Genomic DNA, 57,671 nt, shown 5'->3' on the forward strand with positions numbered 1-57,671 from the left:
AAACGTCCGGTTCGTGTCGCTACCGAGTTGCTGGTAGCGCTGACCGTGGTCATGGTGGGGGCCTCGACCGGTCACGCCGTACCGCCGCCGCCACCCAATCCCAGTGACAGCGAGATCGCGGACGCGGGCGCGACCGTGGACGCCGGGGTGGGCGAGGTCGGTGCGCTCATCAATCAGGTCGCCTCGGCCGAACAGCAGCTGCAACAGCTCGACGACGCCGTGGCCGCGCGCCGCGAAGCGGTGAACAAGGCCCTGGTCGATCTGCAGATCGCCCGCGACGCCGCCGATGACGCCGCGCGCGCGGTGCTGCAGTGCCAGCGCGAGCTCACCGACGCCGGGGACCGGGTCGGGGTCGCGCACGACGAGTTCGATCGGTTCGTCACCCAGGTGTACATGCGGCCGGGTTCGGACTCGCTGGTGAACTATCTGTCCGCGCCCAGCCCCGAGATCGCGCTCGAGCGCGCCCAGGTGCTGACGATCGCGTCGACGAATCAGCGCGAGGTGGTCGGCGGGCTGCGCCGGGCGCAGGTCGATCAGGCCAACAAGACGTCGGGCGCCAAGCGCGCCCAGCAGGTCGCCGACGGGGCGGCCGCCGACGCGGACGTGAAGAAGACCGAGGCGCAGTCCGCGGTCGCCGCCGCGCAATCCGAGCTCGACCATTCCACCTCGATGCGCAACGACCTTGTGCACCAGCGGGATTCGGCCCAGCAGCGGCTGGAGGCGGCGCGCTCGCAGGTCGCGGGGTTACAGGGGCAGCGCGATGCCTTCGAGGCCTGGGATCAGCAGCGCCGGGCCGAGGAGGTGGCCGCGCGCGCCGCGGCCGCCGACGCCGCCGCCCGTGTGGCCGCGGATCGCGCGTCGAGCGGTCTGGCGTCCGAGGCCGCCCAGACCCACCGCCCGCACACCCTGACCGACATCTCCCCGCCCGCACCGAAATACGGCCAGAAGCCGACCCGCCCCAGCGGCAGCCGCTCGTCCCTGGTGGAGGTCGTGGTCGACCGGGCCATGTCCCAGCTCGGCGTCGAATACGCCTGGGGCGGTGGCGATGAGGACGGCGCGACCCTCGGCATCCGCGACGGCGGCACCGCCGACTCGTTCGGCGACTACGCGAAGACCGGCTTCGACTGCTCCGGCCTGATGATCTACGCTTTCGCCGGGATCGGGGTCTCCCTCCCGCACTACAGCGGCTACCAATACACCATGGGCACAAGGGTTCCTGTGGACGATCGCGAACGCGGCGACATGCTGTTCTGGGGGCCGGGCGGGTCCCAGCACGTGGCTCTGTACCTCGGCGGCGGCCGGATGATCGAGGCTCCCCAGTCCGGCGAGGTCATCCGGGTCTCCCCGGTCCGCGAGGACGGGATCATGCCGTACGCGGTCCGCATCGCCTGACAGGGCGAAAATCCCCCTCGCGGAACGGGATCCGGGGCGATTGCCATCCTGGCTCGGCCGCTGCCGGCTCCCGTCCGCGATGTCGGATCAGGAACGATCCCTGGTCGCGAACACCTCGTTCAACTCCGTTCCCGACAGAACCCGATCCTGGCGGGCGTGTACGCGAAAGCCTTTCGCGCCCAACAGGTCGCAGATCTCGTTCAGTCGACCATCCAGATCGTGTACCTCGGCCACCACCGTGTGGATGCGGGGCCAGTGGGTGTCGGATATTCCTTCCAGGACATCCATTTCGGCGCGCTCCACGTCGACTTTCAGCACACCTATCTCGGCGTCGGGGCAATGGCCCTCGATGATGTCCGACACGGTCGTCACCTCGACCTCTATCTCCTCGCCCACATGCAGGCCGTTGGTCAGCACCCCTATCGCGTCGTCGTCGAGGCCGCTGTTCCGCAGGAATATCTCGGTGGCCTTGTCGTCGGTGCGCTGATCGGCGTACAGGCCGGAGTTCGCGGACGCGCGTGGGTACCAGGTGAATTGCGCACGGCCCCTGTCGCGGCCCGCGGCCACCCGCAGGGGGACCGCGCCGGGTACGTGCGTGCCGAGGTTTCGAGCGAGGCATTCGAACGTCACCGGTGCGGGTTCGGCGGCGATGACGCGGACGCCGGGGCAGGTATCGGCGAACATGATCGCGCTGAGCCCGATGTTCGCGCCGATGTCCAGCACGACGTCACCGTCTCGCAGGGTGGCCGCCGCACCGCGGTAGAAGCCTTCGTCCGACATCTCGACCCACAGCATGCGCGCTTCGGCGGCGCTCGTGCAGGAAATCGTCCTGCCGTCCATGAGCCGGAATTCCTTGAGGTTCGTCATTGTCCGGTCATGTGCCTTTCGAGTATCGGGCCGATGACGGCCAGGGACTGCGGATGGGTCAGTTCGAGATGGCGGGCATCGATGACCATGCTGTGCAGCGCGCCCGAGACGAAGGGCCGCCAGGTTCGCGCCAGCGCGTCGTGGTCGGCTCGATCCTTGCCCGCGGCGAAGAAGATCATGTCGCCGTCGAAGACGCCGGGCCGATAGCTCTGCGCGATCGCTCCCGCGTTCTCGAAGCTCTCCATCACCCGCTCGATCTGGTCGTCGGTGAACAGTCCGGTCGCGGTGATCCGCTCACGAATGACCGTCCACGCCTGTTCGTGCGTTTCGGCGCCGACCTCCGCGCCCAGATCGAACAGTTCGCGCCAGCCGCCCAGCAGGTCCGCCATCGACTCGCCCGGCCCCTGGTCGATGCCGCCGGTCGCGTCCATGGATTCGTCGGGAAGGCCGACGGCACAGTCCATCAGGGCCAGAACACCCACCTGTGCGCCCTCGCGTTGCAGACGCACCGCGATGGCGTGCGCCAGGCACCCGCCCAGAGACCATCCGAGCAGATGGTAGGGCCCGCACGGCTGGGCCCGCTGGATCTCGGCCACGTAGCGGTCGACCAGCTGGTCGATCGAATGCGCCTCCGGTTCAGCGGCGACGACGTGGGGATCCTGCAACCCGAGAATCGGGCGGTGGCCGTCCAGATGCTCTGCCAGCCCGCCGTAGAACCACGCCAGTCCGCCGGCCGGGTGGATGGTGAAGAGGGCGGGGTAGTCACCCGAGGCTCGCAGCGGCAGCAGCACCTGGAGCCCGGACCCGCCCTGCGCGCCGTCGAGCCGTGCGGCGAGCGCACGCGGCGTCGCGTCGTCGAACATCCATGGCAGTTCGATGCCGATTCCCTGGGCCTGCAGCCGCGCCAGCACTTTGGTGGCGAGCAGCGAATTGCCGCCCAGGTCGAAGAACCCGTCGACCGCGCTGACCTGATCGATTCCCAGGACCCGCCCGAAGGCGTCGCAGATCAGCTTCTCGGTGTGCGTCCGGGGCAGCACCGTTTCGGTTGTCGCGCTGTGGAATTCGGGTGCGGGTAGCGCCCGCCGATCGAGCTTGCCGTTGACGGTCAACGGCAACTCCTCGACCACCATGATGGTCGACGGCAACATGTACCCGGTGAGGAACTCGGCCGCGTGGTCGAGCAGGTCGCGGGGGTCGGTGCGGGTACCGCGACCGCAGACGACGTAGCCGATCAGCTGGTCGATGTCGTCATCGCGCCGGTGCACCGCCGCGGCGGCCTGGGTGACGGCGGGATGACGCAGCAGCGCGGCCTCGACCTCGGCCAGTTCGATGCGGAAGCCCCGCAACTGAATCTGCGCGTCCGCTCGCCCCGCGTGCACCAATTCCATGGTGTCCCCGCACTTCTGCCACCGGCCCAGGTCGCCGGACCGATACAGCAGGGAACCGGGCCGGCCGAAGGGATCGGCCACGAAGCGGCCCGAGGTCAGCCCCGGCGCGGCGAGATAGCCGCGGGAGAGTTGGGGTCCGGCGATGTAGATCTCCCCGACAGCCCCGATGGGTGCGAGGCGCAGATCGTCGTCGAGGATGTGGACCCGCAGCCCCGGGAGCGGGCGACCGATGCCGGCCGCGTCGGGAGCGGTGGTCTCGCCGAGCGTCACATGCACCGTCGTCTCGGTGATCCCGTACATGTTCACCATGTGCGGGGTTCCCGGACCGTGGTCCTGGAACCAGCCGGCCAGGCGACCCGGATCGAGCGGTTCGCCGCCGAAAACCACGTAGCGCAACGACAGTCCGTTCCCGGCGCCCGAATCCCGTTGCCGGCGTTCGGCATCGGCGAACCCGTAGAAGGCCGACGGTGTCTGGCTGAGCACGGTGACTCTTTCCGCGGCGACCAGGTCGACGAACGCCTCCGGCGAACGTGAGGTGGCGTAGTCGACGACGATCACCTTGCCGCCGGTCAGCAGCGCGCCCCACATCTCCCACACCGCGAAGTCGAAAGCGTAGGAGTGGAACAACGTCCAGATGTCGTCCGGACCGAGGTCGAAACGTTCGGCGGCACCGGCGAACAGGGACAGCACATCTCGATGGGTGACGACGACACCCTTGGGCCGGCCGGTCGACCCGGAGGTGTAGATGACATAGGCGATGTTGTCCGGTCTCGGCGCCACGGGGCGCGGACCGCGATCAGGTACGTCGCATTCCTCGATCAGCACCGTCGGGGCCGCGATCCCCGCCATCGGCACGGCGGCCACCGTGTCCGAGGAGGCCAGCAGAGCCACCGGCTCGGCGTCGGCGAGGACGAAGCGCAACCGTTCCGCCGGATAGGCCACGTCCAGGGGCAGATAGCCCGCCCCGGCTCGAATCACGCCCAACAGCCCGACGACGAGTTCGACCGAACGGGGGAGCGCCACCGCGACCAGGCGGTCCGGTCCCGCGCCGGCCGCCAGCAGCCGTACCGCGACCGCGTCCGCTCGCCGATCGAGCTCCGCGTAGGTCAGCTGCGACTGTCCGTCGGACACCGCGACCGCGTCCGGGCGCGCCTGCACCTGAACGGAGAACAGATCGCCCAGGGTGGGCGCGGGGAGCTCGAGGCCGTCGCTGCCCGCCGCCAGCAGTAGTTCGCGACGCTGATCGGCATCGACGAAGTCGATGCCGCCGACCACGAGCGCCGGGTCGGCGGTGACCTGCTCGAGGACGCGAATGTAGGACCCTACGAAGCGGTCGATCGTGTCGGCGGTGAACAGGTCGGCGGCGTAGGTCAGCTGTCCCATCATTCCCTGGGGGACAGATCTCTGGGAGAAATGTTCGATGAGGGTGACGGCCACATCGGCCTGTGCCGGGAGGAAATCGCTGCCGGCCGGTTCGACGGTCAGCCCGGCCAGATCCAGCGCCGACGTCTGCATGGTCCGGACATCGAGGGTGACCTGGTACAGCGGCAGATGGGCGGTGGACCGTACCGGATTGAGCGTCTCCACGACCTGTTCGAAGGGCACATCGGCGTGTGCCAGGGCGGCCAGGTCCGTCGCTCGCGTCGCCTCGAGCAGGTCGGCGAACGCCTGCTGCGGTGAAATCCGGGTCCGCAGCACGAGGGTGTTGACGAACATGCCGACGAGGTCGTCCAGTTCTCGTGAACCACGTCCCGCGACCGGGATGCCCACGGCGACATCGTCGGTGTGCCCCAATCGCGCCAGCACAACGGTCAACGCCGCGTGCATCAGCATGAACACCGTGACGTGCGCCTCCCGCGCCATCGCGGAGATCCGGGCGTGCAGGGCGGGGGAGATCGCGAACTCGGCGGAGGCGCCGCGCAGACTGGCCACCGCCGGCCGGGGCCGATCGGTGGGCAGGTCGAGCAGGTCGGGCAGCCCGCTCAACGTCTGCTCCCAGAAGCGCAACTGCTGTGCCATGACCGATTCGGGATCGCCGGCGTCGCCGAGCAGCTCACGCTGCCACAGCGTGTAGTCCGCGTACTGGACCGACAGGGCAGGCCACGGCGGCGGTACGCCCTGCCGGCTCGCCTCGTAGGCGATCGCCAGATCCCGTGCCAGCGGGATCATCGATTGCCCGTCGGCGCAGATGTGGTGGACGGCCGCGACCAGGACATGTTCACGCTCACCCAGGCGCAGCAGGACCATGCGCACCGGCGGCTCCCGGGTCACGTCGAAGCTGGCCGACACGGTCGCGGTGACGCGTTCGAGCAGCTGCTCGGCGTCGATCGAAACCACCTGCAGCGGTACGTCGATGGCCTCGACCGGCATCGTGACCTGATGAGCCACACCGTCGGTCGCCGGGAATGTCGTCCGCAGGATGTCGTGCCGGCCCACGACGAGCGTGCACGCGCGTTGCAGCGCAACGAGATCCAGCTCTCCGGTCAGCCGGAGGACCAGGGGAATGTTGTAGGCGCCGATGGAGGTGTCGAGTTGGTTGAGGAACCACATCCGCTGCTGAGCCAGTGACAACGGCACGAGCTCGGGACGGGTGTGCCGCCGCAGTGGCACGCCGGCGCGACTGCCGCGGGCTTCGAGGCGCGCGGCCAGTTCCGCGGCGGTGGAGGCCTCGAACAGATCACGGATGCCGACTTCCAGACCCAGGTTGTCCTGGAGCTGTGCGGTGACACGGGTCGCGGAGAGCGAGTCACCGCCCAGGTCGAAGAAGTCGTCGCACGCGCCGACCGTGGCCAGGTCCAGCACGCGGCCGAACACCTCGACCACGGCACGCTCCGTCGGGGTGCGCGGGGCCACCCAGGGGTTGTCCGCGACCAGCTGCGGTTGCGGCAGCGCCAGCCGATCGAGTTTGCCGGTGCGCGTCATCGGGAACGCCTCGACCACCAGGCACACGTCGGGGACCATGTGCGACGGAAGCTGACGGCGGGCCGCCGCTCGCACCTGATCGGGGTCGACGTGTTCGCCCGCGACGAGGTACGCCACGAGACGGTCGATCCCGCGCTCGTCGGGCCGGAGCAGGACCACGGCCCGCTCGACCCCCGGATGCCGGACCAGCGCGGTCTCGATCTCACCGGGTTCGATGCGCTGACCGCGGACCTTGATCTGGAAGTCGCTGCGCCCGAGGTACTGCAGGGTGTGCTGCGGGCTCCAGCGGACCAGGTCGCCCGTGCGGTACATCCGCGCCCCCGCCGGGCCGAACGGGTTGGGGACGAATGCCGCCGCCGTCGTCACCGGCCGGTTCAGGTATCCGCGTGCCAGCTGGACACCGGCCAGATACAACTCGCCGGTCACTCCGACCGGCACCGGGCGCAGCCGGCTGTCCAGGACGACGGCATCGACGCCACGCAGCGGTGTTCCGAGCTGCACCGGGTCGCGCGGGTCCAGCGCGGTGCTGGTCACCGCCAGCACGGTCGTCTCGGTCGGCCCGTATCCGTTGAAGAACCGCCTGCCCGGGGCCCACGTCGTGACCGTGTCCTGGGTGACCGCTTCGCCGCCGACGACCAGTACCTCCAGCGAATCCAGGCCCTGCGGGGCCATGGTGGCCAGGACACTGGGCGTCACGAATGCGTGGGTTGCCCGCTGCGCCGAAATGAACTGTGCGAGTTCGGGTCCACCGACCACCTGGGCCGGCGGCACCACCAGGGCGCCGCCCACCGTGTGTGCCAGCAGCAGTTCGAGGATGACCGCGTCGAAACCGGGTGCGGCTATCTGCAGTACGCGCGCCCGGCTGTCGGCGCCGAAGCGGTCGCGTTGCGCGGCAGCGAAATTCGCCAGTCCCTCGTGGGTGACGATGACGCCCTTGGGTATTCCGGTCGATCCCGAGGTGTAGAGAACGTAGGCGGCGTCCCGGATGTTCGCCGGGCGCACCAGTTCACTGTCCCGCAGCGGGTCGGGCGACTGCCGATCGATCGCTGCCCGGTCGGCCGGATCGTCGAGCACGAGCAGTCGCGCGGTCTCGGGCGCCAGCGGACGGAATGCCTCCACGGTCATCACCGTGCCGGTGCCGGAGTCGGCCAGAATCCGCGCGACCCGGTCGGCGGGGTTGCGCGGGTCGATGGGCAGGAACGCCGCGCCGGTCTTGGCGACCGCCCACATGCCGAGCACCGACTCGACCGAGCGCGCCATCGTGAGCGCGACCGTCGCGCCCGGTCCCACGCCCCAGCCGATCAACGTCCGCGCGATGCGGGTGGAGCGTTCATCGAGCTCGGCGTAGGACAGCGTGCTTGTCTCGCAGATCAGCGCCGGCGCATCGAGATTCGCCGGCATACCGGCACCCAGCAGGACGGCGAGCGTCGACGGTGGCAGCGCGGGTCCGCCGCTCGCGGGCACCAGGGCCTTGCGGTCGGCGGGAGCCAGTAGGTCGATCGCCGCCAGCGGCGTCGCCGGCGCGGCGGCGATCGTGCGCAGGACGGTTTCCAGGAGCGTGGCCACCGTGGTCGCGGTCACCGCGTCGACGTGCGCGGGCTGGAAGCGAACCCTGATGTGCAGCCGGTCGGTTTGATGGGCCTGGATGGTGATCGGATAGTGCGCGGCGTCGGTGCCCTGCGCTGCGGTCACCCGCATTCCGTCGATGTCGGTCTCGCCGAGTCCGCTGCTGTCCACCGGGTACGACTCGAACACGACCAGGGTGTCGAAGAGCCGGGATATCGGTGCGGCGGCCAGGATTCGCGGCAGGTCGAGGTAGTGGTGGTCGAGCATGCGGGTGTTGTCGGCCTGCAGTCTGTGCAACCCCTCGCCGATCGATTCGCCGCTCCGCAACTGGACGACGACGGGCACGGTGTTGATGAACAGGCCGATCATCGACTCCACACCCGGCACCTCGGCCGGGCGGCCCGAGACCGTGGTGCCGAAGACCACCCGGTCGACTCCGAGCACCTTGCCCAGCACCACCGCCCAGGCGTACTGCACGACCGTCGCCATCGTCACCGCGTGCGCGCGGGAGACGGTCACCAGTTCGATCGTGGACGTGAGATCGATGCTGACGGTCAGGTCGCTCGGGATCTCGACGGTCGCGCCGGCGGCGGAACTCGCGATCAGGGTGGGTTCGTGAATCGTCGCGAGCATGTCCTGCCAGCGCGCGACATCGGCGGCGGAGTCACGGTGGTGCAACCACCGCAGGTAATCGCCGAACGACGGAGCATCCGGCAGCGCGGCCGCGTGCGAGTCCGCCGCGTACAACCCGATCAACTCCCGCCACAGCAGTGGCATCGACCACCCGTCGAGCAGCAGGTGGTGCGCGGTCAGCACCAGGCGGACCTCCTGCGGGGAGACCACGACGTACAGCAGCCGCAGCAGCGGTGCTTCGGTGGCGGTGAACCCGCACCGGCGGTCCGCGGCGATCACGTGCTCGGGCGTCTCATCGGCCGCGAGATCGATTCGCCGCCACGCCGGTTCCACGGCATCGGCGAGGATCTGTACCGGAACCCCGGAACCCGTGCGCGCGAACGCCGCTCCCAAGTTCGGATGTCGCCGCAACAGCGCCGCGGCCGCCCGCCGCATCCGGTCCTCGTCCACCGAACCGGACAGGGTGAGAACCGATTGGGCGGTGTACACATCGAGATCGCCGGCGGCCAGCTCCGCGTGGAACAGCAGTCCGGCCTGCAGCGGCGCCAGCGGCCACACGTCGGTCAGCGGGCCGTATCGGAGGGTGAACCGGTCGAGGTCCGACTGGTCGAGGTCGACCGGGGACACGTCGGCCGGCGTGAGACCCCAGTCGTCGTTCTCCGTTGCGGCGGCGGCGATCCCGGTCACCGCGGCAACCCAGCCGTCGACCAGTTCGGCGATATCGGCGTGGTCGAGCAGGCGTGACGCGTAGCCGATGTTCGCCGACAGGGACGGGCCCGCGGGCGTGTCGATCACGACCACATCGAAGGTCACGGTGGCGGCGGCGGGCATCGCCGGGTCGAGCACGGACCACCGATCATAGGATTCGCCGGTGGGCGCCCACGCCACGTCGCTCGCGGCGGTGAGATCGACGCCGAGCCGGCCGAGATAGTTGAAACTGATCTGCGGTTCGGCGTGGGCGGCCAGCGCCGCGCCGGTGGCGGGGTTCAGGTAACGCAGCAAACCGAATCCCATCCCCTTGTCGGGGATCGACCGCAACTGGCTCTTGACCGATTTCACCACGGCCGGCAGGTCCGAGAGCGGCACGGAGGTCAGATCCAGCGCGACCGGATAGGTGTTGGTGAACCACCCCACCGTGTGCGACACATCGGATCCGGCGACGATCTGCTCGGCGCGTCCATGCCCTTCGAGCAGCACTTTCACACCGGCGTGGGTGATCCCGCGCCGGGCGCGCCAGTGGGTCATCGCCACCGCCAGCGCTCCCAGCAGAGCGTCCTCGACGCTGCCGCGCACGGCGGCGGGCACCGAGTTCACGATCACCGCGCTCACCTCCGGCGAGACGGTGGCGGTGAGCCGGCGCATCGTGGCCTGGATGTCGACAACCGGATCGAAAGACGCACTGCCCAGCCGCGGATCCGGGGCCCCGCTCATCGCCTGCCACAGCTCGAGCTCGTCGCTGTGCCGCGGGGCGACATCCACCAGCGCGTGCGCCCATCGCCTCATCGATGTGCCCTGCTCGGGCGGCATCGCCGTCCGGCCGAGAGTGACGTTGTGCCAGGCCGCGGCGAACTCGGGAACGAGGATGCGCCACGACACCGCGTCCACGGCGAGGTGGTGGATGACGACCAGCGCACGCGCGTCCGCGCCGTCGGGGTCCGCCGGCACCAGGCACACGACCTGCACGATCCGCCCGGCGGCGGGATCGAGCCGGGAGACGGCCTCGGTCAGAGCGGCGTCGACGATATCGGTGAAACCCGCACTGCCGGGCGCGGATTCGCGAGGGAATTCCCGGGTCAGGACGGATTCGGCGGCGTCGACGCTGCCGACGGGGCGCACCGCCAACTCGTGACCGGTCAACCTCACCCGCAGCATGTCGTGCCGGTCGATGACCGTCTGCACCGTCGCGACGACGTCGTCGGCTCGTGCCCCGGTGGGCAGCCGGAGCAGCATCGACTGAGCGAAGCCCGCGGGTGCGCCCAACCGGTCGACATACCAGGCCACCACCGGGGTGAAGGGCAGAGCGCCGATCCCGCCGCCGGGAAGTTCCGCGAGGACGACGCGATCTCCACTGCGGGCGACGCGCGCCAATCCCCGTACGGTCTTGTGCTCGAAGATGTCCCGTGCCGTCACCCCGATACCGGCGGCTTTCAGCCTGGACGTGAGCTGAATCGACAGGATGGAATCGCCGCCGAGCGCGAAGAACGATGTGGTCGGCCCGATCGGCGACGTGCCGAGCACATCGGCGAACGCGGCGGCGATGGCACGCTCGTCCACGGTCATCGCCGGCAACTCGTCTTCGTCGTCCGACCGGACCACCGGCTCGGGCAGCGCCGCGCGATCCACCTTGCCGATCGACGTGATCGGCATCCGGTCGAGCACGTCGATCGTGGCGGGCACCATATGCGCGGGCAGCACAGCCGCCACGTGGGCCGCGACCGCGTCCGGATCGAGCACGGTGTCCGCGACCGCCACGACATACGCGGCCAGCACCGGCCTGCCGGCCGGTCCCGGGCGGCTGATCGTTGTCGCGGCTGCCACATCCGGATAGGTGTGCAAGGCGGCGTCGATCTCGGCGAGTTCGATACGTTGCCCGCGAATCTTGACCTGGAAGTCACGCCGGCCGACGAATTGCAGGGTGTCGTGTGCGGTCCAGCGGACGATGTCGCCGGTGCGATACAGCCGAGTGCCCGGCAGTCCGAATGGATTGGCGATGAATGTTGCCGCTGTAGCCCCGAGTCGGTTGAGATATCCGCGCGCCAGCCCCGGACCCGAGACATACAGTTCACCCGTGGCGCCCACCGGCGCGGGACGCAACTTGGCGTCGAGAACCACGACCTCCGCTGCACTGACCGGTGAGCCGATCGTGATCGGTCCGTGCGGTTCGATCGGACTGCTGGTGGTGACCACGACGGTCGCTTCGGTCGGGCCGTAGGCGTTGTAGAGACGGCGTCCCACCGACCACTTGTCGACCAGATCGGCGGATACCGACTCACCGGCGACGATCAGGGTGCTCATCGCATCGAGCCCAACCGGTGACATGGTCGAGAGAACGCTCGGAGTCAGCGCCGCGTGTGAAACATGATGGGCGGCAATGAACTCGGTCAAGTCGGATCCGCAGAAAACCTCCGGCGGCGCGACTACCAGGGCCGCACCCGCGGCGTGTGCCATCAACATTTCGAAGACTGCCGCGTCGAACACCGGTGCGGCTACCTGCAAGGTCCGCGACGAGGAATCGACACCGTAGCGACGCTGCTGGTCGGCCGCCATGTCGGCGATGCCGGTATGGGACACGACCACACCCTTGGGGGTGCCCGTCGATCCGGAGGTGAAGAGCACATAGGCCGCGTCGAGCAGATGCAATGGTCGTCGCCGGTCGTCGTCGGTCACCGGCCGGTCGGGACACGCTGCGATCGCCGCGAGGGCCGCCGGGTCGTCCAGCATCACCCACTCGATCCCATCCGGCAGCAGGGCACGCGAATCCGCGCGGGTGATCCCGAGCGCGACTCCGCAGTCGCGAGCCATCCGGTCGAGGCGTTCCCGGGGGTGGCGGGGATCCATCGGGACGAACGCCGCCCCGGTCTTGGTGATCGCCCACAACCCGATGTGGAACTCCGTCGAACGCTCCGCCGCCAGCGCCACGGCTGTTCCCGGCCCCGCGCCGCGGCCGATCAGGTATCGGGCGAGCCGGTTGGATCGGGCATCCAGTTCGGCGTAGGTCAGGCGGTCGTGGCCGAAGATCAACGCGATCTCCGACGGGTTGGCCGCGGCCGTCGCGGTCAGCAGGTCCGGGAGTCGGGCGGGGACCTCGACGGCGGCCCCGCCGCGTGCCGGAACCAGACGTTCGGCCTCCGCGGTGTCAAGAATCGCGATCGCACCCACGGACCGGTCCGGATCGGAGGTGATCGATTCGAGGACCAGAAGCAGCCGCCGGGCCAGCGCGGTAGCCGTGGAGTCGGTGAAAACATCTGTTGCGTAGATGATTTCGCCGTCGAGTCCCGCGGGTTGCCCGTCCGTCATGCGCTCGGTGAAGAACATCGTGAGATCGGTCTTGGCTTGCGGGACACCGGTATCGATCAGATCGACCTGGACTCCGGGCAGCTCGAACCCCGTGGTGGAGTGGTTCGTCAACACGAGCATCACCTGGTACAGCGGCGTGTAGGCGGTGGTGATCGACCGGCCCAGGGCATCGACCACCCGATCGAACGGCACGTCCGCGTTGGACCACGCCGTCAGGTCGACCTGACGTACCTCGGCCAGAAATTCGCGGAACGACTGGTCGTCGCGCTGGCGGGTACGCAGGACGACCGTGTTCACGAACATCCCGACCAGCGGGTCCAGTTCGGGTCTGCCGCGCCCGGCGACCGGGGTGCCTATCGAGATGTCGTCGGAGTGTGTGGTGCGCGCCAGCATGACCGCTAGCGCCGCGTGCAGCACGAGGAATATCGTGACGCCCTCGCGGCGGGCCAGACCGGCGATGGCCTCGTGCAGGTCCGCGGACACCTCGAAACCCACCGAGGCCCCGGTCATCGACAGCATGGCCGGTCGCGGGTGGTCGATCGGCAAGTCGAGCAGTTCCGGTGCGTCTTCGAGAGTGCCGGTCCAGTGCGCCAACTGCCGGGCGGTCAGCGAGGTCGAGTCGTCCGGTGACCCCAGCAGCTCCCGCTGCCACAGGGCGTAGTCGGCGTACTGCACCGGCATCGGATCCCACTGCGGCGCTTTGCCGTTCGCCCGCGCCTGGTAGGCGGCGAAGATGTCACCGGCGAGGGGCGCCATGGACGCTCCGTCGGCGGCGACATGGTGGACCACGCACACCAGGACATGGGTGTCGGGCGTGACTCGATAGACCCGTGCCCGCACGGGTACCTCGGCGGCGATATCGAAGCCGGTGCCGACCACCTGCGCGATGCGGTCGGCCAGGTCTTGCTCACCGGTGACCTGGATCGGTTCCAGCACCAGGTCGGCATTCGCCGCGGCGGGGTCCAGGACGACCTGACAGGGTCGGTCGGCAATGCTCGGATAGACCGTCCGCAGGGGTTCGTGGCGCGTGCTGACATCGTCGAACGCGAGCCGCAGCGCGTCGATGTCGAGAACACCGGTCAACCGGGCCGCGAAGCTGATGTTGTAGCCCGCCGACGTGACATCGACCTGGTTGATCACCCACATGCGCCGCTGCGCCGCCGAGAGCGGGATGAGCGGCGGCCGTGCGGACGCGGTCAGGTCCGGGCCGGCGGGGCCGCCGGCGCGGGAGTCGACCCGTTCGGCGAGTTCTGCGACCGTCGGAGCGTCGAAGACATCGCCGATGCGAATATCGACGCCCAGCGCCGCGGCGCCCCGGGCGGCGAGCTGGGCCGCCGACAGCGAGTTGATGCCGACCTCGAAGAAATTCGCCGTCACACCGACCTGCTCGTGACCGGCGAGCCCGGCGACTATTTCCGCCAGGACAGCCTCGGCCGGTGTTCGCGGAGCCGTCGGCTCGGTGTCGGAGACGATCTGCGGCGCGGGCAACGCCGCGCGGTCGAGCTTGCCGTTCGCGGTCAAGGGCCAGCTGTCGAGCACCTGGATACCGTCCGGCACCAGGTACGCGGGCAGCAGCGCGCGCAACCGGGAGCGGAGGTCGCCGCCGGTGACCGCCGCGCCGGGCGTCACCGTCACGTATCCCGCGATCAGCCGGTCCGTCACCGTCACGACGGCGCCGGCGACCTCGGGGATGGACCGCAGCGCCGACTCGATCTCACCCAGCTCGACGCGCTGACCACGCACCTTCACCTGGAAGTCGCGGCGGCCCAGGTAATCCAGCTCGCCGTCCGAGCGCCAGCGGACCAGGTCTCCGGTGCGGTACATGCGCTCGCCGGGCGCCCCGAAGGGGTGAGCGACGAAAGCGGCGCAGGTGAGATCGGTGCGCGCGTGGTAGCCGCGGGACAATTGGACGCCCGAAACATACAGCTCGCCGGCGACGCCGACCGGTACCGGCCGCAGCCACCGGTCGAGCACGACCGTCGTCATCCCCGACACCGGGGCGCCGATCGGAACCGATCCCGGCGCCGAGGTCGCCGAGCAGCGGTGCGCCGTGACGACCTCCGCCTCGGCGGGCCCGTACCAGTTCACCAGTTCGGCGCCGGGGAAGACAGGGCCGGCCACTGCAACGGTCTTGTGCGCCAGCGCTTCTCCGGCGACGAACACTCGCCGCACCGACGGCAGCGCGCGGTGTCCGCCCGATTCCGCGAAGACATCGAGCATCGAGGGCACGAAGTGGACGGTGGTGACCCGGTGGTCGGCGATCGTGCCGGCCAGGTAGGCGGGGTCGCGGTGCCCGTCAGCGGCCGCGACGAGCACCCGGGCACCGGTCTGCAGGGGCCACAGCAGCTCCCACACGGAGATGTCGAAGGTGAGGGGAGTCTTGTGCAGCACGACATCGGAGGCGTCGTGGGGCCATTGGTGCTGCGCCCAGGCGAGCTGGCTCGCGGTTGCCGCGTGTGTCAGCGACACCCCCTTGGGCACACCGGTGGATCCGGAGGTGAACAGGACGTACGCGAGGTTGTCCGCTCGTAGCGGTGCGCGCCGGTCGGCATCGGAAACCGGTGCGTCGTCGAGGCCGCCGAGATCGATTCGGTCGACGGCGATCCGGTCCACGCCCTCGGGCAGCGCGTGCGCGTCGTCGGCGGTTGTCAGGACCAGCGCCGGATCGGTCGCGTCCAGGATTTGGGCGATGCGGGCTCGCGGGTGGCCGGGGTCGATCGGTACGAACGCCGCCCCCGACTTGAGCACCGCGTACACCGTGGTCACCGATGTCGTCGAGCGCCGCATGGCAACGGCGACAACCGTTTCCGGTCCTGCGCCGCGGGCGATGAGCCATCGGGCCAGCCGGTTGGTCTCGGCGTCGAAGTCGCGGTAGCTCGTCGCCGGACCGCCGGGTGTCTGCACCGCCGGCAGGTCCGGTGTCCGGGCGACCTGCTCGTCGAACATGTCGACGAGCGTGCGGCCCGGTGCCGCGGAGGCGCCGGTGTCGTTCCAGTCGCGCAACACCCGCTGCAGTTCGCTCTCGTCGAGCACCGTGATCTCGCCGACCATCCGCGTGTCGTCGGTTGTGACGGCGGTGAGAACGCGGGTCAGGCCGTCGATCAGGCGGTGGGCCGTGGTCTCGTCGAACAGGTCGGTGGCATAGGTCAGGCGGACCGTCATTCCGGCCGGTGTGCGGTGCGGGCCGTGGTCCTCACTGACCATGAACAGCAGGTCGTAGATGGCCGCGCCCGCACCGGGATCCAACTCCTCGACGGTCAGGTCCTCGAGTTCGGCTCGTGCGCGGGTCATGTTCTGGTAGGCCAGCATCACCTGGAACAGGGGCGAATGCGCTGTTGTCCGCGTGGGATTGAGCGCTTCCACGAGCGCCTCGAAGGGGACCGATGCGTGGTCGAACGCGTCGAGGGTGGCCTGTTTGACGTGTTCGAGCAGGGTCGCGAAGCTCTGCTCGGGCACCGGCCGGGTCCGTAGCACCAGCGTATTGACGAACATCCCGACGAGTCGGTCGAGTGCTTTGTCGCCGCGACCGGCATGCGGCACGCCGACTGTGATGTCCTCGCTCCCGGACATTTTCGACAGCAGCACGGCCAGCGCCGCGTGCACGACCATGAACGAGGTGGTGCCCGAGCGACGCGCCAGGGACTCGATCCGCCCGTGCAGCTCGCCGCCCAACTGCTGCCCGAGCACCGCTGCCCGGAAGGTTTGTGCCCGCGGGCGCGGGCGATCGGTGGGCAGCGCGATCAACTCCGGGACGCCGTCGAGGCGTTCGCGCCAGTAGGCCAGATCCCGGCCCGCGCGGGAGTCGGTGTCCCCGACGTCGCCGAGCAGCTCTCGCTGCCAGAGGGTGTAGTCGGCGTACTGGACCGGCAGCGGCGTCCAATCCGGGGGCGTGCCCGCCGCGCGGGACCGATAGGACGAGACCAGATCGGTGACGAGCGGCGCCACCGAGAATCCGTCGCAACCGATGTGGTGGACGGCCAGCGCGCCCGCCCAGCCGGTGTCCGGGAGTTGGTACAGCGCCACGCGTACCGGTACCGACTCGGCGACGTCGAATCCGTTGCGGTAGAACATCTCCAGTTCGGCGGGCAGGTGCTCCCGCCGGATCCGGCGGGGGGTGAGATCGTGTGCGGCGAACGCCGCACGCGCATCGATCACCAGCTGTTCGGGTTGTCCGTCGCTGGCCGGATACATCGTGCGCAGGCTCTCGTGGCGTTCGATCACATCGGCGAAGGCGGCGACCAGCGCGTCGAGATCGAGTTCGCCGCGCAGTGCGATCACCAGCGGAATGACGTACCCGGCCGCATCGGGATCCAGCTGATTGAGGAACCACATCCGCAGCTGCGCGGGCGACAGCGGAATGCGCTCGGGCCGTGGGAGTTTGGTCAGCGCCGGGAGGGCAGGCACCTCCCGCAGCAGTGCGATCCGTTCGGCCAGCTCGGCGATCGTCGGCGCCTCGAACAGCACCCGCAGCGGGATCGACACGCCGACGGCGCCGCCGATCCGACTCAGGGCCTGGGAGGCGACCAGTGAGTTTCCGCCCAGATCGAAGAAGTTGTCGTCGGCCCCCACTTCGGACCGCGCGAGCAGATCGGCGAACACCGCGGCGACGGATTCTTCGAAAAGCCCTCGTGGCTCACGATAGTCGTGCGTGTCGCCGCCATCGCCGAGCGCGAGCAGGGCCTTGTAGTCGACCTTGCCGTTCGGGGTGAGCGGAATGGCGTCCACCTGGATCACCGCCGTCGGCACCATGTACGCGGGCAGCTGGTGCAACAGGTGTTTCCGGACGCGGCGGTCGTCGAGCACCGAGGTGGCGACGATGTATCCGACCAGACGCGGGTCGTCCTGCTCGGAACACACCTGCACGACGGCGGCCTGGATGTCCGCGTGCGAGGTCAGGGCCGCTTCGATATCGCCGAGCTCGATACGCAGGCCCCGGATCTTGACCTGGGTGTCGGCGCGGCCGACGAATTGCAGGACGCCATCGCTGTTCCAGCGGACCAGATCGCCGGTGCGGTAGAGACGAGATCCGGGGACCCCGGCGAAGGGGTCGGCGACGAACGCGGTCGCGGTCGTGCCGGGACCGTTGTGATAGCCCCGCGCGAGCTGCACACCGCCCAGATACAGTTCGCCGGCCACGCCTTGCGGTACGGGGTGCAAACGCGAATCCAGCACGCGCACGGTCACATTCGTTTGCGGTGTGCCGATCGGCACCGGCGATACGTCGTCGGCGTCGTCGATGCGGTATGCCGTGACGCTGACCGCGGCCTCGGTGGGACCGTACAGATTGTCGATGCGCGCGTCGCTGAGGTCGCGGAACCGGCGCACGGCGGCGGCGGGCAAGGCTTCGCCGATGCACAGCACCTGCCGCAGCCGGGGAAGTGCGAGCGTATCGGCGCCGTCGAGGAACGCCGACAGCAGCGAAGGCACGAAATCCACCGTGGTGACCCCGAAGTCGGCCATCAGCTGCTCGAGCAGTCGCGGATCTGCCCGATGGGAGTCGTCCGCGATAACCACCGACGCGCCACAGGTCAAGGCGGAGAACAGTTCCCACACCGACAGATCGAAGGTGAACGGTGTTCGCCACAGCAGTACATCGTCGTCGGCGAGAGCGTAGTGCGTGCGTATCCAGTCGAGCTGGTTGACCACCGCGGCGTGCGGGAGGGCGACGCCCTTCGGTGTTCCGGTCGAGCCGGAGGTGTAGATGACGTAGGCCAGATCGGCCGGGTGCGGCGACCGGGTGCGCTCGGCATCGGTCACCTCGGACTCGTCCGGCGTCCCGCCCAGCTCCTCCAGCAGCCATACCGGGCCCCAGGTGCCCAGTGCGGCGCTGTCGCAGGGGCGGGTCACCACGGCGCGGGGCCGGGCGGTATCGAGCACGGTGCGAATCCGCTCGTGTGGACTGTCGGGATCCAAGGGCAGGTACGCGGCGCCCGCCGCATGGATCGCGTACAGGGTGACCAGCAGATCCAGCGAGCGGTGCATGGCCACGGCCACGATGTCACCCGGGCCCAGCCCGCGGCCGATGAGCACCCGGGCCAGGGTGTCGACTCGGGCGCCGAACTCCGCGTAACTGAGCTGTTGTCCGCTGTCCTGGTCGTGGACGGCGGTGTTCCCCGGAGTCGCGGCCACCTGCGCCGCGAAGAGCTGCGCGAGTGTCGTCGCCGTCGGCTGCCGCGCCGGGCTCGGATTGCCGGTGAGCGAACGGAACTCCGCGGAATCCAGCAGGTCCACGTCACCGACCACGGACCGCGGGTCCCCGACGACGGCACGCAGCAATCGCACGAATCGCGCGACGAGCGTGCGAGCGGTCGCTTCATCGAAAAGATCTACGGCATAGCCGAATTCGATGCCCAGCGGACCCGGCTCACCGTCGGGGACCGGTGCGTCCACCACATTCAGGTGCAGGTCGTACTTGGCGACGTGCGGGTCGACCAGCTCCGCGGCGACGGTGAGACCGTCGAACCGCAGCACGGGCACGTCGATGTTCTGGAAGGAGAACCCGACCTGGGTCAGTGGTGCGTGCGCGGTGCTGCGCGGGGGATTGAGTACCTCGACCAGACGCTCGAACGGGATGTCGGCGTTGTCGAAAGCCTCCAGATCAGCGGTGCGTACGTGATCCAGCACCTCGAGGAACGAGGAGTCGCCGTGCACACCGGTCCGCAGGACGAGTGTGTTGACGAACATGCCGACCAGGCCGTCCAGCCCCGGTTCGCCGCGACCGGCGATCGGGGTACCGATTGCGATGTCTCCGCTGCCGGACAGGCGCGCCAGCAGCGTCGCGAACGCGGCGTGCAGCACCATGAACACCGTCGCGTCGTGCCGGTGGGCGAGCGCCAGCACGTCTCGGTGGAGTTCGGCCGGCACACTCGCGGTGATCGTTGCCCCGCGGAAGGACTGATTCGGTGGACGGGGGCGGTCGGCCGGCAGGTCCAGCAGGTCGGGCAGTCCGGCGAGGGTCTGCTGCCAGTACGTGATCTGCGCGGCCGCCGGACTGTCGGGATCGTCGTCGGCGCCGAGCAGATTCCGTTGCCACAGCGTGTAGTCCGCGTACTGCACGGGCAGCGGAGACCATTCCGGCGCGCGACCGTGCGCGCGGGCGCGGTAGGCGGTCATGAGGTCGGCGGCCAGTGGCGCCAGCGACGACCCGTCGAAACAGATGTGATGGAACACCACGACGACCACGTGCTCGTTGGGTGCGCTCCGCAGGATCGCGAGCCGGACGGGAACCTCGCGGGTGACGTCGAAGCCGGCGGTCACCACCGACCGGATGCGGGTGTCCTGTTCGCTCGCCGGTACCCGGATCGGATCGTGGTGGGGCAGGGCGTCTTCGACCGTGACGATCACCTGGTGCGGTCCGTCGGGGCTGTCGGGGTAGATGGTCCGCAGCGTTTCGTGCCGCTCGAGGACATCGGCGAATGCCGAGCGCATGGCGTGCGCGTCGAGCTCACCGGTCAGGCGCACCACCACGGGGATGTTGTACAGCGCGGAGGCCGTGTCGAACTGGTTGAGGAACCACATCCGGGTCTGCGCGGGTGAGAGCGGAATCCGGTCCGGACGGTGTTGCGGAACGAGCGGCAGGCGTCGCGTCTGCTCGTAGCCGTCGATGTGCTCGGCCAACCTCGCGACGGAGGCGTGCTCGAACAGCGTTCGCATGGGCACGACGACGCCGAGGGCCGTGCCCAGGCGCGCGGTTGCCCGGGTAGCCGAGAGCGAGTTGCCGCCCAGCTCGAAGAAGTTGTCCTCGGCTCCGACCCGGCCCAGTTCCAGTACCTGCGCGAAGACATCGGCGACGACCCGCTCGAGTGGGGTTCGCGGTGCCACGTAATCGGTGGAGCGGGTGAAGACCGGCTCCGGCAGCGCCGCCCGGTCGATCTTGCCGACCGGTGACAGCGGTATCGCCGCGAGCGGGATCACGACGTCCGGGATCATGTGTGCCGGCAGCTGCCGGGCCAGGTGCTCGAGCAGCGCGGTGGTGTCGATGCCCGCGGCAGCGGGCACGACATAGGCGGCCAGTCGTGTCCCGTCGGGGGAGTCGACACCGACCGTGATTGCCGCGGTGACCGTTTCGTGTGCGGCGAGCACGCTGTCGATCTCGCCCAGTTCGATGCGCTGACCGCGGATCTTGACCTGGAAGTCGCTCCGCCCGAGGTAGGCGAGGGTGGCGTCGCTGTTCCAGCGCACCAGATCGCCCGTCCGGTACATGCGGCTTCCCGGCGGACCGAACGGGTTGGCGACGAACGTGCCCGCTGTGGCCCCGGGGCGGCCGAGGTAGCCCTGCGCGAGATGTGCACCGGCGATGTGCAATTCGCCGCCGAGCCCGGTCGGTACCGGTCGCAGCCGATCGTCGAGCACGACCGCGTCGACGCCGCGGATCGGGCCGCCCATCGTGGTCGGTTCACCGGCGCGCAGGGGATCGCTGATCGCGACCATGATCGTCGTCTCGGTGGGTCCGTATCCGTTGTGCAGCTGCCGGCCGGGGGCCCACAGCTCGGTCGTCTCGGCGGTCACGGCCTCACCGCCGGCGACCAGGACCCGCAGCGAGTCCAATCCGCCGGGTGACATCGTCGCCAGCACGCTCGGGGTCACGAAGGCGTGCGACACCCGCTGGGCGCGGATCAGCTGTGCGAGTTCGTCTCCGGCGAATATCTCCGGCGGTGACACCACCAGGACGGCGCCGCTGGTGTGGGCCATCAGCAACTCGAGCACCACGGCGTCGAATCCCGGCGCGGCCAACTGCAGAACCCGGGAACCGCGGTCGATCCGGTAGCGGTCTCGCTGCTCCGCGGCGAAGTTCGCGAGCCCCCGGTGCGACACCGCGACCCCTTTGGGGGTCCCCGTCGATCCGGAGGTGTAGAGGATGTAGGCGATATCGGCGACGTGGCAGCGGCGTACGCGGTCGGTATCGGTCACCGCCAGTGCCGAGGCCGCCGCGACCCGGGCCACGGTGTAGGGGTCGTCGATGACCAGGCTCGGGTTCGGCTGCGCGAACGATGTCTCGTGTTCGGTCGTGGTGATCACGATCCGGGCACCGGAGTCGGCCACGATGTGGGCGACACGTTCGGCGGGGTTGCGGGGATCGATGGCGACGAAGGCCGCGCCGGCCTTCGTCGCGGCCCACACCGAGACGACGAAGTCGATCGAGCGGCCGAGCAGGATCGCGAGTGGGCGGTCCGGCCCGACGCCGTGCGAGATCAGTACTCGCGCAAGCTGGTTCGACCACGCGTCGAGCTCCCCGTAGGACACCGTGCGGGCGCCGCTGACAATGGCGGGGGCCGTCGGGTCACCGACCGACCAGAGTTCGGCCAGGGGGTACGGCTGCTCGGCCGGACCGCCCGAGGCCGGAACCAGCTGTCCGCTCTCGCGGTGGTCCAACAGCTCGATGTCGCCGACCCGGACCCGCGGATCCTCGACGATCGTCGAGAGCACGCGGATCAGGCGGCCCGCCAGGGCCTCGATGGTCTCGGCGTCGAAGAGATCGGTGGCGTAGTTCAGGCGCAACCGAACATCGCGCTCGGGAGTGCTGTTCTCGCACACCGTGACGATGAGGTCGACCTTGGCGGGCTCGTCGGCGGGCTCGATCATCTCGACCGTGAGCCCGGGCAACCGCACGCTCGGACGCCCCGAATTCTCGAGCGCCAGGAACACCTGACACAGCGGGGCGTACGCCATCGAGCGAGCCGGATGCAGTTCTTGCACAATGCGATCGAAGGGCAGCGCGCTGTGTGCGAAACCGTCGACGTCGACGTCGACGACCCGCCCGAGCAGGCCGGTGAACGATTCCTCGGGCACAACGCGGGTCCGCAGTGGCACCGTGTTGACGAACATGCCGGTCAGGGGCTCGAGCGCCGGTTCACCGCGTCCGGCGACCGGGGTGCCCACGGTGACGTCCGAGGTCCCCGCCAGGCGCGCGAGCAGTATCGCCACCGCGGCGTGGATGACCATGAAGGGCGTGGCTCCGGTTCGCTGCGCCAGCTGCTCGATTCCCGCGAAGAGATCGGCCGGGATGGCCGAGTCGACCACGCCGCCGGCGAAGGTCGGCTGCGGCGGGCGCGGACGATCGGCAGGCAATTCCAGCAGCGGCGCCATATCCGCGAGTTGTGTTACCCAGTACCGCAATTGGTTGGCGGCCAGTGATTCGGGATCGTCCGGATCGCCGAGCACACGGCGCTGCCACAGGCTGTAGTCGGCGTACTGGATCGCCAGCGGGTTCCAACCCGGCGCTCGCCCGCGCGACCGCGCCTCGTAGGCGATTGCGGTGTCGGCGGCCAGCGGCCCCAGCGAGACTCCGTCGCAGCAGATGTGATGCAGCACCAGCACGAGCACGTGCTCGCCCGGGTTGTCGGTCACGGCCAGCACGGTGGCGTGGACCGGGGCGTGCGCGCTCAGGTCGGCGCCGACAGCGGCGAGGGCGCGTACCCGATCGCCGACGTCGGCGGCGCGGACCGGTTGCGGGGTCACGTCGAACGTCGCGACGACCTCGTCGGCGTCCTGAACGACCTGGGTGCCGGCGCCCTCGATCGCCGGATAGCGGGTCCGCAGTGATTCGTGGCGCTCGATGACGTCCCGCAGCGCCGCGCGCAGGGCGGCAACGTCCAGGTTCCCGGACAGCCGCAGGACCAGGGGGATGTTGTAGAGCGCCGCCGCGTGATCGGCCTGATCCATCAGCCAGATCCGGACCTGCGCCGGGGCGAGTGGTATCGGATCGGGTCTGTCCGTGGCGACCAGCGCCGGCGCGGGGGAGGCGCTATCGGCGGTGAGGGCTTCGAGGCGCTGCGACAGTCCCGCCACCGTCGGTTGCTGGAAGAGGTCTCGTACCGACACCTCGCAACCGAGAACCTTGGCCATGCGCACCGCCGCGGTGTTCGCGGACAGGGAGTTGCCGCCGAGCGCGAAGAAGCTGTCCAGCGCGCCGACTTGGGCGGCGCCGAGAACTTCCGAGAACACCTCCGCCACAGCCTGTTCGACAGGCGTTGCGGGGGCGACGAACGGTATGTCCGATTCGACCACGGGTTCGGGCAGCGCTCGGAAATCGACCTTGCCGTTGGCCGTCAGGGGCACCGACTCGATCTCGAGGACGCACGTGGGAATCATGTAGTCGGGCAGCGTATTTGCCAGATGCGCGCGCAATTCGTCGATGGTCCACACCGCGGCGGGCGCGGCGACGATGTAGGCGACCAGCCGCGCGGACTCGGTATCGGGGCGATCGACGGTCACGACGGCCACCGACACCGCCGGATGGGACAGCAGTGCCGCCCGGATCTCGTCCAGCTCGATCCGGAATCCGCGCAACTGCACCTGCTGGTCCGCTCGGCCGCGGTATTCCAGTTCCTCGCGGGTGTTCCAGCGTGCGATATCGCCGCTGCGGTACATCCGTTCGCCGGGTTTCGCGAACGGATCGGCGACGAACCGGGCCGCGCTCAGCGCGGTCCGGCCGAGATAGCCGCGGGCCAACTGCTCGCCCGCGACATACATTTCGCCCCAGGCGCCGGGTGGGCACGGCCGCAGCATCGGATCCAGCACGTAGGTCCGCAGCCCCGGCAGCGCGGACCCGATCGGGCTTTGCGCCCCGGGAACAGCGGAGTCCGCCGTGAGCTCGGTATAGGTGACGAAGACCGTGGTCTCGGTGATTCCATAGCTGTTGGCCAGCAAGGGAAGTCCGGGATTGTGCTCGTACCACTGTGCCAGGCCGGCCGGGTCGAGGGCTTCGCCGGAGAGTACGACCAGGCGCAGCGCCGGCGGTCCTTCGGTCTCACCGGCAGCCAAATACCGCAGCCGGGCCGCGGCGAACTGGAAGAACGCCGAAGGAGTCTGACTGAAAACCGTCACCTGCTCGCGGGCCAGCAGCCGCACCACGTCGTCCGGTGATCGGGCGGTGAGACCGTCGATGATGACGACTCGCCCGCCGGTGGTCAGGGGGCCGAATATCTCCCAGATCGAGTAGTCGAACGCGAACGAGTGGAAGAAGCTCCACACGTCGCCGGCCCGGATCCCGATCTCGGCGCACGCGTTCGTCACGTGGCTGACCGCTGCCCGGTGGGTGATCGTGACGCCCTTGGGCTTACCGGTCGAGCCGGAGGTGTAGATGACATAGGCGAGGTGATCCGGGCGCAGCGGGGTCCGGCGCTCGTCATCGGACACCGGCCGGCCGTCGAAGTCGTGCCGGTCGGGGTCATCGAAGTAGACGATTCGCCCGGGGTCCGTCGGCACCGCGTCGAGCACGCCGGCACCGGTCACGACCATGAGCGGGTCGGCGTCCGACAGAATGTAGGCGAGCCGATCGGCGGGGTGGGTCAGGTCCAGGGGGAGGTAGCCAGCGCCCGACTTCAGAACACCCAGGACCGCGACGATCAGGTCGATGGTGCGCGGCATCGCGATGGCGACGAGTGATTCCGGGCCGGCGCCCAGCTCGATCAGTCGCCGTGCGAACCGATTAGAACGGATATCCAGCTCACCGTAGGTGATCGTGCCCGATTCCGTACTGACGGCGACCCGCGATGTCCCGGTCGGTGCGCCGTCGGACGTGTGCCCGACGAGATCGACCAACGTCGCCGGCGTGTGCAGGCCGGGACGGCCGGCCAGCTCGACGAGGATCCGCTGCTCTTCTGCCGCGCTGATGACCGGGATGGCGGAGACCGGGGTGTCCGGGGGGCTCTCCAGCAGGCACGACAGGAAGTCGAGGAATCGACCCAGATACGAGGTCAGCTCGGAGTCGTCGTAGAGACCGGTGTTGCCGTGGAGTTCGACCATCAGCGGGTCGGTTCCCTGGCGGTAGAGGTTCAGCTGCAGGTCGTCGAGGGCGCCGGAGGTCAGGGCGTGATAGCGCCCCACGGCTCGGCCGAGCCGGATCTCGGAATCGAAGAACACGATGTTCACGATCGGCCCGAAGGCGTTGGCCGCCGTGTCGAAGGCCGGGAACTCTCTGCGCATGTCTTCGAAGCGGTACAGCTGATGACGCAGCGCGAGGGCGAGTTCGGACATCGAGCTCTGCACCAGTGTCTCGATGGTGGTGCCGGCGCCGACGGTGAAGTGGATCGGCACCATGTTGGCCAGCATCGCCGCGGCGTTGCGCAGGCGTTTGGTCACGCGGGCGCTCACCGGCATCGAGAGCACGACCTCGTTCGCGCCGGTCATTCGAGACAGGAACGCGGCGAAGGCGGCGATCACCACCTGCGGAGATGACGCGCTGTGCCGGGTGGCGCATCGATCGAGGGCGTCGGCGATCTCCGGGGAAACCTCGCGGGCGGCGACCGCGTCGTCCAGACTCGGGCGGCCGCTGCGACCGGCCAATCCGATCGGGGCGGGCAGTTCAGCGGACTTGTTCAGCCAGTATCGATGATCGGTTTCGAACCGCGAACCGGACCGGTAGGTGCGCTCGTGCTCGACTATCTCGGCCAGCGTCGCCGCCGACAGGGGTGACGGCGCACGGTTCTCGAACAGGGCGTTGTAGTGTTCCGCGACGCGAGTGAGCAGATTGAACGCGCCATATCCGTCGATGACCAGATGATGCGCGCGCGCATACCAGAAGTATTTTTCGGCGGCGACCTTGATCAGCCGGGTCGCCGCGAGGCGATCGCGGCTCAAATCGTGCGTCGGCGCGCTGCAATCGCGTCGCATCCATTCCATCGCGGTGGCGACGGGATCGGCCTCGCCGCTGAAATCGAGTATCTCTTCCGCATAGGCGATACTGCGATCGACGAATTGGAAGGGCTCTCCATCGGAAAGTACGATTCGCACCAGCATCGACTCGGTCTCGTGCCCGGCGTCGTTGACCGCTCGCGTGAATATCGCGTTATCGATCGTCCCGTCGATCTCTATGTAGTGCGCAATGTTGACAGCCGACCCATTCGACGCCTGGCCGGCAAGCCACATACCGTACTGGGCTCTCGAAAGCGGAATCAACTCCGAGTCGGAAGTGGCCCAGTCCTGGTTCTCGTCCATTGCACAACCTCTTCGTTATCGCCGGTCGCACGACGCGAAGAACCGCACCGGCAAACCTCATACGAAATCTGAATGCAGGTGGATGCCCGCCCGCCCCGGTGCCGTTGTCCTGAGGCCCCGGATCAACCGGCGAGGTATATCGAATTCGCTCGATCAGCGATCCGATGAGCACCCGACTCGGCGGTCATAGCTCTGCCGATCCACCATTCGGATCGGCACAGGCCCATTCAGCCGGGTCCCGCGGCAAGGCAAGAGTATGCAAACCCTTCGATGGCGACGCCACACTCCCTTCCTCCATGCGCCGCGGTGGCGAGTCCGATCGGACTCCATCGCCTGCACGGCGGTCGATCGCCCGGACAGGGGCGTCGACCTTGGACGAGGTTGTCTGATAATGCGCCCGGATGGGCGCGGTGAGAGATTCGGTGCAAATCGGACCGCAAGCGCTGAGCCTCGCCGGGGCCGGCGGGCGGGCAATCCGGGCTGTCAGGTCGCGGACACCGGAGATAACGCTCCCGTCGACAGGGCGTCGCGACCATCGTGAATACCTCTCCATCACTAGCAATTTAGCAGCTATGCATGCCTGATATAGCTGGTTGGATGGGACCGGTTATCTGGTTGCTGAGGTGTCACGGTTGTGTGCCAAAGCTTGACAACTGTGACTGATGCGAGTTACCGGACATTACGGACGCGCTCGAGTTGCTGATAGCTCTGATGTTGCTAAAGCCTGAGTGGGTACGCCTGCAGGGATCGGTCGACATGGCATCGACGGATTGCTTCGCCTCGTTACGCGACACGCGGCCCGGCTGAGAAAGCCGACCGGCAAACCCGCTGTCGAGCAATGCGCCCGACTGCCGCGGCGGGGCCGAGATTCGAATGGCCCGCTGCCGCAGTGGGTTGCGTGTATTCGGCTCGCGCAAGGGAATTGGCAAGTGGCGCGCCGGGACGTGTGGCTGTGCGCATAGACTGCGCGCGGTTGCTCGAGTGTTGAGGGGTTTGTAGTGCGTGTGCCAGCGGATGATGCGGTGTCGGGCCGCGGTATCGGGCGTCGTGGGTTTCTGGTCGGGGCCGGTGTGCTGGCGGGGCTGGGCGGGGCCGCCGCTCTGGGCGGGGCCGCGGTGCTCGGGGGCGCACGACGGGCGCGGGCGGCGTTGCCGATCGGCCGGCTGGAAGACGGTGCGGCAGTGCCGATCTTGGTGATCGGCGCCGGGTACGGAGGTGCGGTCGCGGCGTTGCGGCTCGCGGAGGCCGGGCACGACGTCACGATTGTCGAACAGGGTATGGCCTGGGATACGCCGGGACCCGACGGCAAGGTCTTTTCCGGGACCGTGCCCGCCGACGGTCGATCCTCCTGGCTGTCGACGACGACCGATCAGCCGACCGATCATCTGCTCGGTATCCCCATCAACATGCCGGTCGAGCGGTACACCGGCGTGCTCGCCGCCGAGCATTTCGGGGGTATCCGGGTGTATCAGGGCCGCGGTGTGGGCGGGGGTTCACTGGTCAACGGTGGAATGGCGGTGACACCGCGCCGCGAGTTCTTCCACGAGATCCTGCCGTCGGTCGATCCCGGCGAAATGTACGACACCTACTATCCGCGTGCCAACGCCGCGTTGCGGGTGAACCGGATCGACGAGGAGTGGTTCGAGAGCGCGCCGTGTTACGAGTACGCGCGGGTCGGCCGGGCATTGGCTGCGGGCGCGGGCTTTTCGACCACGTTCGTGCCGAACGTGTACGACTTCGACTATATGAAGCAGGAGCAGGCCGGGACGGTGCCGCTGTCGGCGCTGAACAAGGAATCGTTGTACGGCAACAACTTCGGTAAGCAGGGTCTGGACAAGACCTATCTGGCCGCGGCCGCCGCGACCGGCCGGGTGACCGTCGTTCCCCTGCACGTTGTCGCCGTCGTGGCCCCGGCGGCCGCGGGCGGCTACCAGGTGCGGATGGACGAGATCGGTACCGACGGTCACGTCATAGCCACCAAAACGGTTGTCGCGCAGCATGTTTTCTTCGCCGCGGGCAGCGTCGGCACGAGCAAGTTGCTGGTCACGCAGAAGGCGACCGGGGCGTTGCCGAACCTGCCGGACTCGGTGGGGTTCAATTGGGGCAACAACGGCAACGTGATGGCCGCCAGGCAGAATCGGCTCGACGATCCGACCGGGATCAACCAGTCCACCATCACCGCCCTCGGTATCGACAATTGGGATGACACGGCGGGGCAGGCGTTCGTCGAAATCACCTCGTTCCCCATCGGTGTCGAGACCTTCGTCAATATGCATTTGGCTATCACCAAGAATCCGAATCGTGGCGTCTTCAGGTTCGACGAGGCCACCGGCCGGGTGGACCTGGATTGGCAGACGGCGTGGAACCAGCCGAGCATCGACGCGGCCAAGCGCGTCCTCGACCCGATCAACGCCAGCGCGGGAACCACCTACCGGGACGATCTGTTCGGCGACGGAAAGATGTGGGGTGACGATTTCGCCTACCATCCACTCGGTGGCTGCGTGCTGAACGAGTCGACCGACAACTACGGGCGTTTGACTTCGTATCCGGGCCTGTATGTCATCGACAGTTCGCTCATTCCCGGCTCGACCACCGTGAATCCGTTCGTTACGGTGACGGCGTTGGCGGAACGCAATATCGACGCGATTATCGCGGGCGATCTGGGGCGGCGCTGACCGAGCCGGTCGCCGGCGTTGCGAGATGGCTTCGGGCCAATCGGCAACGTCGACCGATCGGACCTCGTCGCACGCGGTAGTTTGAAGGCAAGTGCGGATATCCGGTATCTCGGTGGGACGGAAATGTCGACATGATGCCGGGAATCTCCGCAAACGTGCGGGTGAGCGGAAGCCGGGGCGCGAGATGGAATGGGTATTCGACGCCGAATTCCGCTGCGCCCCGGATCCTGCCGGGGCGATGAGCTGATGTCGCCCGCTGCTCCGGTCGGCGTGCTCGCGGCCGGGTGGTTCGATCGGATGATCGTGCAACCCGGCAAGCTGCCCCTCGCGATCCTGCTGCTGGCCTTCGTGTGCACGTTCCTGTTCATCCGCTGCAGCGTGCGCATGATTCGGGCGGGGGTGTCGTGGTGGCCCGGCAATGTCACCCCCGGCGGTCTGCACATCCACCACATGGTGTTCGGCGTGATCTTCATGATCGTCGCCGGGTTCGGCGTCTTCGGTCCCGCCGGTGACCGCTCGCCGTGGCTCGAGCTCTGCGCGGCCCTGTTCGGGGTGGGCGCCGCCCTGGTGCTGGACGAGTTCGCCCTGATGCTGGACCTGAAGGATGTGTACTGGTCCAGTCAGGGCCGCGTCTCGGTGGACGCGGTGGTGATCGCGACCGCGGTGATAGCCCTGATGCTGTTGGGCGCGACCCCCCTCGGCGTCACCGATGCGTTCAGGGGCTGGCAGTTCCTGACCCTCCTGGTCCTGTTCCACGGCGCGATGGCCCTGATCACCCTCGCCAAGGGCAAGATCTGGACGGGCATGCTGGCCCTGTTCATCCCTCTGGTAGGCGTGGTGGGCGCGACCCGCCTGGCCCGCCCCCACTCACCCTGGTCCCGCTGGCGCTATCCCCCCGGCTCCCCGAAAGCCGAACGTGCCCAACGCCGCGAGACCGACGAACGCTGGATGAACACCCTGAAGGACACCCTCTACAACGTGTTCGCGGGCCGTCCGAGCAGCTGATCCGGCGAGCCACGGTAGGTTCGACGGATCCAGCTGGATCGAAGGGGGTTCCGTGCGCATCGCGAGCGCGTTCGATGGCATCGACAGCCAGGGCGGGCCGAAGTCTTCGCCGGATCGAGTTCACGTCACCGACCCCGCCGAACGTGCAGCGGTTGCGAATTTCCTGGCCGGTGGCGCATTCGTGATGGGAACCAGCCGGCGCGGTGCGGACCTGCTCGATCCCGGACGGGGAGATATGGTCCCGACCATCGACCGCACCGACGGCGTCTGGATCTGGCCGCACGCGATCCACTACTACCTGGTCGAGCACGCGGTCCCGCTCGAAGCCGACTTCCTGCACCACATTCGCGAATGCGGCTACGTAGCAACGAAACCCACCCCACACCACGTCCGGGCCGCGATTCGCGCCGTGAACGAGGAGGCGTTCCAGCACTTGGGCCCCGATCCGGAGATCGTGATCGTCCGCCTGCAAGATTCCGACCTCGACGAGGTGGCGGTGTTCGCCGTCGACGAACGCCGATGCGCCGACCGCCGGGACTACCGGAAACAGGTCCTGGACGTGTCCGACTGGGTGGGCGCATCGGACTTCCATGCCACGTACGAGATGCGACAGGTCGCCCCGGACGAGGACGTTCGCGTTCCGAGCTGGGAGACCTACCGCGCGGGGCTGCGGTCGTCGCCGGACGGCGACCTCGACTCGCCGCCCTCGCGCTGACCCGCGTCGGTGTTCGTCTCCTGCCGCGCCGCCCGCTCGCGGGAGCCCAGGATCCCGTACAGCAGTAGGTCTTCCAGGGACGTGGCGAACCCGTCGAGGTCGTCTATGTCGCGGATGCACATCGCGAACAGCGCCGCGCCGGCGACCGTGTCGAGGAAGGTGTTGGGGTCGAGGCCGGGGCGGGTGGGGGAGTCGGGGAGGTAGGTGGTCAGTTCCTCGCGGGTGGGGGTGTCCAGGCGGGCGGACAGTTTGCGGTAGAGGCTCGGGTCCTCGCGCATCTCGGCCATCAGGCCGGGCATCGCGGCGCGGGTTTCGGCGGAGCCGAAGAGCTGGATCGTGCCGCGGATGACCTTGCGGATCTCCGAGGGGAGGTCGGGGGCTATCTTTTCCGAGCCCACGTCGGGGAATACCGCCTGGGCTATCAGGTGCGCCTTGGAGGGCCAGCGGCGGTAGATCGAGGGGCGGCTCACGCCTGCCCGGGCCGCGATCGCGTCGATCGACGTTGCGGCATAACCCTGTTCGACGAGGAGTTCGCGGGCGGCGTCGAGAACCGCGCGGTCCAGCGCGGGGTCGCGGTGCGGGCCCAGGCGGTGGCGTGCGGTCACGGAATTCGTCCTTGTCGGTGCGGGCTGAAGTCGTTACAGTCTGTCACATCAAAGTCGTTACATCGTGTAACTGCTGCGGACTCGAGGAGGAGTCGTGTCAGCTGCCCCGCAAGCCGTACCCGCGGACACATATGCGCCGGTACCGCTGCTGCAGGACAAGGTCATCGTGATCTCGGGCGTGGGACCCGGCCTGGGCTATTCGCTGGCCATCGAGGCCGCGCGCATGGGTGCGAATCTGGTGCTGGCCAGCCGCACCGAGAAGCGGATCGAATCGGTCGCCGAGGAGGTTCGCGCCCTCGGCCGCACCGTCCTGGTGGCGCCCACCGACATCACCGACGAGGCGCAGCGCGGCGCTCTCGTCGACCGCGCGCTCGGCGAATTCGAGCGGGTCGACTGCCTGATCAACAACGCGTTCGCCATCCCGCCGATGAACCCGATCACCACCATCGACCTGGACGCGCTGCGCACGGTGAACGAGACCAATGTGTTCGCCCCGCTGCGTCTTTCGGCTCTGTTCGCCGATGCGCTGGAGCGCTCGCGCGGCTCGGTGATCATGCTCAACTCGTGCGTGTCCTACAGCTCGCAGCCCGAATACTCCGGCTACAAGCTGTCCAAAGGCACACTGCAGCACCTGGCCTCGTCGCTGGCGACCGAACTCGGCCCGCGCGGCATCCGGGTGAACAGCGTCGCACCGTCCTACATCTACGAGGACCTCAACAAGGCGTACTTCGACTGGCTCGCGAGCCAGGCCGGCGTCACCCACCAGGACATCTACCGGGAGAAGGCCGCCCCGACCGACCTCAAGCGCCTGGCCGGTCCCGAAGAGGTCGCCCGCGCCACCCTGTTCCTGGCCAGCGACCTCGCCACCGCGATCACCGGTCAGATGCTGACCGTCGACTGCGGCGAATTCCACCGATAACCCGGGAGTGTCCATGAAGAAGCGAATTGTCCTGTGGGGCACCGGCGTAGTCGGCTCCATGGTGCTGACCGAGATCGCGAACCACCCGAACTTCGAGCTGGTCGGCGTCGGCGTGAGCAACCCGGACAAGGTCGGCAAGGACGCCGGTGACCTGTACGGCGGCGCGAAAACCGGTGTGCTGGCCACGAACTCGGTGGACGAACTGATCGCCCTGCGCCCCGACGCGGTCGTGCACTACGGCCCCACGGCCGCGCTGGCCGATGAGAACATCAGGGTCATCAGCAGTTTCCTGCGCGCGGGCATCGACGTGTGCTCGACCGCGATGACCCCGTGGGTGTGGCCGGCGATGAAGCAACTGCCCGACGTGTGGCGCGATCCGATCACGCAGGCGTGCGAGGAGGGCGGCGCGTCCTGCTTCACCACCGGCATCGATCCCGGCTTCGCCAACGACCTGTTCCCGCTCACGCTCATGGGCCTGTGCGGCGAGGTGCAGTCGGTGCGCGCGTCGGAACTGCTCGACTACACCGACTACGAGGGCGATTACGAGCTGGAGATGGGCATCGGCCACCCGCCGGAGTTCAACGCGATGCTCGAACACCCGGACATCCTGATCATGGCGTGGGGCGCGACCGTCCCGATGATCGCGGCCGCCGCCGGTATCGAGCTCGAGAACATCACGACCACCTGGGAGAAGTGGGTGACGCCCGAGGACCGGCAGTCGGTCAAGGGCGTCGTGAAGGCGGGCACCGTCGCCGCGATCCGCTTCACGATCAACGGCATCTACCGGGGCCGGGAAGTGATCACCCTGGAACACGTGAACCGCATCGGTCTCGACGCGGCACCCGAATGGCCTTCCGGCACAAAGGATGACGTCTACCGGGTGGATATCATCGGCTCCCCGTCGATCTCGCAGGAGACCTCGTTCCGCTTCACCGACGGGTCCGGTCGCACCCCCGCGGTCGCGGGCTGCCTGTCCACCGGCCTGCGCGCGCTCAATGCCGTGCCCGCGGTGAACGATCTGCCCCCGGGCTGGGTGACCGCGCTGGACCTGCCGCTGATCCCGGGTAAGGGCACGATTCGCTGAAATATCGCTCAGCGCACAGGAGTTGGCCTCTCGGCACGTCACTCGGACGTGCCGAGAGCCCACTCCGCGCGTGGTCGCGCTACGACGCCGGTGATCCCGGGGCCGCCCAGCCCGCGTCGATCAGCTGCTTCGCCAGCTCGTCCGCCTGCCGAACGCCCGACCGGAATGCCACCGGCCAGGCGGTGATCAGGTCGGGTTTCGCCGTGAAGGCGTCGAAGATGGCGATCGTCTCGGCGTCGGGCCCGAACCGCACGACGGCCCCGGTCGCCGTGTTCGCCAGCTCGGCCCGAACCTGTTCCGGCGGATATCGATGCGCCAGTGGCTCCAGGACCAGCAGAACATCCGAGTCCGCCGCGAGGTCCGCGTTGGTGGGCGAGAAGAACCCGCCGTCGATGTAGCGCCGATCGCCGACCACGACGGGCGGAAACGATCCCGGAAAGGCCCGGCTCGCCGTGGCCGCCACGGCGAGCGGCACCCCGCTGCCGCTGTCCAGCACCTGCCGCTGACCGGTCGCGGTGTCCACGACGGCGATCCGCAGCCTGTCATCCGGCCAGTCCCGGCCGCCGAGCGACCATTGCATCGGCGCGATATGCGCAGGCAGCGCGGCCGGCTCCGCCATCGCCGCCCGTCCGACCCTGCGCCCCACCTCCTCGCGATCCGGCGTCCGGTCGAACAGCGCCGAGAAGGCGAGGCCCAGCAACGGGAAATTCAGCACGGGCGCGGGCGGAATCGGGCTCCCCGCCGGAAACGGCCCCTCGGCAACCGAGTTCGGGTCCTGCCCGGTGACCAGCGCGGCCCCGACAACGGCCCCCGCCGAGGTCCCGACCACCGAGTCCGCGGCCCCCAAATCGATACCCCCGCGCTGCAATTCGGCAGCAAGGCCCAACATCCAAGCGCCGCCGATGGCGCCGCCCCCACCCAAAACGATCGATCGCCGGACGCTGTCCCCGGAGGTTCGATCGACTATGCGACTGTCCATGCCGCGATCCTAATGATGAAGCCGCAGTTGCGCTTTGACCGCGGTTCCGGGTTCGCGCGGCCCGCGACGCTCTCGCCCGGTGGAATCGAGGGCCGGTCATCGACGACGCGGTCGGCCACGCCGCGCGGGCTCCGATACCGCAGGGCGGCCGATGCGGCCGGCCGCCTCCTGCCGCGACGGCCGCCGTGGCGGATCCGGGAACGAGAACGGCTCTATCTGCCCACCGCCGCCCCGAGTCGGTTGCGCGGGTACGCGCCGAGCCACGGTCCCGCGCGAGTGCGGGAGGCGATGCCCCCGCGAATGGCCGATCAGGTCGGCCGGGGGTGGCTCTGGGTCCGGTAGGTTCCGGCACGGGAGCTGTTTCGGCGTGGTGCGCGGACGGCCGGGCGAAAACGGCCGGAAAAATCTTTCGCGCGCGATGTCGAGAACCGCCGCCCGGCTCCGTCCCCGCAGTGAAGACGGCCGAAACCGGTCGCATCGCACAGAGGAGATCATCATGGCCAAGTACCTGTTGCTCAAGCACTACCGCGGCGCCCCGGCCCCGGCCAACGACGTATCGATGGACAAGTGGACGCCGGAGGAGATGTCGGCGCACGTGCGCTACATGCAGGATTTCGCGGACCGGCTCGAGCAGACCGGCGAGTTCGTCGACGCCCAGGCGCTGGCGATGGAGGGCACGTTCGTCCGCTCGGACGGTCCCGGCCGCCCGCCGGTGACCGACGGCCCGTTCCCCGAGACCAAGGATCTCATCGCCGGCTGGATGGTGATCGACGTCGACAGCTACGAGCGCGCCCTGGAGCTGGCAGGTGAGCTGTCCGCGGCGCCGGGTGCGGGCGGCGAACCCATTCACGAATGGCTCGAGCTGCGCCCGTTCATGACCGAGCCGCCGACCATCACCGAGTGACGACGGTGGACCAGGTACTGCTGCGGACCCTGACCCCTACGGTGATCACCGTCCTCGTCCGCCGCGGCGCGGATTTCGCGGCGGCCGAGGACGCCGTGCAGGAAGCGCTGATCGAGGCGGTCCGGCGGTGGCCGGACGAGCCCCCGCGCGATCCGCGGGGCTGGTTGATCACCGTGGCCTGGCGTAAGTTCCTCGACGCCACCCGCGCCGACGCCTCCCGGCGGCAGCGCGAGGAACTGGCCGACGCCGAGCCCGAGGCCGGACCGGTTGCGGCGGTGGACGATACGTTGCAGTTGTACTTCCTGTGCGCGCATCCCGCCCTGACGCCGGCGTCGGCGGTCGCGCTCACCCTGCGCGCGGTCGGCGGTCTGACCACCCGGCAGATCGCCGAGGCGTACCTGGTCCCGGAGGCCACCATGGCGCAGCGCATCAGCCGCGCCAAGCGGACGGTCTCCGATGCCCGCTTCAACCGGCCCGGTGACCTGGCCACGGTCCTGCGCGTGCTCTACCTGGTCTTCAACGAGGGCTATTCCGGTGAGGTGGATCTCGCGGCGGAGGCGATCCGCCTCACCCGCCGGCTCGCGCTCATGACCCACGACGAGGAGACCGCGGGTCTGCTGGCCCTGATGCTGCTGCATCATGCCCGCCGGTCCGCCCGCACAGGTCCGGACGGCAGCCTGATCCCGCTCGCCGAGCAGGATCGCACGCGCTGGAACACCCGCCTGATCGCGGAGGGCGTCGACATCCTGCAGGCCGCCCTGGCCCGAGATCGCTTGGGCGAGTACCAATCCCAGGCCGCCATCGCGGCCCTGCATGCCGATGCCCGCTCCGCCGCGGAAACCGACTGGGTCCAGATCGTCGAGTGGTACGACGAACTGATCCGCCTCACCGACAGCCCGGTGGCCCGTCTCAATCGCGCGGTCGCGCTGGGCGAGGCCGACGGCGCCCGTGCGGGCCTGGCGGCGCTGTCGTCCCTGGATCCGGCGCTGCCCCGCCACACCGCGGCGGCGGCCTACCTGCACGAACGCGACGGCAACCCCGGCACCGCCGCCCGCCTCTACGCCGAGGCCGCGCGGTCGGCCTCCAACACGGCCGAGCGGGACCACCTCACCCGCCAGGCGTCCCGGCTCAACGCGCTGATGCGCGGCTCGGTGGTTGCTGAATCCCCGGCCGACCGGACCGAACATGGTGGCGGACAGTCGAAGTGAGCCCTCGACCATCGTGACGACAGCTTGGGGTGCGAACAGCTGCGCCCGCCTGTCAGCGACCGAGCTCGGCCAGCTCCTCGTCCGTGAGCACGATCGAGGCCGCCCCCATGTTCTCCTCCAGATGCGCGACGGATCCGGTCCCCGGAATCGCGAGCGTCACCGGTGACAGCGCGAGCAGCCGGGCCAGCCCGATCTGCGTGGGCGTGGCGCCGTGCCGGTCGGCGATGTCGGCCAGGGCCGCGGTGTGATCGGTGCGGTGGCCACCGAGCGGGAAGAACGGCACGAAGGCGATATCGGCGTCCTCACACGCGGCCAGCACCGCGTCCTCGCTGCGCTCGGTGACCTGAAAGTGGTTCTGTACGGCCGCAACCGGCGCGATGGCGCGCGCCTCGGTCAAATGGCCGACATCGATGTTGCTCAGTCCCAGATGCCGAATGAGCCCCGCTTCGCGCAGCTCCGCGAGCACCTCGAACTCGGCGGCCAGCGATTGCCCGTGCGGAACCGAGGTGGTCCCGGCGCGCAGGTACACCAGATCCAGTCGATCGACCCCCAGCGATCGGAGATTGGCCCGCACCTGCGACCGCAGATCGCCGTCCGGCGTCTCCCACACCCCGCCCGGCCCGAACGCCGGGCTGACCTTCACCGCGATCGCCAGTTCGGGCGGATAGGGCGAAAGCGCCTGGCGTATCAGATCGTTCGCCGCGACCGACTCGTCTCCGCTGCGGTAGTAGTCCGCCGTGTCGATGTGATCGACCCCGAGCTCGATCGCCCGCCGCAGCACCGTCCGTCCCGCGTGCGGATCTCGCGGCGGGCCCTGCCACCCGTGGCTGGACACCTGCAGTGCCCCGAATCCGATCCGCTTCACCGGCAGATCCCCGCCCAGGAGAAAACGGCTGGAAAAGGGTCGAGCGGACACCCGGTCTCCTTCCGGACAGATTCCGACGAAGCTCCACCGCGCGGTCTCGCCGAGCCACCGCACACTCTTCGAAACCTACCCAACCGCGCCGGGATTTGCGGGGAGCCGCAGCCGAACTCACGGGTGGGGTGCGGGCCCCGGCGGTCGATCGGCGTCGAGTCGCCGGGTCAGCGCGACGGCGGCGTTCGTGAGCCGCTCGGTCGGCCACCCGCCCGGGTTCTCCACCTGCGACACCATCGCCCCGCGTGAGGCCAGGAACAGCAGATCGGCGATGGGCGCGGGGTCCGGGATGCCGGCGGCTTCCAGCGCCCGTGCGATGCGCGCGTGCAGGCGATCGAGTTCGCGATGCAGGGACGCCAGCCGGTCGGCGTCGATTGTCTGCTCGCCGAGCAGCTGGACCAGGATCTTCGCCACCAGCGGGCTCGAGTCTCCGGCCCAGTCCAGGGCCCAGGCCGCGACCGCGCGCAGTTTGTCGGCGGGGGAGCCGGTGAGGTCCGCGATCTGGTTGTCCCATTGCGCGACAAGGGTTTCCAGGGTCAGGTCCAGCAGCTGGGTCCGGGTGCGGACGTAGTTGGTGACCAGGCTGGTCGAGCCGCCCAGTACGTCGGCGACCGCGCGCACGGTCAGTCCCGCCGTGCCGTGCTCGCGAACGATCCGCACCCCGGCCTCGCCGATCTGCCGTTTGCGGTCGGAGCTGTTCACTTCGATGGGCATCGCGGGATCCTCGCCTTGCGTCTGCGGTCGCTTCCGGCAACACTGTCATACAACAGCGTTGCATAACAGTGTTGTAGACAGCAGAGGAGTCCAGGCCATGAACCGGTTCATCACCGCCGTCTGTGCCGCGGCGATCGGGGTCGCGGCCGCGGTGACCGCGAGCGGTCCCGCGCAGGGCGATCCGGGGGTGGTCGACCAGGTCACCGATCTGGACCAGCGCATCCCCGGGAGCGCCACGGCCGAACGCGTCGTCTACACGACCCGGAACTCGCTGGGCGAACCGGTGCGGGCATCGGGCGCGCTGTTCGTACCGCAGGGCACGCCGCCGCCGGGCGGGTGGCCGGTGATCGCGTGGGAGCACGGGACGGTCGGCCGCGCCGACGCCTGCGCGCCGTCGGGCACCGATTTCACCTTCTATCGCCCCTATCTGGAAAACCTGCTGGCCCAGGGTTACGCCGTCGCGGCGACCGACTACATCGGCCTGGGTACCCCGGGCGAGCACGCGTATCTCGACGGCCGGGCCGCCGCCCAGGCGTCGATCGACATGGTTCGCGCGGCACGGGCCGCCGACCCGACCCTGTCGAGCCGCTGGGCGGCGGCGGGCCATTCACAGGGTGGCCACGCCACGCTGTTCACCGCCTCGATCGCCGCGGTCTACGCGCCCGAACTCGACTACCGCGGCGCGGTGGCCTTCGCGCCCGGTGCCAGCATCACCGACACGATGCTGCTGCTGGGCCGCCCGGGCACGCCCGACATCCTGCCCGCGGGCATGAAGACCTACACCGCGTACGTGCTCGGCGGCGTGCGGGCCGCCCGCCCCGCCTTCGATCTCGATGCCTACCTCACCCCGCTGGGCCGCCGCATCGTCGCCGACGGCGCTCGGCTCTGCTACGACGACATGACCGCGACCCTCGAGGGCGTCTCGATGGCCGACATGTTCGCGAAACCGCTGTCCGAGGGCGATTTCGAGGCGGTGGCGCGTCCGGTGCTGGACGTGCCGCTCACCGGGTACACCCGGCCGCTGCTGATCGTTCAGGGCACCAACGACATCGACGTCCCGGCGCCGATGGTCTGGCGACAGGCCGCCGAATTGCGTGCTGCCGGAGTGGAGTTCACCATCACCGACTACCCGGGCTACGACCACATGCAGGCGCTGGACGCCACGCACGCCGAGGTGAATCCCTATCTGGCGAGCCTGTTCCGTTAGTGACGCGGCGTTCGGAATAGCGCGATCGCGGGATGTTCGGCGCGAGCGCCACCTCGCGGCCGTGTCGGTACATCGGGACCGCGATGCTGTGCACCTGACTTCGGGCACGAAAACCCCACGGCATCTGTCTCAGACAATATATGGTCGACCTGGTGGCCCGGGTCGGTGACCCGTATCGAGCGGAGGTGGCGTTGAGCGGCAGGATCCCGAAGTCCCGCGTCGTGCGCGGCGGCAAGCTGGGCCGATTGGCCGCGGAGCAGGCCGTGCGCGGAGCGGGTACCCGGTTGTCGATGATCGGCCGGTCGGACCGGGCGCGCTCGGTGCTCGCCGAACGGTCGACCATGCAGGCGGCCGAACAGCTGGTCGACGTCCTGGGGTCGATGAAGGGCGCGGCCATGAAGCTGGGGCAGATGCTCTCGGTGCTCGACCTCGACCTGATTCCGCATTCGCACCGCGAGCGCTTCCGGGAAAAGCTTGCGGCACTGCGGGATCAGGCCCCGGCGGTGTCGTTCGGGGATATGCGGGCGGTCATCGAGGCGGATCTGGGGCCGCTGGCGAGTGTGTTCGCCGACTTCGACGAGACGCCGGTGGCGGCGGCCTCGGTGGGGCAGGTGTATCGCGCGGTGCTGCGCGACGGGCGGGTTGTAGCGGTCAAGGTGCAGTATCCGGGTGTCGATGTCGCGGTCCGGGCGGACATGAAGAACCTCGCGCTGTTCGCGAAGCTGGGCACGCCGTTCTGGCCGACCCTGAAGAATCACGCCATCTTCGACGAGATCACCCGCAACATCGAGGGCGAACTCGACTACGTGCTGGAGGCGCGGACCCAGCACGAGGTGGCGGGCCGGTACCGCGATCATCCGTTCATCACCGTGCCCGACAGCGTCGTCGAGCTGTCGACCCCGCACGTGCTGGTGACCGAGTTCTTCGAGGGCACGGGCTTCGAGGAGATGCGTGAACTGCCCGCGGCCGAACGGGATCGGATCGGCGAGCTCGCCTATCGCTTCTATGTCGGGTCGATGTACCGGCACCACGAGTTCTGCGGCGATCCACACCCGGGCAATCTGCTGCGCGGCGCGGACGGGCGGATCGCCTTCCTCGATTTCGGGCTGTACAAAACGATGGACCCGGCCAATGTCGAACTCGAACGGCGGATCGTGCGGGCGGCGGGGGAGGAGCGAGCCGAGGATCTGTACGACCTGCTCGTCGCGCACGAGATCGTCGACCCGGAAGCGGGAATCGGGCCGCAGGATTGTCTGGAGTACATCTGGTCCGCCGCCGCGTGGCATCTGCTGCCCGAGCCGCTGACCATCACACCCGAATTGGCTACCGGTGCGATGGTTCTCGCGATCGACCCGCGCGCGGCCCGCTTCGCCGGAATGCGGCAGCAGCAGTTCCCGCCCGAACACGTGTTCTCCCGCCGCGCCGATTTCTTCACCTTCGGCCTGCTCGGGCAGTTGGGTGCGACGAACAACTGGCACGCCATCGCGCGGGAGTGGATATACGGTGAGCCGCCCACGACCGAGATCGGCCGGGCGATCGCCGAGTGGCAGCGAGCGAGGGTGTAGCGGTTCAGGATTCGGTGTTCGCGAGCACCGATTCGCCGATCTCGCGGAACCACATGCGGATGCTGTCGCTCAGGATGGTGGCGGACTGCTCGGCGGTGACCACGTCGGCGGCCCGGCCGGCGGCGAGGCCGGTGCCCATCGCGATGAGCGCGACCACGGCGCGATCCATCTGCGGGCCACTCGCCTCGACGCCCTCGGGCGCGAAATCCTCGAACAGCGTGCGGCCCGACTCCACGATTTTCATGGCGGTTTCCCGGGTGCGGGCGTGCTGCTCGGGGTCGCGCAGCACGCTGAGGGCGTACTCGGCGAACAGCGTGGACAGCGCGACCTCGCTGGAAAGGCGGGCCCACCAGGTGGAGATGACGACCAAGCGAGCGTCCAGCCCGGCGGGCGCGGCCATGAGATCGCTCATCAGGCGGGCGAGTTCGGCCGAGGAGCGGCGGCGCAGCACCTCGAGGCACAGCGATTCCTTGTTGTCGAAATTGCTGTACACCGCGCCGATGGTGCGACCGGCTTCCGCGGCGATGGCCGCGATGGAGGTGGCGTAGTAGCCGTCGCGCAGGAAGAGCTCCTCGGCCGCGTCGATCAGGTTGTCCCGGGTTTGCGCCTGGCTTTCCGCGCGGGTCAATACCTTTCGGGCAGCCACTGTGTCAGACCCTCCATCGCTCGTTCGCCCACCGAAACGCCCTGTCGGATAACCATGCACTTTGAATAGTTCTGGTACTCGAATGCTAGCGGATTGCCCAGGTGGGCGGGCGCGACACCACGGGCCGTGCCGGTTCGCGGGCATGGCCGCCGCGCGTGCCGGGATTACGGCAGAATGCGTCCATGAGTTCGTTCGGCCTCGCGGTGATCGCCGATACCGCCACCGCGTCCGACGCTGCCGGGATGGTCGAGAACGTGCACCGCGCGGCCGCCGCCGCGGGGGTCTCCGCAGGCGAGGTGCTCGTGGAACCCGTACGGCGGGTGGGGGATTGGTGGCGTGTCTGCGCCTATCTGCCGTCCGCGTCCTCGGGTGCCACCGACCTCTTCACCGGCGTGCGCACCGCGCGCGTGGCGGCTGCCGACGACTTCGACGAGCACGGCTGCGCCTGGACCACCTGGCGCGTCACCGATTCCGTACCCGAACTCGTCTACCGAAAGTTCCTGCCCCCACCCGGGACGCTCCCGCAGGAATGCGATGACGCCGCCGACGACCGGGCCGACCGCCCGGCGACCCTCGCCATGGCACAACTCTGGGATGCGAACCCGGGCAGGGTCATCGCGGTCGAGCGGCGCTTCGAGGAGATGTCCGACGACCAGGGCGAGGCCGGAACCCCGTTCCTGCCGTGGATAACGGCTCTCGGGCTGTGGTGGCCCGGCGATCGCTACGTTCCCGAGGAACTGCGCGACCCGGTCGATTCGTAGGGAATCTGCTGCGGTGACAATGGATTCGCGTCGCTGACCGGCCGGCTGGACTTCATCGAGGATCCCTACCCCCTTGACGTTCGGGTGCGGCCGGGGACGTTCGCTACCGTGATCGGCATGACGACGCTCTATGTCCCCGCTCGATTCAACGGCCCGCCCGACTCGGGGAACGGCGGGTACGTCGCCGGGCTGCTGGCCGAGACCCGGGACGAGGAGATCGTCACGGTGGTGTTGCGGAACCCGCCGCCGCTGGAGACGCCGCTGCGGGTCGAGGGCGGTGATCTGTTCGACGGGGAGAGTCTGATCGCGCGGGCGGCGGGGGGAGTGTTCGAGCGTGCCGTACCCGCGCCGGTTTCCCGGGCCACGGCCGCCGCCGTGAGCTGGGAGCCCAACGACAGCGAACTGTTCGGGCGCTGTTTCGTCTGTGGCAGCCTGCGCACCGACGGTCTGCGGATCGAGTCCGGGCCGGTCGGCGACGGTGTCGTGGCAGCCCCCTGGACCCCGGACGGCACCGTGCCGATCGGGCTGCCGCTGCTGTGGGCGGCCATGGACTGCCCCGGCGCCTGGACCATCCCCGAGCTCCTCGCGCGCCCCGCTGTCCTGGGCTCCATGACCGCGACCGTGCTGGATCACCCGGCCCCCGGCGAGCCCTGCGTCGTGGTCGGCGCGCTGCACGCCGAAGAAGGCAGGAAGGTGCGCACCGCCACCGCCCTCTACGGCGGTGACAACCGCCTGCTGTCCCGCTCGGAACAGGTCTGGATCCGATTGGCCGCCAACTGAATCCGGCGGGCCGCGCGCTCGGCGGCGCTAGTGTGCCGGGTTACCCGCCGTGGTTCGCCCGGCCCGCACCCACGCGACCGCGAAGGCGGCGGTGAACGCCAGGTGCACCACCAGGAACACCGCGGCCAGGTCGCGGGCCTCCCCGCTGGCCACACCCCAGACGTCGTTGCCGGCCACGACCCCGAATCCCACGAGGTTGGCCAGCAACACGGTGTTGCGAATGGACCCCGGCGCCGCCGACCGCGACATCAGGTTCAGCACCGCCACTCCCAGGAACGGCCCGCTCAACAGCCGAAGCAGCGCAACCAGTTCCGGCGACGCGTCCTCCGGTACGGCGTCCACCCCGAATTGGACCGGAACGATGAGCAATGCGAGCCCGATGATCGCCAGGTAGACCCCGGCTGCGATGAGTAGCGCTTTGACCACGGTGGACAACCTCCCGGTATTCGCCTGATTTGTCAGTACCGCCCCAGCCCTCTCTCAAACCTGCGGCAGGTGGTCGATGGTGCGGTTCGGCCGACCTGCCCGGGGCACCAGGTGCTGGGCGAGTTCGTATTTCAGGGAGCAGGGCCGCGACCAGCGCCTCGGCCGGCCACGTGGCCACGCAACTCCGTCCTCGATCGGCTGGGACCGGCCAGTCATCGGGCGAGGTTCGGGTGGGTGCCGCGGCAGCGCCCTCGAGACACGCCATTCGCACGATTCGGACACCGTGCGCCTCGCCTCCGGCCCGTTGTCGCCCGTGGCGCGTACGCTCACCCTTCATGCCGACCGGCGGTAGCAAACAGGTTCGCGCCGCGCGCAAGCGCAAGAAGCGGATGGCGCGCGTCACCCACGATCTCACCGACGCGCAGTGGACCGCGCTCAAGGCGTCCTGGGGTGGTTGCGCGTACTGCGGGACTCCGGACGGGTCGCCGCAGAAGGACTGCGTGCAGGCCATTTCACGCGGCGGCCGCTACACGCTCGGAAATGTCGTGCCCGCGTGTGGATCGTGCAACGCGAGCAAGTGCAACGCCGAGGTGACCGGCTGGCTGCGGCGCAAGAAGCTCGACGAACGCTCGTTTCTGGTGCGCCACTACGAGATATCGGCCGAGCTCACCGGCCGGTTCGTGCTCGATGGCCCGGTCGACGAATCCGCCGGTGAGGCGGAGCCGGCCTGACCGCTCGTCCGGCGCCGGCTGCTCGAGTGCGTTGCGAGATAGGCTGTAAGCGAGCGATTTTCGTTGTCGGCGATCGTTTCTCTGGCAGAGGGGTCCGCACGGATGGATTGCCGGAACACCCGTCTCAGCCGCCGCCGTGTGCTGATCGCGGCCGGATCCGCGATCACCGCCGCCGCGGTGACCAGGCCGGCCCCGACCGGGCGGATCACGCGTGATGTGAGTCCGTACGCCGCCGGTGCCGAGGCGAGTTGGGAGCGGGCCGATCTGGCCGAACAGGCGATCGTGGAGCGCCACGTGCGTGCGCTCTGGGGACAGCAGGGCATGCGGCTCGGGAAGCTGGTGTGGCCGTCGTCGGTGGCGAACCTGTCGTTCGTGAAATGGTGCTACTGGTGGCAGGCGCACCTCCTCGACTGCGCGATCGACGCCGCCCACCGCGCCCGCGGCGCCGACCGGCTCGACCGGGTGGCCGCGATCGCCTCCGGTATCCGGGCCCGCAATCTCGGCGTCTGGACGAACCGCTACTACGACGACATGGGTTGGCTGGCAATCACACTCGAACGCGCCGATCGCCTGCTCGGTCTCCGTTTCGGCGACGCCCTCGGCGACCTGCGCACGGCCCTGCTCGACGGCTGGAACCCGGCGGTCGGCGCGGTGCCCTGGCGGGTCGGCGACGACTACTACAACACGCCCGCGATCGGCCCGACCGGCATAGCCTTCGCACGGCTCGGCGAGGTACCGCGCGCCGGGCAGCTCGCGGATTTCCTGCACACCCGGTTGCGGGATCCCGGCACGAATCTGATCCTCGACGGTGTCCACGAGCCCGGCGGCGAGGTGAATCGCGCGACCCTGACCTATTGCCAGGGTGTGGCGATCGGTCTCGAAACGGAATTGTTCACGCGCACGGGCGAATCGAAGCATGCGCGCCGGGCGATGGACCTTGTCGCCGCGACCGCCGCGGGCCTGACCGATGACGGGGTGATCGTCGCGGAAGACGGCGACGACTCGGGCTTGTTCATGGGCGTGCTGGCCCGCTACCTGTCCGAAGCCGCACTGTCCCTGCGTGATCCCGCCGCCGCGAAAATAGTCCACGACTCCGCCCGCGCCGCCTGGACCAACCGCGCCGAGGTGGACGGCCTCCCCCTGTTCGGCACGAACTGGTCCCTCCCGGTAACGCCGTCCGGCCTCCCACGCGCCGCCCAGCTCCTGATGCCCCCCTGGCCGCCCTCCGACAACCTGAGCCCCGACCTGTCGGTTCAACTGAGCGCCTGGATGCTCTTGGAGGCGGACCACCGCCTGACCGCCGCCGGTCTCTGACCGGACCGGGCGCCACCCGCCGACCGGCGCGCAGACCGAGGGCTCCCCGAACGTGCGCGAGCCCCATTCTTCGAAGGGTTCGCAGGTGACCGATCCGAGGTCGGAAGAGCTTGCGGTCGGCCCGCGGCCGGTCCCGGCTCATCACCGAGAAGCTCGCTGTCCTCCCCGCCGCGTGCGCTGAATCCCGCCGGTTATTCCCCGGTCCATATCGTTCCGGCGCGATCCCGGCCGGACACCCATTCCTTTCCGAAGAACCACACGAGCCCCGTCCCGGCCGCGGCTAGCTCGAGCGCGATCACCTCACCGAGTACCGCCCCCATGGACAGGGAATCGGAGGCCGACATCTCGATGTGGATGACCTGCCGCACCCCGGCTAGATGGTCACGAATCGTGTCCGGCCCGGGCCCGACAGCGTCGTCCAGCACCTCGTCCAAGATCTCCGAAATCTCCTCGGTGACAGCGGAACCGGCGGATATCCGGAGTGGCCGGCCGGACTCTTGCCAGTGCACCTCGACAACCTCGCCGTCGTCGACGCGCAGAGTGGCCTCCGCCGAATCCGCTGCGGCCGTAGCCGATTCGTCATCGTCGTAGAAACCCTCGGCCAGGGTCGGCAGGTCGGCCTCCTCGATCCAGCGGCGGATCGCGTCCCCGTCGAGCCGAATCGGTTGGCGGCAGTACACGCTGATCCACTCGGCCACCGCCACACCTTAGATCGTGGCGCGCCCGGATTCGCGCGGTGCGAACGTCGTTCCGGCTATCCGGTGGTGTCCCGCGGCGGTGATCAAGCCACCGCCAACGGGCCGGGCCGCCGCTTCTTCAGCGAGCTGATCAGGCGGCGTTGTTCCCGGACCCCGGCGGCTGCCAGTTTCGGTTTCACCGCGGAAGCGAAGGCGTAGAACAGAATGTGGTTCAGGCCCGCGTCGAGATAGGGGGTCAGCCAGCGTTCGACGTCGGCGGCGGTGCCGGAGGGCATCAGGGCCCGTACCAACTCCGGGGTCACGTGTTTGCTGTATTCGGCGAACTGCTCGCCTTCGAAGACGGCCGGGTCCACGCTCGCGTAGCCGGGGTTGTCCGCGCCGAGGGGATGGGTCGCGCCGGCCGCCGTCCAGCTCGGGCCGGGCATGGCCAGGGCCATGGCCTGGATGAAGGGGGCGTTGCAGAGCTCGTCCAGGGTTCGCTGGTCGGGGGCCAGGAGCGGGGCCAGCAGGACGCTGCGGTGCAGGGTTTCCGGATCGCGGCCGGAGTCCAGGGCGCCGCGGGCGAAGTGGTTCGCGGCGGTGTGCCAGGAGGTCGTGGTGTCGTTGAGGATGAACATCCAGCCGTCGCCGTGCTCGCCGGCGATTCGGCTGGCGCGCGGGCCCTGCGCGGCGACCCACACCGGGGGAGTCGTGCCGTTCAGCGGCGGCAGCCCGAATCTGGCCTCGTGCCAGTCGTGGAACGGCCCCTGGTGGGTGAGCAGCTCGTCCGGGGAGGACCAGGCGGCGCGCAGCGCGATCAGGGCGTCGGCGAGGCGGCCGGCGCGAGGTTCGAGCGTCAAGCCGTACGGGACGGTGTTCTCGAACTCGCCGGACCCGATGCCCAGCACCACCTTGCCGCGCGAGACGTGATGCAGCGACATCCACGCCCGCGCGAGGTCCGCCGGACTCCGCCGCACCACGTCGGTGACGGCGACGCCCATCATCGGACCGCGTGGCCGAGCCCAACGGGCAAGCGCCACGGTCGGATCCAGATAGGCGTCCAGCGAAGTGACGTAGCGCGCCATCGGCGAGAACCGAACATTCCACGCGGCTGCGGGAAAAGCCGATTTGGTGTGGTCCGAGAACCACACGTCGTCGACGCCCAGCACACGAGCCGTCCGCATGTTCATCTTGATCGCCCACACGGGTGCGACCGGCTCGATCAAGGACCCGATCCGCACCCGGTCGCCTTGCGGCCGAACCTTATAGGGACTTTCACGCCGGACCATAGCCACCCCCGGGAGGAATTCCTGATCGATTTATAGCAAGGGGCCGGGCCTGCTGACCTGCGATCGCGCGAACGGTGCGTTGCGGGCCGACGTGTCGGCTACCTGCGCGCGTCGGGCAGGTGTGACGGCCGGCGCGCCCACGCGCGAACGGTGGGCGGGGCGTAGAACCGGCGTCGCTCGTCGCCGAGTTCGGCCCGCGCCGCCGCCGCACCGAGCAGGGCGAGGCGTTCCGCGGCGAAATCCCATCCGTTGGGCATGGTGTAGTGCGGATCTTCCCGGGACGAACCGGGTGACGAGTTCATATGCCGACGCTATGCCCGGCGTGCGGGAGCGAACAGCGGATCTGCCGGTCCATTCGGGTGCGGGTGAGCGAATCCACACCGTGTGAACGTGTTTCGATCGCGGTTCCGGCCACGTCGGTACGCTCGTGGCCATGGGCGGGGATCTGCTGTTGCTGTTCGCCATGTTCGGGCCGGTGGTCCTGCTCGGGTGGGCGGCCGTGCGGGCGAAGCGCCGGGGGCTTGGGGGGATCGTTCGTCGGGCCGTTCCAGGAGATGTTCGATCCGGGTGCGGCGCGTGCGCAGATCGTCATCGAGGAGATGGCCGAAGCGCCGGATCCCGCGGACTCCGGTGATCCGGACGATGATGACGGGCTGCCGAACATCGTGGTGTACAAGGGAGTTCGGCTCTACATCAACCCGGACAAGGTTCGGCGGCGCGACCGGCGTGCCGAGTGAGCGTGTGCCTTCTCGATGTGCCGGGCGTGCCGATCTAATCCCCGGTCCGGCCGTCGATGCGCTCGCGGAGGAGATCGGCGTGGCCGTTGTGTCGGGCGTACTCCTGGATCATGTGGACGAGAATCCAGCGCAGGCTGTAGCGCTCGCCGGTCGGTTCGTGTGCACCGAAGGAGTCGAGGGATTCGCACGCGTCGGTGATCCGGCGCGAGTTGTCACATGCGCTGTGCCACAACCGGAGTGACTCGTCGACGTCGGCGTCCTCCACCTGGAAATCGCTGCCGTCGGGGGCGTCGTTCCGCCAATGTGCGAACGGGACGTCGTCACCGGCCAGAATGCGGCCGAACCAGCCCAGTTCGACGTCGGTGAGATGGCGGACGAGCCCGATCAGCGACAGTTGCGACGGTTCCACCGCGCGCAGCCGGAGTTGTTCCGCGGTGAGTCCGGAACACTTGCGGCCCAGCGTCTCTCGGTGAAAATCCAGCATGCCGACCAGTGTTTCGCGTTCACCGGTGAGCCCGTGCTCTTGGTTCTGCTGTGTTTGCTCCACCCGTTCATAGTGCCAACGGCCGGGGTGATCTCGGTTACAGCGCCGATTGAACCGAACTCGCCGAGGTACGTCGCAGTTGTCCATGCGAAGCGAGATTTTCGGAGGTACAGCGATGTCCGAGCACAAGAGCGGTCCCCTCGAAGGCGTCGAAGGGGTCGTCGAAGGCGTCAAGGGCAAGGCCAAGGAGGTGGCGGGTGCGATCGTCGGAAACGACGAGTTGCGCCGCGAAGGCAGTGCCCAGCAGGACAAGGCCGAGTCGCAGCGTGACGTGGCCAAGAAGGAAGCCGAGGCCGAGAAGGCTCGGGCGGAGGCCGCGGTCGACGAGCAGCGGCAGCAGGCGTATCAGCAGGGCCAGTAGCGCCTGCTGAGAGTTCTATCCGGGACCGGATGCCCTCGGGGCGTCCGGTCCCGTCGTCGTTTCAGGCCACCCGCATCGCGAGGCGGGGCACGAACTCGGCCCAGCCTTCGGCGGGGAAGGCCCGGTTCACCACCTCGAGCAGGTGCAGCGGTTGCCGTCGCAGGCCGGTGACGCGCAGTGTGCGGTGCGTGGAACAACAGAACCGGCGCTGCTGGTCGAGTAGCTGCAGGCCGCGAACGCTCATGAATCCGACCTCGCTGAGGTCCCAGGTCACGTCGGTGATTCGCGAGGGCAGCCCGGCGGTGGCGTCGAGCAGTTCGGGCAGGGTGTGCAGGTCGATCTCTCCGTGCGGGGTGACCGTGACGGTGTTGCCGTGGAAAGTGCGGATGATCTGCATGTCGGGCGCCCCCTTCTGGGGGGTTGTGAGCCCAAAGACGCTGGGGCGGCGTGCGCTCCAGCAACGATGGAAAGAGCCGGGTGCCCCTGAGGGAGGCGATTCCCGAATCTGTAGTGAGTCGGACCGCCCGTTGTCTCGAGCGTCCCGGTCACTCTCTCGTCCGCTCAGTATGTCACGACTGCCGATCGATCGTCGGAAGCGTGGGATAGCGGCGGCAGGCCGTGTGTGGTTCGCGAGCCGCTTCGAGACGAATAGCGTTCTGACAGTGCGCGTTACAAGTGGAAGGCGGTCATCGGTGACCGAGTGGGCGGTCGCCGGAGTTCCGAGCTGGACGCACCTGGCGGCCTCCGCCGCCGGGGTACAGGGTCAGGTAGTAGCCGCCGCCGTCACGAGTGCCGCGGTTGTTGTGCTCCATGAGCCGGATCTGAGCATCCACGTAGCCGGTGAATGTCGGCGAGACCTGCGTGTCCTCGTCCGGCTTACCGTCGCTCCAGCGCAGGACAGGGCCGTCGAACCCGCCGGTCGCACGCAGGTAGTCGAATGTGTAGCCCTGGTGGGTGAGGATGACGGCCGCATCCGGCGGCAAGCGCCACGCGCCGCCGGCGTCCTCGACTATCTCGCGGGCGTCCTCGCGCAGTCGGTCGAAGCCGCTGATACCCGCGCGGTCGCTGCCGCGGAACAGGTCACCGCAGTGCTCGCCCATCCGGAGCAGATACTCCCGGAAGATCTCGGGGAACCGCGCTCCGATCCGGAGCTCGACGGCCTCGAGTTCGGATTCGCCGCAGCCGCCGAAGGTGGTGAGGCGGGCGCGATGGCTGTCGATCAGCTCCTGCGGGGTGTCGAGGAACACGTAGCCGGGGTTGTCCGCGAGTGTGACGAGTCGCGACTTCCAGGCTGCGACAATCGATTCGGCGTCCCCCGGCGAGCTCATGGCCTCGATCGTGGCATACCCGGCCGGGAGGACGCCATCCGCAATCCTGGGTCGCCGAATGTGTTCGGTCGCGATTCCAGCTGTGGACGCTAACGCGCCGCGAAGGCCGTTCGGAAGGCGGTGCGGGTGGTCTCGCCCGGCGTCCGGTCGAGGATCGCGAAGGTGATTTCCTCGAAGTGCCCACTGAATCGACCGGTCAGCAGTTCGTGAAAGACCCCGGCCACTACGCCCGGGTCGTTGCCGTAGGCGCCGCAGCCCCACGCGCCCAGGACCAGGCGCCGGTACCCGGCGGCGGCTTCGAGAATGCGCTCGGCGCGGGTGGCCAGCACCCCGGGTACTCGATGGACGTCGTCGGCTCGGTCCCGCGCGATCACGTTGGTCCGGGGTGCGGGGGAGGTGAGGAATCCGACCTCGAACGGGGTGTCGAGCAAGGTCCCGGTGTCGTCGCGGAAGACGGGCACGGCGGGGGACAGGATCACGCGGTCGCTGTAGAACGGGTCCGGGTTGGCACGGTGGTACGCGTAGTACTCCGGGACGGCCAAAAGCGTGGTGTAGAGCGCCGAGGCCCGGCACAGGGCTTCCTCCTGTGTGCGGGCCCCGGCGAGGTAGTGGCCGCCGGGATTTCGCGCCGACGCGAAGTTCAGAACGGCGACGGGCTCCGCGCCGGAGTCGACCATCCGCCGGGCCGCGGCAAGGCTGCTTTCACCGGTCACGGCGACGACGGTTGTGGCGTCGCCGCGGATGTCGATCGCGACCGGTTCGGGGCCGAACATCCTGGTGCCCTGCACGGCGGCGTCCACCCGCGCTGCCAACGCGACAGCATCCCCGCCGGCCGTCACGTACCCGCCGGCCGCGATGATCCGTTCGTTCTCGGCTGCAATGACTTCCAGGTCTTCGGTCATGCGCGCAATGCTCTCATCATCGCCACGAAGGGCTGAGGGGCACACTGCCGGTATCGCCGATCGGCATCGCGCTCGCGACCCCCTCGAAGCCGTTTACCATCAACATGTTCGGAGGGGAACTCGTCGTCGAGAGACGGAATAGTCATGCGGGGTGGGGCATTACATGAAGATCCGTGGATGGTATGTGCTGATTGCGGTCGTCCCACTCGTTTTACTCGCGGTGTACATCCGACAGCACGAATTCCTGTGCAGCCACGTGTCGTACGGTCAGCTGCCTGCACCGGAACCGCTGGCCACGGACGGTTCCACGATCCGTGTCGGTGAGCTGCGCAGCGTGAACCTCGGCCACGGCAGGGCGATCGACTCCGACTATCGACTGGACGGCGTAGCGGACGTCCTGGAACAAACCGGGACCTCCTTCGTGTGGACCGACCGCTGCCTCCTGCGTCCCAGCGAGGGCCTGAGGTTCGTCATCGTCCGCGGTCAACATCCGGGAACGGTGACGATCTCCCCACTGGGATATCCCCTGACGCTGCACGTCGTCGCGAACTGACCTACCGGCCGCCGGTAAAACCGCTGCGGCGGCAGCCTCTAGCTACCTGATCAGGGAGCGGACGGTATCGACTCGATCGGCGAGGGGTCCGGTCAACTCGACCACCGGGATGTCCGCGAGCAGTTGCAGCGGGTCGGCGTAGACCAGCTCCAGCAGCGCGTCGTTGACCGCCCGCCGAAGCCCCGGCATCTCCGCAGCCGGGAGCAGTGTCTCGGTCTCGGGAGAGATCGGCACGATCACCAGCAAATCCAGTGTGCCCAAAGCGGTTTGGATCCCGGCGGTATCGGTGATCGACTCGACGTCGAGACCGGTCGCCGCGAGATATGCCAGGAAATCAACCGGCGTCCGGTCGAAAACGGACCCGTCCGCCCCGGTGGTCAGCAACTCGATGGACCGGTTGAGCTGAGCCCGGTAGTCGGCCCGCGACGGCGGCCACTCGAACTCGTACCCGTCCTCTTCGAGCAACACATAGGGCTCTTCAACCGGCGTGAGTTCACCGAAGCGCGAACACAGTTCGTGCACCAACGTAGTCTTCCCGGTCCCGTGCGGTCCGGAAACCCCGATACGCATTCGACTCCTTCAATTCGAGTGTGGTGATGTATGCGGATGTTCAGCGAACGCGCGACCCCTCGCGAGCTGTGGGCCCGAATGTCGCCGGAGGCCCGGTCCGAGTTCGACGACCTGCTCACCCGTGGTGCGGAGGTTCAGGCGGTTGCCGCGCTGCGGCGACATGTCGGCGAACCCTGCCCGCAGCTACGCGACTGTATCGATTTGCTCGTCGAGCGCGCGGACGAGCTGGGCCACCGGCTCGACGAGCAAACCGGACCCCCTGCTGGATCGTAACGGTGAATCCGGGGCGCGGCGGTTGTCGGGACCGGTGCGGTGCCTGTACCGAGACGCTGTGCCACGTCCATTCACCGGGGCGGCGCGTAGAGAATGATCTCATCGTATTCGATGCGGTCCAGCCCGAAACCTGTGAGCCAGATCTGCAGCAGCGGTGTGTACGGGTTGGGCAGGTCTGTGAATGGATATCCCGAAAACTGCTCGCCCGCAGGGATTTCGAGCCCGAGCTCGGCCGCCCGCTCCCAGCACGCATGGTTTCGCACCTCGTCGTACCTGTTTACGTACGGTTGTTTGCACCGATCCGGACGCAGGGACGCGGGCACGAGCTGCTCGGAACTGGAAAGCTCGTCGTCGAAATGTCGCAGGATCCGGTGGAACTGGGCCTCCACCGAATACGGAATTCCCGTCAGGTACGCGCCCTTTCGATGATGTGCGCGGTTTCCCACCCGCCAGACCAGACGATCGATCGACCCGAGTCCCCAGGGCCGCAGTCGGGCGACGACCTCCCACGCGTGAATTTCGGCCTCCCGCGCCGCATCGATCGAACTACCCAGCGTGAGTAGGTGACGGCGACTCGGCCTGGGTATGTACGAGCCATCGGGGTTGTCGCCGGTTCCCCCGCAGTCGCCGCACGTCCAGGCGTCCTCCTCCCAATAGCCGTCCGAGTCACGTCCGCCCTCTACGCCTCGGCCCGCACAGGCACGGCAGGGATCGGCGTGCAGGAAGCGACGGCGCGGGTCCTCGCTGCCGAACAGGCTGCGCATCGCCGAGGTCGCATTCCGGTGCCGCAACAGTGCAAGTCGTGCAGCCGCTCGCGACCGCCGAGGCGGCTGCAGCAATTCGTTCGCCAACCGCTCGTAGTCGATCTTCATGGCTTTACCGAAGCACACCGGTCGAATGCGCACCGGCAAAGTCTGCGCACCCGCTTTGCGCCACTGCTGAATCCGTGATGGGTCGGTGTGTCGGGGGAATCGAATCCTATGGTTTCTTTGCGATACCCGAGTGGATTGATCGCTGGTCAGGGGAGTTTCGGCGAACCGGCCGGGCGCGGCCGGTAGCGGAATAAGACGCCCCCGTTCCGGCCCGTTTCCCGCTCTGTCATCATCCTCGAATGAAATCGAGAATCTCGAAAGTCGCGGCGTTTGTCGGCGTCGCGACCCTGGCCCTGGGGCTCAGTGGGTGTAGCGCGGACCAGGAATCGTCGGCGGAGGCCGCCACCAGCACCTCGGCCGCCGCGGCCGCGCCGCTCGACTATGCCACCCTGCTCATCAAGGCGAGCGACATCGACGCCGGGTGGACCGTGCGGAACACCAGCCCGGAGCAGAACGGTGTCACCGGAATCTTCGGAAACAGCGAGGGCACCGAGAAGATCACCTCCGCCGTTATCGTGCGGGCGAACGCGGACGACGCCTCGGCGGCCGTCGCGGCGGCCAAGGACGAAATGGCGCGGCAGTCCGGGGGCGCGTCCTTCTCGCCCATCGATGTCGGGGCCGGCGGCGGTCTGCTGACCGCGCCCGGCGGGACCACGGTCGTGGCGTTCAGCGAGGGCAAGGCGTTCTCGATCCTGGAATTCAACAGCACGACGGGCGAGCGGGTCCCCGACGAGGTGGCCATCGCCATCGCGGGCAAGCAGGATGCCGCCATCAAAGCGGGATTGAAGTAGCCGCGAAAGAACCTCTCTCGTAGCCGTTCTCGCCGATGTCATCGAGGGGCGCGAACGGCTCATGGCCTGGCATGCTGCACACCATGGCAACCCTCGGACAGCACGAGCCGGCCGACGATGCCGATGACCGGGAGTTCATCGGGTACGCCGACGGCGACGTCCCTCTCACGTCCCGGCTACGGACCCACGCCGCCGTGACCACGGCACTCGCGGAGTACAGCGATCGCGCGTTGCTGGAGCTCGTGGACGGTGCCGCGCCGCTCGGGGCCGGGATCGGCGGGACCTCGGTGCTGGTGGAGGTGGCGGGGCAGCCCGTCTTCGTGAAGCGGGTGGCGCTGAGCGACCTGGAACGGCAGCACGGCAACGTCCGATCGACGGCGAATATGTTCGGGCTGCCGCAGTTCTATCACTACGGGGTCGGCCTCGTCGGGGGTGCGGGGTTCGGGGCGTGGCGTGAACTCGCCGTGCACCGCCTGACAACCGACTGGGTGATCGCCGGTGAGTACCAAGGGTTTCCGCTCATGTATCACTGGCGGGTGTTGCCGGCCGAGGGTGCGTTGCCGGACGAACTCGCCGACATCGACCGGGTGGTCGGGTACTGGGGCGGCACACAGGAGATACGCCGCCGGATCGAGGCGGTGCGCGACTCCTCGGCGAGTATCGCGCTGTTTCTGGAATACATTCCGCAGACCCTGCATCGATGGCTGAACGATCGGTTCGCGGCGGGCGCGCAAGCCGCCGACCAAGCCTGCGCCATGGTAGAGCGGGAGCTGGCCGGCGGGGTCGCGTTCATGAACAGCTGCGGGATGCTGCACCTCGACGCGCATTTCCACAACATCCTGACCGACGGCCACCGCCTCTACTTCGGTGACTACGGCCTCGCGCTCTCGAGCCGGTTCGACCTCGCGCCGGAGGAATCCGCGTTCTTCGACCGGAACCAGAGCTACGACCGCGCTTTCAGCGTCACCTACCTGGTGAACTGGCTGCTCACAACCCTGTACGGGCTCGAGCCCGGGGACCGCGAAGCACGCGCGACGATGGTGCGCGCCATCGCGGCCGGCACACCGCCGCGGAACGTCACCGCGCAGGCCGCCGCGCTGCTCACCCGGCACGCGCCGGTCGCCGCCGCGATGTCCGAGTTCATGCTGGCGTTCCAGCGGGAGAGCCGGACGGTGCCCTATCCGGATGAACTGATCCGTCGACTGCTGGACCACGGCACCTCGTGAGGCCACGGTAGTCGCGCGCTGTCGGCGGTCGCCGCTACAGTCGCCGCGACCAACGCTTCACGATTCGGGGGATCATGTCCGACACCACAACGAGTTTCGATGCCGCACCGACCGCGGAACAGGGCTGGGGCCTGCCCGCTCGATGGGTGGGCCGCGGTGTGCCTACCCGCGGTGTGACGCCGCCACGAGAGGTGCGGGCTCCGCGGTCGGCGGGGACGTACGGCGATCTGGTTGCGGCACACCGGGATCAGCTCACAGAGATCTTCGCTGAAACCGCGGCCCGAGGGGAGCCGGGTTTGGCCGCGGCCGCCCGGGCGGCGCTGGAGGATCAGGCGAGTTGTACTCCACTCGGTGCGGCGGCGCTGGCGCATGCGCTTGTGCGCGCTGCCAAAAAGCCCAACAACGCCGCGGAGACCTGGATGGCGGAGCGGGGTTTCGGTTTCGCCGCCGAGGCCGCCGTATGGCACCTGTCGTTGACGGTGACCTGGTCCTACGAGTGGACACAGCGGCGGCACATCACCTGGCTGCACCACCAGCATCCCGGTTCGCCCCCATCCACCGGTCCGAGTGATCACCTGCAATCGGTGCGTGAACACCTGGCGGTGCTGCCGGAGCAGGAGTATCGCGCGGTCGTGACGCGGCTGGCCGCGCTGCGAGCCACGCCGGGCGGCTCGATTTTCCAGCAGGCCACCTCCTACCTGGCGCCCACCGAGGCGGAATGGACGGCCGAGGACCTGGCCGCCGCCACCGGCGAGGAGGTGAATCCGCACCGGTTCGCCCATCTCGCCGCATCGGTCACGACCATCGCGGAGTTCGATGCGCTGCTCGGCGCGCTGGGCGACAGTTTCTTCTGGCGCTTCGGATCGGACTACCTCGCGGTCGCGCTGCATCGGTTCGGCCCCGACGTCGCACCCGTTCTCGAGCGACTGCTGCGCCGCGGCATCTACAACCCGCGGACCGCCGCCCAGGTCGCGGAAATCTTGGCCGAGTTCCCCACCGACGCGTCGCTCGCCGCGGCCTTCACCCAGATCGGGAACGAACACGCCACCGGGACACTGATTTCGGCGATTCGACGGGTTCCGCACCGTGCGCTGCCGCTGCTCGTTCCGCTCGCCACCGGGTCGTCGCTGGCACGGCATCTGCTGCGCACCCTCGCGCACGCCGAGCCGGAATTGGCAGCGCAGGTGCCGCCGATCGCCGCCTACAGCGGCAGCGGGCATGTGCGGCAGGGGCTCCCGGCGGAGTTGCCCGCCGTGCTGCGAGACCCGCCGTGGCGGCAGCCGAACTCCGGCGCCGACAAGCCCCCGAGAGAACCGAAATGGCTGGTGCCGGAGACACTTCCGGCGGTCTCGCTCCGCGACTCGGACGCCGTCCTGCCGGTCGAGGCACTCGGCGACCTCTGCCGCCTGCTCGTGAAATACGGGACCGACGGCGACCCCTCGGGCATCGCACAGGTGAAAGCGACGGCCCGTCCCGAGACACTGGCCGAATTCGCCTGGGGCATATTCGAACTCTGGCAGCTCGCCGGCTTCCCGGCCAAGAACCCGTGGGTGCTGCGGGCCCTGGCCGTGCTCGGCGACGACGAGACGGTGCGGCGGCTGACCCCGATGATCAACGCGTGGCCGGGGCAGTCCGCGCACGCGCGGGCCGTGGCCGGGCTCGACGTGCTGA

38 protein-coding genes (2 of these 38 running past the window's edge) are annotated in these 57,671 nt (G+C 68.8%); 21 read left to right on the top strand and 17 right to left on the bottom strand.

The genetic code is table 11. The features are described 5' to 3' along the window. Positions 1-1,392, top strand: partial view of an NlpC/P60 family protein gene (locus ABZ319_RS06755; protein WP_354985347.1) — the 3' portion only. The gene continues 24 nt to the left of window position 1, outside the view; only the last 1,392 of its 1,416 coding nucleotides appear in the window; the start codon falls outside the window, past its left edge; it ends in the stop codon at positions 1,390-1,392. Between the two features lie 87 nt (positions 1,393-1,479). On the opposite strand, the gene ABZ319_RS06760 is transcribed toward ABZ319_RS06755, so the two are convergent. Together ABZ319_RS06760 and ABZ319_RS06765 are read right to left on the bottom strand one after the other, a co-directional pair. Beyond that, positions 1,480-2,259, bottom strand: coding sequence for an FkbM family methyltransferase (locus ABZ319_RS06760; protein WP_354985348.1), 780 nt, complete (start codon positions 2,257-2,259; stop codon positions 1,480-1,482). Continuing rightward, a complete protein-coding gene (locus tag ABZ319_RS06765) occupies positions 2,256-26,723 on the bottom strand; it encodes a non-ribosomal peptide synthase/polyketide synthase (RefSeq protein ID WP_354985349.1) in 24,468 nt (8,155 codons plus the stop codon). Before ABZ319_RS06765 ends, ABZ319_RS06760 begins: the two co-directional genes overlap by 4 nt. Before the next feature lie 998 nt (positions 26,724-27,721). Between ABZ319_RS06765 and ABZ319_RS06770 the strand changes: the two genes are divergently transcribed. From ABZ319_RS06770 to ABZ319_RS06780, 3 genes are all read left to right on the top strand, one after another. Then, entirely contained in the window at positions 27,722-29,398 is a 1,677-nt protein-coding gene (locus ABZ319_RS06770) for an FAD-dependent oxidoreductase (RefSeq protein WP_354985350.1), read from the top strand. A 189-nt stretch (positions 29,399-29,587) separates the two neighbouring features. Continuing rightward, positions 29,588-30,403 carry a hypothetical protein gene (locus ABZ319_RS06775; RefSeq protein ID WP_354985351.1) on the top strand — a complete coding sequence of 272 codons (816 nt, stop codon included), beginning with the start codon at positions 29,588-29,590 and terminating at the stop codon, positions 30,401-30,403. 52 nt (positions 30,404-30,455) lie between these two features. After that, positions 30,456-31,118, top strand: a complete 663-nt coding sequence (locus ABZ319_RS06780) for a hypothetical protein (RefSeq protein WP_354985352.1) — start codon at positions 30,456-30,458, stop codon at positions 31,116-31,118. On the opposite strand, the gene ABZ319_RS06785 is transcribed toward ABZ319_RS06780, so the two are convergent. After that, positions 31,058-31,723, bottom strand: coding sequence for a helix-turn-helix domain-containing protein (locus tag ABZ319_RS06785; protein WP_354985353.1), 666 nt, complete (start codon positions 31,721-31,723; stop codon positions 31,058-31,060). The two genes, ABZ319_RS06780 and ABZ319_RS06785, sit on opposite strands and share 61 nt — an antisense overlap. Before the next feature lie 94 nt (positions 31,724-31,817). On the opposite strand from ABZ319_RS06785, the gene ABZ319_RS06790 reads away from it, so the two are divergent. Together ABZ319_RS06790 and ABZ319_RS06795 are read left to right on the top strand one after the other, a co-directional pair. Next, on the top strand, positions 31,818-32,642 hold the full coding sequence (locus ABZ319_RS06790) for an SDR family oxidoreductase (RefSeq protein ID WP_354985354.1): 825 nt from the start codon (positions 31,818-31,820) through the stop codon (positions 32,640-32,642). Between the two features lie 13 nt (positions 32,643-32,655). Beyond that, the gene (locus ABZ319_RS06795; RefSeq protein WP_354985355.1) at positions 32,656-33,726 is read left to right on the top strand and encodes a dihydrodipicolinate reductase; all 1,071 of its coding nucleotides are present in this window, start codon (positions 32,656-32,658) and stop codon (positions 33,724-33,726) included. A gap of 79 nt (positions 33,727-33,805) precedes the next feature. Here ABZ319_RS06795 and ABZ319_RS06800 read toward each other — a convergent pair whose 3' ends face one another. After that, positions 33,806-34,705 (bottom strand): patatin-like phospholipase family protein, encoded by a 900-nt coding sequence (locus ABZ319_RS06800; protein ID WP_354985356.1) that lies wholly within the window; start codon positions 34,703-34,705, stop codon positions 33,806-33,808. Between the two features lie 496 nt (positions 34,706-35,201). Between ABZ319_RS06800 and ABZ319_RS06805 the strand changes: the two genes are divergently transcribed. Together ABZ319_RS06805 and ABZ319_RS06810 are read left to right on the top strand one after the other, a co-directional pair. Next, entirely contained in the window at positions 35,202-35,609 is a 408-nt protein-coding gene (locus ABZ319_RS06805) for a YciI family protein (protein ID WP_354985357.1), read from the top strand. A gap of 5 nt (positions 35,610-35,614) precedes the next feature. After that, a complete protein-coding gene (locus tag ABZ319_RS06810; RefSeq protein ID WP_354985408.1) occupies positions 35,615-36,817 on the top strand; it encodes a DUF6596 domain-containing protein in 1,203 nt (400 codons plus the stop codon). A gap of 52 nt (positions 36,818-36,869) precedes the next feature. On the opposite strand, the gene ABZ319_RS06815 is transcribed toward ABZ319_RS06810, so the two are convergent. Both ABZ319_RS06815 and ABZ319_RS06820 read right to left on the bottom strand, forming a co-directional pair. Continuing rightward, the gene (locus tag ABZ319_RS06815) at positions 36,870-37,733 is read right to left on the bottom strand and encodes an aldo/keto reductase (protein WP_354985358.1); all 864 of its coding nucleotides are present in this window, start codon (positions 37,731-37,733) and stop codon (positions 36,870-36,872) included. A gap of 117 nt (positions 37,734-37,850) precedes the next feature. After that, positions 37,851-38,447 carry a hypothetical protein gene (locus ABZ319_RS06820; RefSeq protein WP_354985359.1) on the bottom strand — a complete coding sequence of 199 codons (597 nt, stop codon included), beginning with the start codon at positions 38,445-38,447 and terminating at the stop codon, positions 37,851-37,853. Between the two features lie 97 nt (positions 38,448-38,544). On the opposite strand from ABZ319_RS06820, the gene ABZ319_RS06825 reads away from it, so the two are divergent. Both ABZ319_RS06825 and ABZ319_RS06830 read left to right on the top strand, forming a co-directional pair. Further along, entirely contained in the window at positions 38,545-39,654 is a 1,110-nt protein-coding gene (locus ABZ319_RS06825) for a lipase family protein (protein WP_354985360.1), read from the top strand. 191 nt (positions 39,655-39,845) lie between these two features. After that, entirely contained in the window at positions 39,846-41,219 is a 1,374-nt protein-coding gene (locus ABZ319_RS06830; protein WP_354985409.1) for an AarF/ABC1/UbiB kinase family protein, read from the top strand. Between the two features lie 4 nt (positions 41,220-41,223). Here ABZ319_RS06830 and ABZ319_RS06835 read toward each other — a convergent pair whose 3' ends face one another. After that, on the bottom strand, positions 41,224-41,865 hold the full coding sequence (locus tag ABZ319_RS06835) for a helix-turn-helix domain-containing protein (protein ID WP_354985361.1): 642 nt from the start codon (positions 41,863-41,865) through the stop codon (positions 41,224-41,226). A 182-nt stretch (positions 41,866-42,047) separates the two neighbouring features. Between ABZ319_RS06835 and ABZ319_RS06840 the strand changes: the two genes are divergently transcribed. Together ABZ319_RS06840 and ABZ319_RS06845 are read left to right on the top strand one after the other, a co-directional pair. After that, complete coding sequence (locus tag ABZ319_RS06840; RefSeq protein ID WP_354985362.1) at positions 42,048-42,626, top strand: hypothetical protein; 579 nt, start codon at positions 42,048-42,050, stop codon at positions 42,624-42,626. A 117-nt stretch (positions 42,627-42,743) separates the two neighbouring features. Continuing rightward, on the top strand, positions 42,744-43,406 hold the full coding sequence (locus ABZ319_RS06845; RefSeq protein ID WP_354985363.1) for a hypothetical protein: 663 nt from the start codon (positions 42,744-42,746) through the stop codon (positions 43,404-43,406). A gap of 27 nt (positions 43,407-43,433) precedes the next feature. Here ABZ319_RS06845 and ABZ319_RS06850 read toward each other — a convergent pair whose 3' ends face one another. After that, positions 43,434-43,832, bottom strand: a complete 399-nt coding sequence (locus ABZ319_RS06850) for a hypothetical protein (protein ID WP_354985364.1) — start codon at positions 43,830-43,832, stop codon at positions 43,434-43,436. 335 nt (positions 43,833-44,167) lie between these two features. Here ABZ319_RS06850 and ABZ319_RS06855 point away from each other — a divergent pair, with 335 nt between their 5' ends. Together ABZ319_RS06855 and ABZ319_RS06860 are read left to right on the top strand one after the other, a co-directional pair. Beyond that, positions 44,168-44,563 (top strand): HNH endonuclease signature motif containing protein, encoded by a 396-nt coding sequence (locus tag ABZ319_RS06855; RefSeq protein ID WP_354985365.1) that lies wholly within the window; start codon positions 44,168-44,170, stop codon positions 44,561-44,563. A 138-nt stretch (positions 44,564-44,701) separates the two neighbouring features. Then, the gene (locus ABZ319_RS06860; protein ID WP_354985366.1) at positions 44,702-45,877 is read left to right on the top strand and encodes a glycoside hydrolase family 76 protein; all 1,176 of its coding nucleotides are present in this window, start codon (positions 44,702-44,704) and stop codon (positions 45,875-45,877) included. Between the two features lie 191 nt (positions 45,878-46,068). Here the strand turns inward: ABZ319_RS06860 and ABZ319_RS06865 are convergent, their stop codons facing one another. From ABZ319_RS06865 to ABZ319_RS06875, 3 genes are all read right to left on the bottom strand, one after another. After that, positions 46,069-46,575, bottom strand: a complete 507-nt coding sequence (locus ABZ319_RS06865) for a hypothetical protein (RefSeq protein ID WP_354985367.1) — start codon at positions 46,573-46,575, stop codon at positions 46,069-46,071. A gap of 83 nt (positions 46,576-46,658) precedes the next feature. Then, a complete protein-coding gene (locus ABZ319_RS06870) occupies positions 46,659-47,795 on the bottom strand; it encodes an LLM class flavin-dependent oxidoreductase (protein WP_354985368.1) in 1,137 nt (378 codons plus the stop codon). A gap of 146 nt (positions 47,796-47,941) precedes the next feature. After that, complete coding sequence (locus tag ABZ319_RS06875; RefSeq protein ID WP_354985369.1) at positions 47,942-48,145, bottom strand: hypothetical protein; 204 nt, start codon at positions 48,143-48,145, stop codon at positions 47,942-47,944. 219 nt (positions 48,146-48,364) lie between these two features. Between ABZ319_RS06875 and ABZ319_RS06880 the strand changes: the two genes are divergently transcribed. After that, on the top strand, positions 48,365-48,580 hold the full coding sequence (locus ABZ319_RS06880) for a hypothetical protein (RefSeq protein WP_354985370.1): 216 nt from the start codon (positions 48,365-48,367) through the stop codon (positions 48,578-48,580). A gap of 34 nt (positions 48,581-48,614) precedes the next feature. On the opposite strand, the gene ABZ319_RS06885 is transcribed toward ABZ319_RS06880, so the two are convergent. After that, the gene (locus ABZ319_RS06885; protein ID WP_354985371.1) at positions 48,615-49,127 is read right to left on the bottom strand and encodes a DinB family protein; all 513 of its coding nucleotides are present in this window, start codon (positions 49,125-49,127) and stop codon (positions 48,615-48,617) included. 112 nt (positions 49,128-49,239) lie between these two features. On the opposite strand from ABZ319_RS06885, the gene ABZ319_RS06890 reads away from it, so the two are divergent. Further along, positions 49,240-49,485 carry a CsbD family protein gene (locus tag ABZ319_RS06890; RefSeq protein WP_354985372.1) on the top strand — a complete coding sequence of 82 codons (246 nt, stop codon included), beginning with the start codon at positions 49,240-49,242 and terminating at the stop codon, positions 49,483-49,485. A gap of 61 nt (positions 49,486-49,546) precedes the next feature. Here the strand turns inward: ABZ319_RS06890 and ABZ319_RS06895 are convergent, their stop codons facing one another. The 3 genes from ABZ319_RS06895 to ABZ319_RS06905 form a co-directional block, all read right to left on the bottom strand. Continuing rightward, on the bottom strand, positions 49,547-49,882 hold the full coding sequence (locus tag ABZ319_RS06895) for an STAS domain-containing protein (protein WP_354985373.1): 336 nt from the start codon (positions 49,880-49,882) through the stop codon (positions 49,547-49,549). Between the two features lie 289 nt (positions 49,883-50,171). Further along, positions 50,172-50,813, bottom strand: a complete 642-nt coding sequence (locus ABZ319_RS06900; protein ID WP_354985374.1) for an SMI1/KNR4 family protein — start codon at positions 50,811-50,813, stop codon at positions 50,172-50,174. Between the two features lie 89 nt (positions 50,814-50,902). Beyond that, entirely contained in the window at positions 50,903-51,715 is an 813-nt protein-coding gene (locus ABZ319_RS06905; RefSeq protein ID WP_354985375.1) for a TIGR02452 family protein, read from the bottom strand. A 163-nt stretch (positions 51,716-51,878) separates the two neighbouring features. On the opposite strand from ABZ319_RS06905, the gene ABZ319_RS06910 reads away from it, so the two are divergent. Next, positions 51,879-52,268, top strand: coding sequence for a hypothetical protein (locus tag ABZ319_RS06910; protein ID WP_354985376.1), 390 nt, complete (start codon positions 51,879-51,881; stop codon positions 52,266-52,268). A gap of 42 nt (positions 52,269-52,310) precedes the next feature. On the opposite strand, the gene ABZ319_RS06915 is transcribed toward ABZ319_RS06910, so the two are convergent. Beyond that, positions 52,311-52,838, bottom strand: a complete 528-nt coding sequence (locus tag ABZ319_RS06915; RefSeq protein ID WP_354985377.1) for an AAA family ATPase — start codon at positions 52,836-52,838, stop codon at positions 52,311-52,313. A gap of 30 nt (positions 52,839-52,868) precedes the next feature. On the opposite strand from ABZ319_RS06915, the gene ABZ319_RS06920 reads away from it, so the two are divergent. Then, entirely contained in the window at positions 52,869-53,111 is a 243-nt protein-coding gene (locus ABZ319_RS06920) for a hypothetical protein (RefSeq protein ID WP_354985378.1), read from the top strand. Between the two features lie 71 nt (positions 53,112-53,182). On the opposite strand, the gene ABZ319_RS06925 is transcribed toward ABZ319_RS06920, so the two are convergent. Further along, a complete protein-coding gene (locus tag ABZ319_RS06925) occupies positions 53,183-53,983 on the bottom strand; it encodes a hypothetical protein (protein WP_354985379.1) in 801 nt (266 codons plus the stop codon). Between the two features lie 239 nt (positions 53,984-54,222). On the opposite strand from ABZ319_RS06925, the gene ABZ319_RS06930 reads away from it, so the two are divergent. From ABZ319_RS06930 to ABZ319_RS06940, 3 genes are all read left to right on the top strand, one after another. Next, positions 54,223-54,774, top strand: a complete 552-nt coding sequence (locus tag ABZ319_RS06930) for a hypothetical protein (RefSeq protein ID WP_354985380.1) — start codon at positions 54,223-54,225, stop codon at positions 54,772-54,774. An 83-nt stretch (positions 54,775-54,857) separates the two neighbouring features. Beyond that, the gene (locus tag ABZ319_RS06935) at positions 54,858-56,000 is read left to right on the top strand and encodes a protein kinase family protein (protein WP_354985381.1); all 1,143 of its coding nucleotides are present in this window, start codon (positions 54,858-54,860) and stop codon (positions 55,998-56,000) included. A gap of 74 nt (positions 56,001-56,074) precedes the next feature. Beyond that, positions 56,075-57,671 carry the 5' portion of a DUF4132 domain-containing protein gene (locus ABZ319_RS06940; protein WP_354985382.1) on the top strand. Its footprint extends 1,088 nt past the window's final position, so 1,597 of the gene's 2,685 nt are visible here — the first part of the coding sequence; its start codon is at positions 56,075-56,077; the stop codon falls past the right edge of the window.

Source organism: Nocardia sp. NPDC005978, from assembly GCF_040614455.1.
GTDB lineage: Bacteria > Actinomycetota > Actinomycetes > Mycobacteriales > Mycobacteriaceae > Nocardia.

Coding starts and splice junctions, on each gene's coding strand:
- ABZ319_RS06905 (WP_354985375.1), bottom strand. CDS start 51,715: ATGACCGAAGACCTGGAAGTCATTGCAGCCGAGAACGAACGGATCATC.
- ABZ319_RS06805 (WP_354985357.1), top strand. CDS start 35,202: ATGGCCAAGTACCTGTTGCTCAAGCACTACCGCGGCGCCCCGGCCCCG.
- ABZ319_RS06935 (WP_354985381.1), top strand. CDS start 54,858: ATGGCAACCCTCGGACAGCACGAGCCGGCCGACGATGCCGATGACCGG.
- ABZ319_RS06800 (WP_354985356.1), bottom strand. CDS start 34,705: ATGGACAGTCGCATAGTCGATCGAACCTCCGGGGACAGCGTCCGGCGA.
- ABZ319_RS06890 (WP_354985372.1), top strand. CDS start 49,240: ATGTCCGAGCACAAGAGCGGTCCCCTCGAAGGCGTCGAAGGGGTCGTC.
- ABZ319_RS06920 (WP_354985378.1), top strand. CDS start 52,869: ATGCGGATGTTCAGCGAACGCGCGACCCCTCGCGAGCTGTGGGCCCGA.
- ABZ319_RS06900 (WP_354985374.1), bottom strand. CDS start 50,813: ATGAGCTCGCCGGGGGACGCCGAATCGATTGTCGCAGCCTGGAAGTCG.
- ABZ319_RS06760 (WP_354985348.1), bottom strand. CDS start 2,259: ATGACGAACCTCAAGGAATTCCGGCTCATGGACGGCAGGACGATTTCC.
- ABZ319_RS06765 (WP_354985349.1), bottom strand. CDS start 26,723: ATGGACGAGAACCAGGACTGGGCCACTTCCGACTCGGAGTTGATTCCG.
- ABZ319_RS06825 (WP_354985360.1), top strand. CDS start 38,545: ATGAACCGGTTCATCACCGCCGTCTGTGCCGCGGCGATCGGGGTCGCG.
- ABZ319_RS06895 (WP_354985373.1), bottom strand. CDS start 49,882: ATGCAGATCATCCGCACTTTCCACGGCAACACCGTCACGGTCACCCCG.
- ABZ319_RS06915 (WP_354985377.1), bottom strand. CDS start 52,838: ATGCGTATCGGGGTTTCCGGACCGCACGGGACCGGGAAGACTACGTTG.
- ABZ319_RS06840 (WP_354985362.1), top strand. CDS start 42,048: ATGAGTTCGTTCGGCCTCGCGGTGATCGCCGATACCGCCACCGCGTCC.
- ABZ319_RS06875 (WP_354985369.1), bottom strand. CDS start 48,145: ATGAACTCGTCACCCGGTTCGTCCCGGGAAGATCCGCACTACACCATG.
- ABZ319_RS06910 (WP_354985376.1), top strand. CDS start 51,879: ATGAAGATCCGTGGATGGTATGTGCTGATTGCGGTCGTCCCACTCGTT.
- ABZ319_RS06820 (WP_354985359.1), bottom strand. CDS start 38,447: ATGCCCATCGAAGTGAACAGCTCCGACCGCAAACGGCAGATCGGCGAG.
- ABZ319_RS06855 (WP_354985365.1), top strand. CDS start 44,168: ATGCCGACCGGCGGTAGCAAACAGGTTCGCGCCGCGCGCAAGCGCAAG.
- ABZ319_RS06930 (WP_354985380.1), top strand. CDS start 54,223: ATGAAATCGAGAATCTCGAAAGTCGCGGCGTTTGTCGGCGTCGCGACC.
- ABZ319_RS06795 (WP_354985355.1), top strand. CDS start 32,656: ATGAAGAAGCGAATTGTCCTGTGGGGCACCGGCGTAGTCGGCTCCATG.
- ABZ319_RS06925 (WP_354985379.1), bottom strand. CDS start 53,983: ATGAAGATCGACTACGAGCGGTTGGCGAACGAATTGCTGCAGCCGCCT.
- ABZ319_RS06775 (WP_354985351.1), top strand. CDS start 29,588: ATGGGTATTCGACGCCGAATTCCGCTGCGCCCCGGATCCTGCCGGGGC.
- ABZ319_RS06845 (WP_354985363.1), top strand. CDS start 42,744: ATGACGACGCTCTATGTCCCCGCTCGATTCAACGGCCCGCCCGACTCG.